Annotated in this window: 56 protein-coding genes, 1 tRNA gene and 3 pseudogenes; 16 read left to right on the forward strand and 44 right to left on the reverse strand. The window is 58.7% G+C overall.

What is annotated here, in order from left to right:
- Positions 1-168 precede the first annotated feature (168 nt).
- The 22 genes from nuoN to AC6CIA_RS24135 all read right to left on the reverse strand — a co-directional run bounded on the left by nuoN (position 169) and on the right by AC6CIA_RS24135 (position 26,354).
- Positions 169-1,632: an NADH-quinone oxidoreductase subunit NuoN gene (gene nuoN / locus AC6CIA_RS24030; protein ID WP_339528443.1), complete on the reverse strand. Its 1,464-nt coding sequence runs from the start codon at positions 1,630-1,632 to the stop codon at positions 169-171.
- Between the two features lie 7 nt (positions 1,633-1,639).
- Positions 1,640-3,172: an NADH-quinone oxidoreductase subunit M gene (nuoM, locus tag AC6CIA_RS24035; RefSeq protein WP_498315620.1), complete on the reverse strand. Its 1,533-nt coding sequence runs from the start codon at positions 3,170-3,172 to the stop codon at positions 1,640-1,642.
- Positions 3,173-3,221: 49 nt separating this feature from the next.
- Positions 3,222-5,075, reverse strand: coding sequence for an NADH-quinone oxidoreductase subunit L (nuoL, locus tag AC6CIA_RS24040; RefSeq protein WP_339528445.1), 1,854 nt, complete (start codon positions 5,073-5,075; stop codon positions 3,222-3,224).
- Positions 5,072-5,380, reverse strand: a complete 309-nt coding sequence (nuoK, locus tag AC6CIA_RS24045) for an NADH-quinone oxidoreductase subunit NuoK (RefSeq protein ID WP_003174727.1) — start codon at positions 5,378-5,380, stop codon at positions 5,072-5,074. The genes nuoL and nuoK overlap by 4 nt, the downstream gene beginning before the upstream one ends.
- A 2-nt stretch (positions 5,381-5,382) precedes the next feature.
- A complete protein-coding gene (gene nuoJ, locus AC6CIA_RS24050) occupies positions 5,383-5,886 on the reverse strand; it encodes an NADH-quinone oxidoreductase subunit J (protein ID WP_058415522.1) in 504 nt (167 codons plus the stop codon).
- Positions 5,887-5,895: 9 nt separating this feature from the next.
- The gene (gene nuoI / locus AC6CIA_RS24055; protein ID WP_003174725.1) at positions 5,896-6,444 is read right to left on the reverse strand and encodes an NADH-quinone oxidoreductase subunit NuoI; all 549 of its coding nucleotides are present in this window, start codon (positions 6,442-6,444) and stop codon (positions 5,896-5,898) included.
- 11 nt (positions 6,445-6,455) lie between these two features.
- Positions 6,456-7,463, reverse strand: a complete 1,008-nt coding sequence (nuoH, locus tag AC6CIA_RS24060) for an NADH-quinone oxidoreductase subunit NuoH (RefSeq protein ID WP_076016755.1) — start codon at positions 7,461-7,463, stop codon at positions 6,456-6,458.
- The gene (gene nuoG, locus AC6CIA_RS24065; protein WP_498315621.1) at positions 7,460-10,174 is read right to left on the reverse strand and encodes an NADH-quinone oxidoreductase subunit NuoG; all 2,715 of its coding nucleotides are present in this window, start codon (positions 10,172-10,174) and stop codon (positions 7,460-7,462) included. Before nuoG ends, nuoH begins: the two co-directional genes overlap by 4 nt.
- Before the next feature lie 136 nt (positions 10,175-10,310).
- A complete protein-coding gene (gene nuoF, locus AC6CIA_RS24070) occupies positions 10,311-11,669 on the reverse strand; it encodes an NADH-quinone oxidoreductase subunit NuoF (RefSeq protein WP_498315622.1) in 1,359 nt (452 codons plus the stop codon).
- Complete coding sequence (nuoE, locus tag AC6CIA_RS24075) at positions 11,666-12,163, reverse strand: NADH-quinone oxidoreductase subunit NuoE (RefSeq protein ID WP_084378057.1); 498 nt, start codon at positions 12,161-12,163, stop codon at positions 11,666-11,668. Before nuoE ends, nuoF begins: the two co-directional genes overlap by 4 nt.
- A 2-nt stretch (positions 12,164-12,165) precedes the next feature.
- Positions 12,166-13,950, reverse strand: coding sequence for an NADH-quinone oxidoreductase subunit C/D (gene nuoC, locus AC6CIA_RS24080; protein WP_498315623.1), 1,785 nt, complete (start codon positions 13,948-13,950; stop codon positions 12,166-12,168).
- A 71-nt stretch (positions 13,951-14,021) separates the two neighbouring features.
- Positions 14,022-14,696, reverse strand: a complete 675-nt coding sequence (locus AC6CIA_RS24085) for a NuoB/complex I 20 kDa subunit family protein (protein WP_339528450.1) — start codon at positions 14,694-14,696, stop codon at positions 14,022-14,024.
- A gap of 10 nt (positions 14,697-14,706) precedes the next feature.
- Positions 14,707-15,120 carry an NADH-quinone oxidoreductase subunit A gene (locus AC6CIA_RS24090; protein ID WP_339528451.1) on the reverse strand — a complete coding sequence of 138 codons (414 nt, stop codon included), beginning with the start codon at positions 15,118-15,120 and terminating at the stop codon, positions 14,707-14,709.
- A gap of 657 nt (positions 15,121-15,777) precedes the next feature.
- Positions 15,778-17,103: an isocitrate lyase gene (gene aceA / locus AC6CIA_RS24095; RefSeq protein WP_084378054.1), complete on the reverse strand. Its 1,326-nt coding sequence runs from the start codon at positions 17,101-17,103 to the stop codon at positions 15,778-15,780.
- 507 nt (positions 17,104-17,610) lie between these two features.
- Complete coding sequence (locus AC6CIA_RS24100) at positions 17,611-18,336, reverse strand: secretin N-terminal domain-containing protein (protein ID WP_498315624.1); 726 nt, start codon at positions 18,334-18,336, stop codon at positions 17,611-17,613.
- 230 nt (positions 18,337-18,566) lie between these two features.
- Positions 18,567-18,989, reverse strand: coding sequence for a GNAT family N-acetyltransferase (locus AC6CIA_RS24105; protein ID WP_498315625.1), 423 nt, complete (start codon positions 18,987-18,989; stop codon positions 18,567-18,569).
- Complete coding sequence (locus AC6CIA_RS24110; protein ID WP_498315626.1) at positions 18,982-20,148, reverse strand: ribosomal protein uL16 3-hydroxylase; 1,167 nt, start codon at positions 20,146-20,148, stop codon at positions 18,982-18,984. Before AC6CIA_RS24110 ends, AC6CIA_RS24105 begins: the two co-directional genes overlap by 8 nt.
- 84 nt (positions 20,149-20,232) lie before the next feature.
- Complete coding sequence (gene purB, locus AC6CIA_RS24115; protein ID WP_034098692.1) at positions 20,233-21,603, reverse strand: adenylosuccinate lyase; 1,371 nt, start codon at positions 21,601-21,603, stop codon at positions 20,233-20,235.
- A gap of 126 nt (positions 21,604-21,729) precedes the next feature.
- Complete coding sequence (gene hflD / locus AC6CIA_RS24120; RefSeq protein WP_084378049.1) at positions 21,730-22,353, reverse strand: high frequency lysogenization protein HflD; 624 nt, start codon at positions 22,351-22,353, stop codon at positions 21,730-21,732.
- Positions 22,350-23,474, reverse strand: coding sequence for a tRNA 2-thiouridine(34) synthase MnmA (gene mnmA / locus AC6CIA_RS24125; protein ID WP_498315627.1), 1,125 nt, complete (start codon positions 23,472-23,474; stop codon positions 22,350-22,352). The genes hflD and mnmA overlap by 4 nt, the downstream gene beginning before the upstream one ends.
- A 59-nt stretch (positions 23,475-23,533) precedes the next feature.
- Entirely contained in the window at positions 23,534-23,980 is a 447-nt protein-coding gene (locus AC6CIA_RS24130) for an NUDIX hydrolase (protein ID WP_498315628.1), read from the reverse strand.
- Positions 23,981-24,128: 148 nt separating this feature from the next.
- Positions 24,129-26,354, reverse strand: a complete 2,226-nt coding sequence (locus AC6CIA_RS24135; RefSeq protein WP_498315629.1) for an NADP-dependent isocitrate dehydrogenase — start codon at positions 26,352-26,354, stop codon at positions 24,129-24,131.
- Between the two features lie 494 nt (positions 26,355-26,848).
- Between AC6CIA_RS24135 and icd the strand changes: the two genes are divergently transcribed.
- The gene (gene icd, locus AC6CIA_RS24140; protein WP_498315630.1) at positions 26,849-28,105 is read left to right on the forward strand and encodes an NADP-dependent isocitrate dehydrogenase; all 1,257 of its coding nucleotides are present in this window, start codon (positions 26,849-26,851) and stop codon (positions 28,103-28,105) included.
- An 83-nt stretch (positions 28,106-28,188) separates the two neighbouring features.
- On the opposite strand, the gene cspD is transcribed toward icd, so the two are convergent.
- The gene (cspD, locus tag AC6CIA_RS24145; protein ID WP_084378044.1) at positions 28,189-28,455 is read right to left on the reverse strand and encodes a cold shock domain-containing protein CspD; all 267 of its coding nucleotides are present in this window, start codon (positions 28,453-28,455) and stop codon (positions 28,189-28,191) included.
- A gap of 218 nt (positions 28,456-28,673) precedes the next feature.
- On the opposite strand from cspD, the gene clpS reads away from it, so the two are divergent.
- Both clpS and clpA read left to right on the forward strand, forming a co-directional pair.
- A complete protein-coding gene (gene clpS, locus AC6CIA_RS24150) occupies positions 28,674-29,063 on the forward strand; it encodes an ATP-dependent Clp protease adapter ClpS (RefSeq protein WP_498315631.1) in 390 nt (129 codons plus the stop codon).
- A 29-nt stretch (positions 29,064-29,092) separates the two neighbouring features.
- Positions 29,093-31,363: an ATP-dependent Clp protease ATP-binding subunit ClpA gene (gene clpA, locus AC6CIA_RS24155; protein ID WP_498315632.1), complete on the forward strand. Its 2,271-nt coding sequence runs from the start codon at positions 29,093-29,095 to the stop codon at positions 31,361-31,363.
- Positions 31,364-31,545: 182 nt separating this feature from the next.
- On the opposite strand, the gene infA is transcribed toward clpA, so the two are convergent.
- From infA to aat, 3 genes are all read right to left on the reverse strand, one after another.
- On the reverse strand, positions 31,546-31,764 hold the full coding sequence (gene infA, locus AC6CIA_RS24160; RefSeq protein ID WP_002553999.1) for a translation initiation factor IF-1: 219 nt from the start codon (positions 31,762-31,764) through the stop codon (positions 31,546-31,548).
- Between the two features lie 100 nt (positions 31,765-31,864).
- Positions 31,865-32,572: an arginyltransferase gene (locus AC6CIA_RS24165; RefSeq protein WP_339528463.1), complete on the reverse strand. Its 708-nt coding sequence runs from the start codon at positions 32,570-32,572 to the stop codon at positions 31,865-31,867.
- A gap of 55 nt (positions 32,573-32,627) precedes the next feature.
- Positions 32,628-33,308 (reverse strand): leucyl/phenylalanyl-tRNA--protein transferase, encoded by a 681-nt coding sequence (gene aat, locus AC6CIA_RS24170; RefSeq protein ID WP_498315633.1) that lies wholly within the window; start codon positions 33,306-33,308, stop codon positions 32,628-32,630.
- A gap of 532 nt (positions 33,309-33,840) precedes the next feature.
- Between aat and AC6CIA_RS24175 the strand changes: the two genes are divergently transcribed.
- Genes AC6CIA_RS24175 through cysG form a run of 6 tightly spaced genes read left to right on the forward strand, consistent with a single transcriptional unit; the run spans position 33,841 to position 41,347 of the window.
- Complete coding sequence (locus tag AC6CIA_RS24175) at positions 33,841-36,249, forward strand: DNA translocase FtsK (protein WP_498315634.1); 2,409 nt, start codon at positions 33,841-33,843, stop codon at positions 36,247-36,249.
- Between the two features lie 59 nt (positions 36,250-36,308).
- On the forward strand, positions 36,309-36,932 hold the full coding sequence (gene lolA / locus AC6CIA_RS24180; protein WP_339528466.1) for an outer membrane lipoprotein periplasmic chaperone LolA: 624 nt from the start codon (positions 36,309-36,311) through the stop codon (positions 36,930-36,932).
- Positions 36,933-36,959: 27 nt separating this feature from the next.
- Positions 36,960-38,285 (forward strand): replication-associated recombination protein A, encoded by a 1,326-nt coding sequence (locus AC6CIA_RS24185; RefSeq protein ID WP_498315635.1) that lies wholly within the window; start codon positions 36,960-36,962, stop codon positions 38,283-38,285.
- On the forward strand, positions 38,282-38,656 hold the full coding sequence (gene crcB / locus AC6CIA_RS24190; protein WP_084378035.1) for a fluoride efflux transporter CrcB: 375 nt from the start codon (positions 38,282-38,284) through the stop codon (positions 38,654-38,656). The genes AC6CIA_RS24185 and crcB overlap by 4 nt, the downstream gene beginning before the upstream one ends.
- A 15-nt stretch (positions 38,657-38,671) precedes the next feature.
- Entirely contained in the window at positions 38,672-39,952 is a 1,281-nt protein-coding gene (gene serS, locus AC6CIA_RS24195) for a serine--tRNA ligase (protein WP_498315636.1), read from the forward strand.
- Entirely contained in the window at positions 39,953-41,347 is a 1,395-nt protein-coding gene (gene cysG / locus AC6CIA_RS24200) for a siroheme synthase CysG (RefSeq protein ID WP_498315637.1), read from the forward strand. It begins immediately after the preceding gene.
- Positions 41,348-41,464: 117 nt separating this feature from the next.
- Here the strand turns inward: cysG and AC6CIA_RS24205 are convergent, their stop codons facing one another.
- The 7 genes from AC6CIA_RS24205 to AC6CIA_RS24235 form a co-directional block, all read right to left on the reverse strand.
- On the reverse strand, positions 41,465-42,460 hold the full coding sequence (locus AC6CIA_RS24205) for a glutathione S-transferase family protein (RefSeq protein ID WP_498315638.1): 996 nt from the start codon (positions 42,458-42,460) through the stop codon (positions 41,465-41,467).
- 87 nt (positions 42,461-42,547) lie between these two features.
- Positions 42,548-43,549 carry a glycosyl transferase family protein gene (locus AC6CIA_RS24210; RefSeq protein WP_498315639.1) on the reverse strand — a complete coding sequence of 334 codons (1,002 nt, stop codon included), beginning with the start codon at positions 43,547-43,549 and terminating at the stop codon, positions 42,548-42,550.
- The gene (locus AC6CIA_RS24215; protein WP_498315640.1) at positions 43,546-43,881 is read right to left on the reverse strand and encodes a TusE/DsrC/DsvC family sulfur relay protein; all 336 of its coding nucleotides are present in this window, start codon (positions 43,879-43,881) and stop codon (positions 43,546-43,548) included. The genes AC6CIA_RS24210 and AC6CIA_RS24215 overlap by 4 nt, the downstream gene beginning before the upstream one ends.
- Complete coding sequence (tusB, locus tag AC6CIA_RS24220) at positions 43,878-44,171, reverse strand: sulfurtransferase complex subunit TusB (RefSeq protein ID WP_498315641.1); 294 nt, start codon at positions 44,169-44,171, stop codon at positions 43,878-43,880. The genes AC6CIA_RS24215 and tusB overlap by 4 nt, the downstream gene beginning before the upstream one ends.
- The gene (gene tusC / locus AC6CIA_RS24225; protein ID WP_498315642.1) at positions 44,171-44,521 is read right to left on the reverse strand and encodes a sulfurtransferase complex subunit TusC; all 351 of its coding nucleotides are present in this window, start codon (positions 44,519-44,521) and stop codon (positions 44,171-44,173) included. Before tusC ends, tusB begins: the two co-directional genes overlap by 1 nt.
- A gap of 1 nt (position 44,522) precedes the next feature.
- Positions 44,523-44,915 (reverse strand): sulfurtransferase complex subunit TusD, encoded by a 393-nt coding sequence (gene tusD, locus AC6CIA_RS24230; protein WP_498315643.1) that lies wholly within the window; start codon positions 44,913-44,915, stop codon positions 44,523-44,525.
- An 88-nt stretch (positions 44,916-45,003) separates the two neighbouring features.
- Positions 45,004-45,675 (reverse strand): Bax inhibitor-1/YccA family protein, encoded by a 672-nt coding sequence (locus AC6CIA_RS24235; protein WP_084378026.1) that lies wholly within the window; start codon positions 45,673-45,675, stop codon positions 45,004-45,006.
- A gap of 152 nt (positions 45,676-45,827) precedes the next feature.
- Here AC6CIA_RS24235 and AC6CIA_RS24240 point away from each other — a divergent pair.
- Positions 45,828-45,918, forward strand: a tRNA-Ser gene (locus AC6CIA_RS24240).
- Between the two features lie 94 nt (positions 45,919-46,012).
- Here AC6CIA_RS24240 and AC6CIA_RS24245 read toward each other — a convergent pair.
- From AC6CIA_RS24245 to AC6CIA_RS24255, 3 genes are all read right to left on the reverse strand, one after another.
- Positions 46,013-46,249, reverse strand: a complete 237-nt coding sequence (locus AC6CIA_RS24245; RefSeq protein WP_498315644.1) for a site-specific integrase — start codon at positions 46,247-46,249, stop codon at positions 46,013-46,015.
- A gap of 71 nt (positions 46,250-46,320) precedes the next feature.
- Positions 46,321-46,536, reverse strand: a complete 216-nt coding sequence (locus tag AC6CIA_RS24250) for a DUF4224 domain-containing protein (RefSeq protein WP_498315645.1) — start codon at positions 46,534-46,536, stop codon at positions 46,321-46,323.
- 2 nt (positions 46,537-46,538) lie between these two features.
- Positions 46,539-46,760, reverse strand: a complete 222-nt coding sequence (locus AC6CIA_RS24255) for a hypothetical protein (RefSeq protein ID WP_498315646.1) — start codon at positions 46,758-46,760, stop codon at positions 46,539-46,541.
- Positions 46,761-47,062: 302 nt separating this feature from the next.
- Between AC6CIA_RS24255 and AC6CIA_RS24260 the strand changes: the two genes are divergently transcribed.
- Both AC6CIA_RS24260 and AC6CIA_RS24265 read left to right on the forward strand, forming a co-directional pair.
- A complete protein-coding gene (locus tag AC6CIA_RS24260; RefSeq protein WP_498315647.1) occupies positions 47,063-47,203 on the forward strand; it encodes a hypothetical protein in 141 nt (46 codons plus the stop codon).
- A gap of 146 nt (positions 47,204-47,349) precedes the next feature.
- Positions 47,350-47,730 carry a hypothetical protein gene (locus AC6CIA_RS24265; RefSeq protein WP_498315648.1) on the forward strand — a complete coding sequence of 127 codons (381 nt, stop codon included), beginning with the start codon at positions 47,350-47,352 and terminating at the stop codon, positions 47,728-47,730.
- Positions 47,731-47,754: 24 nt separating this feature from the next.
- Here the strand turns inward: AC6CIA_RS24265 and AC6CIA_RS24270 are convergent, their stop codons facing one another.
- A complete protein-coding gene (locus AC6CIA_RS24270; RefSeq protein WP_498315649.1) occupies positions 47,755-48,069 on the reverse strand; it encodes a DUF4406 domain-containing protein in 315 nt (104 codons plus the stop codon).
- 2 nt (positions 48,070-48,071) lie between these two features.
- Positions 48,072-48,341 (reverse strand): hypothetical protein, encoded by a 270-nt coding sequence (locus tag AC6CIA_RS24275; protein WP_498315650.1) that lies wholly within the window; start codon positions 48,339-48,341, stop codon positions 48,072-48,074.
- 46 nt (positions 48,342-48,387) lie between these two features.
- Here AC6CIA_RS24275 and AC6CIA_RS24280 point away from each other — a divergent pair, with 46 nt between their 5' ends.
- Entirely contained in the window at positions 48,388-48,597 is a 210-nt protein-coding gene (locus AC6CIA_RS24280) for a hypothetical protein (protein ID WP_498315651.1), read from the forward strand.
- Here AC6CIA_RS24280 and AC6CIA_RS24285 read toward each other — a convergent pair.
- Positions 48,584-49,360: pseudogene (locus AC6CIA_RS24285) on the reverse strand (nucleoid-associated protein). The gene AC6CIA_RS24280 and the pseudogene AC6CIA_RS24285 sit on opposite strands and share 14 nt — an antisense overlap.
- A 12-nt stretch (positions 49,361-49,372) precedes the next feature.
- Complete coding sequence (locus tag AC6CIA_RS24290; protein ID WP_498315652.1) at positions 49,373-49,588, reverse strand: hypothetical protein; 216 nt, start codon at positions 49,586-49,588, stop codon at positions 49,373-49,375.
- Between the two features lie 97 nt (positions 49,589-49,685).
- Here AC6CIA_RS24290 and AC6CIA_RS24295 point away from each other — a divergent pair, with 97 nt between their 5' ends.
- Positions 49,686-50,057: a hypothetical protein gene (locus tag AC6CIA_RS24295; protein ID WP_498315653.1), complete on the forward strand. Its 372-nt coding sequence runs from the start codon at positions 49,686-49,688 to the stop codon at positions 50,055-50,057.
- 135 nt (positions 50,058-50,192) lie between these two features.
- Here the strand turns inward: AC6CIA_RS24295 and AC6CIA_RS24300 are convergent, their stop codons facing one another.
- Together AC6CIA_RS24300 and AC6CIA_RS24305 are read right to left on the reverse strand one after the other, a co-directional pair.
- On the reverse strand, positions 50,193-50,522 hold the full coding sequence (locus tag AC6CIA_RS24300; protein WP_498315654.1) for a hypothetical protein: 330 nt from the start codon (positions 50,520-50,522) through the stop codon (positions 50,193-50,195).
- Between the two features lie 895 nt (positions 50,523-51,417).
- Positions 51,418-51,654, reverse strand: a complete 237-nt coding sequence (locus AC6CIA_RS24305) for a hypothetical protein (RefSeq protein ID WP_498315655.1) — start codon at positions 51,652-51,654, stop codon at positions 51,418-51,420.
- Positions 51,655-52,051: 397 nt separating this feature from the next.
- Here AC6CIA_RS24305 and AC6CIA_RS24310 point away from each other — a divergent pair.
- Both AC6CIA_RS24310 and AC6CIA_RS24315 read left to right on the forward strand, forming a co-directional pair.
- Positions 52,052-52,819 (forward strand): annotated as a pseudogene (locus AC6CIA_RS24310) (PAS domain-containing protein); the annotation flags it as partial.
- Positions 52,820-52,930: 111 nt separating this feature from the next.
- Positions 52,931-53,407: pseudogene (locus AC6CIA_RS24315) on the forward strand (methyl-accepting chemotaxis protein); the annotation flags it as partial.
- A 328-nt stretch (positions 53,408-53,735) separates the two neighbouring features.
- Here the strand turns inward: AC6CIA_RS24315 and AC6CIA_RS24320 are convergent.
- Both AC6CIA_RS24320 and AC6CIA_RS24325 read right to left on the reverse strand, forming a co-directional pair.
- On the reverse strand, positions 53,736-53,996 hold the full coding sequence (locus AC6CIA_RS24320; protein WP_498315656.1) for a hypothetical protein: 261 nt from the start codon (positions 53,994-53,996) through the stop codon (positions 53,736-53,738).
- Between the two features lie 267 nt (positions 53,997-54,263).
- Complete coding sequence (locus AC6CIA_RS24325) at positions 54,264-54,647, reverse strand: aegerolysin family protein (RefSeq protein WP_498315657.1); 384 nt, start codon at positions 54,645-54,647, stop codon at positions 54,264-54,266.
- Positions 54,648-55,108 lie beyond the last annotated feature (461 nt).

The raw sequence follows: 55,108 nt of genomic DNA on the forward strand, positions 1-55,108 counted from the left end.
AGCCCGCTCCCACATTTGACTGAGTTCATCCTTTGGAATGCGATCCAATGTGGGAGCGGGCTTGCTCGCGATAGCAATAGACGCTGCGCCACGCCTCTTGGATCAACCTCTGAAAACGCAAAACGGCACCCGAAGGTGCCGTTCTGCTTACTGCTTGCCGCTAAGCGATCAACCCGCCATCACCGCATGCTGCACCAGGCTGAGCAAGGGTTGCGGGTAGACGCCCAGGAAGAACGCCAGCAGGGCGATTGCCAGCAGCATCACGCCGCCCGCTTTCTGTTCCCAGTGCAGTTCGGCATCCACACGGCGCAGGTTTGGCTCGATCAGGTACAGGGTGACCATTACGCGCAGGTAGTAGAACACGCCGATGGCGCTACCCAGTACCAGGGACGCGACCAACCACCATTCGTGCGCTTCGACACCGGTCGCGACGATGTAGAACTTGCCGATGAAGCCCGCGGTCAGCGGGATACCGGCCAGGGACAGCATCATCACGGTCAGCACGGCGGTCAGGTACGGGCGGCGCCAGAACAGGCCACGGTATTCGTACAGGGCGTCAGCGTCACGGCCTTTGTAAGGCGAGGACATCAGAGTGATCACACCGAAGGCGCCGAGGCTGGTGATCACGTAGGTGACCAGGTACACGCCGATGGCTTCCACCGCCAGGCCTTTGCTCGCGACCAGGGCGATCAGCAGGTAACCGAAGTGGGCGATGGACGAATAACCCAGCAGACGCTTGAGGTTGTTCTGGGTCAGGGCCAGCAGGTTACCGAACAGGATCGACGCGATGGCAATGATGGTCAGTACGTTGCTCAGCACCCCGGTGTTGGCCGCGGGGGAGATCTGGAACAGACGCACCATTACCGCAAACACCGCCACTTTCGAGGCCGTGGCCAGGAACGCAGCGACAGGCGCCGGGGCGCCTTCGTACACGTCCGGGGTCCACAAGTGGAACGGCACCAGCGACAGCTTGAACGCCAGGCCAATCAGCATCATCCCCAGGCCCAGCTGGGCGATTGGCGCAGGCATGCTGGTGGTCGCCAGGGCGTGACCGATACCGCTGAAGCTCAGGCTACCGGCCTCGGCATACAGCAGCGCCATGCCGAACAACAGAAACGCGGAACCGGCGGCCGACAGCACCATGTACTTGATACCGGCTTCCAGCGAGCGCTTGTTGAAGAACGCGTAGGCCACCAGGCCGTAGGTCGGGACCGACAGCAGTTCCAGACCGATGAACAAACCGGCCAGGTGCTGCGCGCTGACCAGCACGATACCGCCGGCCGCAGCCAGCAGAATCAGCAGGTACAGCTCTTCGCGGTTGCCCGGGTAACCGGTGCCGCCTTCACCCAGGTAGGCATGGGCGAGGGTGACGCAGGCGAGGGTGGCAACCAGGATCAACGCGATATACAGCAGCGCGAAGTCATCGACCATCATCAGCGGGGTGACCGCCAGGGGCGCGACCTTGAGTGCCGGGATGATCGACAGCAAGGCCAGGTTCAGGCCCGCAGTGGACAGCAGGAACGTCTGCGAGTGATTGCGGCGCCAGGCGATCGCCAGCATCACCACCACGATGGTGAGGCTGGTGATCAGCAGCGGCGCAAGCGCGATAAAGTGTTGGATCGTGAATTCCATAGCGCTCTTACCGGGCCGAAGCGAGTTGAGAGAAGGCGGTGCTGAACCACTGCTGCACGCCATGCATCGTCGCGGCAGAAGTGTCCAGGAACGGTTGCGGGTAGACGCCGATGTAGATCAGCAAGACCGCAAGACCGAGCACCATGATCAGTTCGCGAGCATCCATCCCTTGCAGGACGGTGTCGGACTTGGCCGGGCCGAAATAGGCCCGGTGGATCATGATCAGCGAGTAAACCGAACCAAACACCAGGCCGGAGGTGGCAATGGCGCTGATCCACGGTGTCTGCACGAACGCACCCATCAGGATCAGGAATTCACCGATGAAGTTACCGGTCCCCGGCAAGCCCAGGGACGCGGCGGCGAAGAACAGGCTGATCGCCGGCAGGTAAGCGATGCGCGACCAGACACCGCCCATTTCGCGCATGTCACGGGTATGCAGGCGCTCATACAACTGGCCGCTGAGGATAAACAGCGCGGCTGCCGAAACACCGTGGGCCAACATCTGGATCACCGCGCCTTGCAACGCCAGCTGGCTGCCGGAGTAGATGCCGATCAGTACGAAGCCCATGTGGGATACGGACGAGAAGGCAATCAGACGCTTGATGTCGGTTTGTGCGAACGCCAGGAATGCACCGTAGAAGATCCCGATCAGGCCCAGGGTCATGGCGATCGGCGCGAACTCGGCCGAGGCATTCGGGAACAGCGGCAAGGCGAAACGCAGCAGACCATAAGCAGCGGTCTTCAGCAGGATACCGGCCAGGTCCACGGAACCCGCGGTCGGCGCCTGGGCGTGAGCGTCAGGCAACCAGGAATGGAACGGCACCACCGGCAGCTTCACCGCGAACGCGATGAAGAAGCCCAGCATCAGGATGTACTCGGTGGTCAGCGACATCTGGGTTTTCAACAGGTCGGCGTAGTTGAAGGTAATCACGCCCGTGTTGTTGAAGTTGACCAGTACCAGACCGAGGATCGCCACCAGCATGATCAGGCCGGAAGCCTGGGTGAAGATGAAGAACTTGGTCGCCGCGTAGATCCGGGTTTTCTTGCCGTCCGAAGAACTGTGACCCCAGAGCGCGATGAGGAAGTACATCGGCACCAGCATCATTTCCCAGAAGAAGAAGAACATGAACAGGTCGAGGGCGAGGAATACGCCAACCACGCCGCCCAGGATCCACATCAGGTTCAGGTGGAAGAAGCCCACATGACGCTGAATCTCTTTCCAGGAACAGAGTACCGAGAGGATACCCAGCAAGCCGGTCAGCAGGATCATCAACAGCGACAGGCCGTCGAGGGCCAGGTGCACGTTGATGCCGAAGCGCTCGATCCAGACGTGCTTGAATTCAAGCGCGAAGGTTGGATCGACACCCGGTGCCGGAGCAAATGAATAGTCGCCATGGCCCCACAGCCAGAGGCCGAGTGCGAGTTCCAGGGACATGGTCAGCAACGCGATCCAGCGGGGCAGGGTTGCGCCGAAGCGCTCGCCCATCCAGCAGAGCAGGCCGCCGATAAAGGGAATCAGGATTAGCCAGGGCAGAATCATGACGGGCTCGTTTCCTTTCGCAAGTTCGCAAAGTGCGCAATGTACATAGTCAGACCGCAACCACGACGATGGCGCCGATCACCAGAACGGCACCGGCCGCCATGGAAGCTGCATACCAACGCAATTGGCCAGTCTCGCTGCGGCTCAGGGCGTTGTGTCCACCCTTGGCGGCGCGCGGGATCAAACCGATGGTCTGGTCGAGCGGGTCTTTGCGCAGTACGTGGCTGATCGCAAGGTAAGGCTTGACGAACAGTTTGTCGTAGATCCAGTCGAAGCCCCAGGCAGCGAACCACCAGGCCGATAGGAAACGGCCAATGCCGCTGTTGGCAACGGCGCTGGCGAAGCGACGCTTGCCAAGGAACAGCATGGCCGCCAGCAGGATACCCGCGATGGCGATGGCGCCCGAGGCGATTTCCAGGCTGTGCTTGGCGTCGCCGCCGGCATGGCCGACGCTTTGTGGCAGCACACCGGCCAGCGGCGGGGTGATCAGGGCGCCGACGAAGGTCGACAGCACGATCAGCACCGACAGTGGCAGCCAGTGGGAGATGCCGTGGCCTGCGTGCGCTTCGGTCTTGGCTTCACCGTGGAAGGTGATGAAGATCAGGCGGAAGGTGTACAGCGAGGTCATGAATGCACCTACCAGACCGGCGTACAGCAGACCCTGGTTACCGCTGGCAAAGGCTTCCCAGAGGATTTCGTCCTTCGAGTAGAAACCTGCGGTGACCAACGGCAACGCCGCCAGTGCCGCGCCGCCGACGATGAAGCTGGCGTAGGCCAGCGGCAGCTTCTTCCACAGACCGCCCATCTTGAAGATGTTCTGCTCGTGGTGGCAGGCAACGATCACCGCACCGGATGCAAGGAACAGCAGGGCCTTGAAGAAGGCGTGGGTCATCAGGTGGAAGATCGCGCCGTCCCAGGCGCCGACGCCCAGGGCCAGGAACATGTAGCCGATCTGGCTCATGGTCGAGTAGGCGAGGATACGTTTGATGTCGGTCTGTACCAGCGCGGCGAAACCGGCCAGTACCAGGGTCACGCCACCCACCAGGCCGACCAGATGCAGGATCTCCGGCGCCAGGGTGAACAGGCCATGGGTCCGGGCGATCAGGTAGACACCCGCGGTCACCATGGTTGCGGCGTGGATCAGCGCCGAAACCGGGGTAGGACCGGCCATCGCGTCCGCCAGCCAGGTTTGCAACGGCAACTGCGCGGATTTACCGACAGCGCCACCCAGCAGCATCAGGGTCGCCAGGGTGATCCAGAAGTCGCCGACCTGGAATTTCTGCGGCGCGAGCACCAACAGTTCCTGGATATTCAGCGTGCCCACCTGTTGGAACAGGATGAACAGGCCGATCGCCATGAACACGTCGCCGATCCGGGTCACGATAAACGCCTTGAGTGCCGCGTTCCCGTTGTTGCGGTTGCTGTAGTAGAAACCGATCAACAGGTACGAGCACAGGCCCACGCCTTCCCAGCCGAAGTACAGGAACAACAGGTTATCGCCCAGCACCAGGAACAGCATGCTGGCGATAAACAGGTTGGTGTACGAGAAGAAGCGCGAGTAACCCGCTTCACCGCGCATGTACCAGGACGCGAACAAGTGGATCAGGAAACCCACGCCGACCACCACGCCGAGCATGGTGATCGACAGGCCGTCGACGTAGAGGGCGAAGTTGGGCTTGAAGCCTTCCACCGACATCCATTGCCACAGCACCAGGGTGTAGTGACCGCCTTCCGGAGGCGCGACGTTGAATTGCCAGATGACATAGGCGGTGACAAGCGCCGACAAGCCAATGGAACCCACGCCGATCAGCGCCGAGAAGTTTTCCGACCAGCGTCCACGGGAGAACGACAGCAGCAGGAAACCGATCAGGGGAAATACGAAAGTCAGAAAGATCATGTTCATCCGCGCATCTCACTGGCAGCGTCGATATCAAGCGTGTGGAAGCGACGATACAGTTGCAGCAGGATCGCCAAGCCAATACTGGCTTCGGCGGCTGCCAGGCTGATCACCAGGATGAACATGACTTGTCCATCCGGCTGGCCCCAGCGTGCGCCGGCCACGATGAATGCCAATGCGGCGGCGTTCATCATGATTTCCAGGCTCATCAACACGAACAGAATGTTACGGCGAACCATCAGGCCGACCAGGCCAAGGCAGAACAGGATGCCGGCGACCGCCAGACCATGCTCCAAAGGGATAGCAGGCATCGTCATTGCTCCTTGGCTTCGTTGCGGCCCAGGTGGAAGGCGGTGATGACTGCGGCGAGCAGCAGCATCGAAGCCAGTTCGACCACCAGCAGGTACGGGCCGAACAGGCTGATGCCCACGGCCTTGGCGTCTACGGTGGTGTGGCCGATGGCCTGGCCGCTCTGGTGAGCGAACAGCACATACAGCAGTTCAGCCAGCAGCAGGGCGGCCAGAATCACCGGGCCGAGCCAGATGCCGGGTTTGAGCCAGACGCGCTCCTGGGCGACCGAAGCCGGCCCGAGGTTGAGCATCATCACCACAAACACGAACAGCACCATGATGGCGCCGGCGTAGGCGATCACTTCCAGGACACCGGCGAACGGTGCGCCGAGGCTGAAGAACGTCATGGCCACGGCGATCAGCGAAATGATCAGGTAGAGCAGGGCGTGCACGGGATTGGTGTTAGTGATCACGCGAAGCGTGGACACCACTGCAATACCCGATGCGAAATAGAAAGCGAATTCCATCTTTCTTCCTTAAGGCAGCAAGCTCTTCACGTTGATCGGCTCGGCTTCGTTCTGTGCGGCGCCTTTCGGCTTACCGGCAACGGCCATACCTGCAACACGATAGAAGTTGTAATCAGGGTTTTTACCGGGACCGGAAATCAACAGGTCTTCTTTTTCATACACCAGGTCCTGACGTTTGAACTCGGCCATTTCGAAATCCGGTGTCAACTGGATTGCGGTGGTCGGGCAAGCTTCCTCGCAGAGGCCGCAGAAAATGCAGCGCGAGAAGTTGATGCGGAAGAAGTCCGGGTACCAGCGACCGTCTTCGGTTTCAGCTTTCTGCAGCGAAATGCAGCCCACCGGGCACGCCACGGCGCACAGGTTGCAGGCTACGCAGCGCTCTTCGCCATCGGGGTCGCGGGTCAGCACGATACGGCCGCGATAGCGCGGCGGCAGGTAGACCGCTTCTTCCGGGTATTGCAGGGTGTCGCGTTTGCGAAAGCCGTGACCGAATACCATCACCAGGCTTCGCAACTGGGTACCGGTACCCTTAACGATGTCGCCAATATATTTGAACATGGGTCAAATCCTCACTGAACCGCGCCCGCTGGCGTGTTCAACAACACAACGGCAGCAGTCACCAGCAAATTGATCAGGGTCAGCGGCAGGCAGAAGCGCCAGCTGAAATCCATCACCTGGTCATAGCGTGGGCGCGGAATGGAAGCGCGCAGCAGGATGAACAGCATGATGAAGAACGCGGTCTTCAGGAAGAACCAGAAGAATGCCAGTTGCGGCAGGATGCCGAACGGTCCGTGCCAGCCGCCGAAGAACAGCGTGACCAGCAGGGCCGAGATCAAGATGATGCCGATGTACTCACCGACGAAGAACATGCCCCATTTCATGCCGGCGTATTCAATGTGGTAACCGTCGGCCAGTTCCTGTTCCGCTTCCGGCTGGTCGAACGGGTGACGGTGAGTCACCGCGACGCCAGCGATGAAGAAGGTACAGAAGCCGAAGAACTGCGGAATGATGAACCACAGGTTCTGCGCCTGGTACTCGACGATGTCGCGCATGTTGAACGAGCCCACCTGCACCACGATGCCCATCAGCGCCAGGCCCATGAACACTTCGTAGGACACGGTCTGGGCCGAGGCCCGCAAGCTGCCGAGCAGGGCGAACTTGTTGTTACTGGCCCAACCGGCGAACAGCACCGCGTAGACCGACAGGCCGGCCATGGCGAAGAAGAACAGCAAGCCGATGTTCAGGTCCGCCACGCCCCAGGTCGGGGTGATTGGGATGATCGCGAAGGCAATCAGCAAGGCGCTCATGGCCACCACCGGTGCCAGGGTGAAGATCACCTTGTCGGCAAACGGCGGCGTCCAGTCTTCCTTGAAGAACATTTTCAGCATGTCGGCGGCGATCTGGAACATGCCGAACGGGCCAACGCGGTTCGGACCGTAGCGGTCCTGCCACCAGCCCAGCAGGCGACGTTCGACGAAGCTGAGCAGGGCGCCCGCGACGACCACGGCCAACAGGATCACGATGGCCTTGACCACCGCGATGATCACGTCGATCACTTCAGGGGTGAACCAGGTCATTGCGCTGCCTCCTGCAGACCGTCAACGGTTTGGCCAAAGATTGCCGGAGGAATGCCGGCCAGGCCTTTTGGCAGTGCAACCAGGCCGGCACCCAACGCTTCGTTGATGCGCAGAGGCAGACGCAGGGTCTGGCCGGCCACGTTCAAGCTGAGCAGGGCACCGTCGTTGACGCCCAGGCGGTCGGCTTCGGACTTGGCCAATGACACATAGGCGGCGGGAATGCGCGCTTGCACCGGCGCGGCTTTGGAAGAGTTCTCTTCGCTGCCGAACAGGTGGAAGAACGGCACGACCTGCCAGGTGCCCGGGGCCGGATTGAACGGGCGCGGTACCGCGGCGAACCAGTTCAGCGCGTCACCCTGGCTTTCGATCAGGCGGGTGCCCGGGTCGCCAGCGCGGATGTGACCACCGACTTCGTCCTGGAACTTGTTCCAGGCTTGCGGCGAGTTCCAGCCTGGAGACCAGGCGAAAGGCACTTGCTGACGCGGTTCGGCCGAACCCGAATAACCTTCCATGGAGAAGGCGAACGCGGTGTCGTTATCTTGCGGAGTGCGTGGCTCGTGCACGCTGATGTCGGCGCGCATGGCGGTACGACCGGAGTAGCGCAGCGGTTCACGGGCCAGTTTCAGGCCCTTGATGCGGAATGCGGCGGACGGTGCGGCGTCGACGATACGCGCCAGTTGCGGCGTGCTGGCAGCACAGGCAGCGGTCACGTGGTCGAGCTGGGTCCAGTCGATCGGCTGGTTGAGCAAGGTCGCGCGCAAGGCATGCAGCCAGCGCCAGCCTTCGTGAACCAGGATGCTGGCGTCCATGTACTTCGGATCGAACACCTGGAAGAAGCGCTGGGCGCGGCCTTCCTGGCTGACCAGGGTACCGTCGCCTTCAGCGAAGGTGGCGGCTGGCAGTACCAGGTCGGCGCGGTCGCTGGTGGCGGTCTTCTGGTGATCAGCAACGATCAGCACTTTGGCGGCGTCCAGCGCGGCGTCGACCTTGGCCGAATCCGTGCGGGTGTACAGGTCGTTTTCCAGCACCACGAGGGCGTCGGCGTTGCCGTCGATCACGCTTTGCAGGGCGGCGTCCACCGATTCGCCACCGAGCATGGCCAGGCCGAGGCTGTTGGCTTCCGGCACGATCAGGCTGATGGAACCGTTCTTCTCGCGCAGCTTGAGGGCCTTGGCGATGTTGGCGGCGGCTTCGATCAGCGCCTTGGAACCCAGGGAGGTACCGGCAATGATCAATGGGCGTTTGGCCGCGAGCAGGGCCTCAGCGATGCGCTTGGCCAGTTCCAGGGCTTCGCTGTCGAGACCTTCGACAGCCGGCGCGCTGGCATCCAGGGCGTGGGCCACGGCGAAACCGATGCGCGCCAGGTCGTCAGGCGCCGCATGCACACACTCTTCGGCGATATCGTCGAGCTTGGTTTCAGCGATGCTTGCAATAAACAGCGGGTTCAACGCGTGCTGGCCGATGTTTTTCACCGCCGCATCGAGCCAAGGCTGGACGCGCATGGCGTCGGCCATGTCCTCGGCCTTGCCTTTTACCGACTGGCGCAGGGACAAGGCCACGCGAGCAGCGGTCTGGGTCAGGTCTTCACCGAGTACGAAGATTGCGTCGTGGTCTTCGATATCGCGCATGTTCGGCACGGGCAGCGGGCTGTCGTTCAGCACCTGGAGGACCAGGCGGATGCGTTCCAGCTCACCGGCTTCGATACCCGAGTAGAAGTGCTCGGCACCGACCAGTTCGCGCAACGCATAGTTGCTTTCGAGGCTGGCACGTGGCGAACCGATACCGACGATGTTGCGTCCGCGCAGCAGATCGGCGGCCTTGTCCAGCGCCGCGTCCAGGCTCAGCTTGGCGCCATCGGCCAGCAGCGGTTGGCGTGGGCGGTCTTCGCGGTTGACGTAGCCATAGCCGAAACGACCACGGTCGCACAGGAAGTACTGGTTGACCGAGCCGTTGAAGCGGTTTTCGATACGCCGCAGTTCGCCGTAACGCTCGCCCGGGGAGATGTTGCAACCGCTGGAGCAGCCATGACAGATGCTCGGCGCGAATTGCATGTCCCACTTGCGGTTGTAGCGCTCGGAGTGGGTCTTGTCGGTAAACACACCGGTCGGGCAGACCTCGGTGAGGTTGCCGGAGAACTCGCTTTCGAGTACGCCGTCTTCAACGCGACCGAAGTACACGTTGTCGTGGGCGCCGAATACGCCGAGGTCGGTGCCGCCGGCGTAGTCCTTATAGAAACGCACGCAGCGGTAGCAGGCGATGCAGCGGTTCATTTCGTGGGAAATGAACGGGCCGAGGTCCTGGTTCTGGTGAGTGCGTTTGGTGAAGCGATAACGGCGCTCGTTGTGGCCGGTCATCACCGTCATGTCCTGCAAGTGGCAGTGACCGCCTTCCTCGCACACCGGACAGTCGTGCGGGTGGTTGGTCATCAGCCATTCAACGACACTGGCGCGGAACGCCTTGGACTCTTCATCGTCGATGGAGATCCAGGTGTTGTCGGTGGCCGGGGTCATGCAGGACATGACGATACGACCACGTGTGTCGTTTTCGTCGGTGTACTGCTTGACCGCGCACTGGCGACAGGCACCGACGCTACCTAAAGCGGGGTGCCAGCAGAAATAAGGGATGTCGAGACCCAGTGACAGACATGCCTGTAACAGGTTGTCTGCCCCATCGACTTCGAGCGCTTTGCCGTCTACGTGGATAGTGGCCATGGTTCAAAGATCTTCGTTGGCCCGGTGTCAGCGGGCGTGGCTAATGGAATCTTGTTATTCATGTGAATCAACACAGCCGTTCAAGGCGTCATCACATGACAAAGCGAAGGGCACGGACCCTTCGCTTCTTTAAGCGTTACGCGCCGACCATGGTCGGCGATACCACCTGATTGAGATCGCCCGCGCGGGTTGGCGCGATACCGGCCTCGAATTCAGAGCGGAAATATTTGATCGCGCTGCCCAATGGCTCCACGGCGCCCGGTGCGTGAGCACAGAAGGTCTTGCCTGGGCCGAGGAAGCCGACCAGACCCAGCAGGGTCTCGATATCACCCTCGCGGCCTTCGCCTTTCTCGAGGGACATCAGCAGCTTGACGCTCCATGGCAAACCATCGCGGCACGGGGTGCAGAAACCGCAGGATTCACGGGCAAAGAACTGCTCCATGTTGCGCAGCAGCGAGACCATGTTGACGGTGTTGTCCACCGCCATGGCCAGGCCGGTGCCCATCCGGGTGCCGACTTTGCCGATGCCGCCTGCGTACATCTGGGCATCCAGGTGCTCGGGCAGCAGGAAGCCGGTGCCCGCGCCGCCTGGCTGCCAGGCCTTGAGGGTGTAGCCGTCGCGCATGCCACCGGCGTAGTCCTCGAACAGCTCGCGCGCGGTGACGCCGAAGGGCAGTTCCCACAAACCGGGGTTCTTGACCTTGCCGGAGAAGCCCATGAGCTTGGTGCCCATGTCTTCGCTGCCTTCGCGAGCCAACGATTTGTACCAGTCGACGCCGTCGGCGATGATCGCCGGCACGTTGCACAAGGTCTCGACGTTGTTCACGCAGGTCGGCTTGCCCCACACGCCGACGGCGGCAGGGAAGGGCGGCTTGGAGCGTGGGTTGGCGCGGCGGCCTTCGAGGGAGTTGATCAGTGCGGTTTCTTCACCGCAGATGTAACGCCCGGCGCCGGTGTGCACAAAGAGTTCGAAGTCAAAACCCGAACCGAGGATGTTCTTGCCCAGCAGGCCGGCCGCCTTGGCTTCTTCCACGGCACGGTTGAGGTGCTTGGCGGCGGTGGTGTATTCGCCACGCAGGAAGATATAGCCACGGTAGGTCTTCAGCGCACGGGCACTGATCAGCATGCCTTCGATCAGCAGATGGGGCAGTTGCTCCATCAGCATGCGGTCTTTCCAGGTGTTCGGCTCCATTTCATCCGCGTTGCACAGCAGGTAGCGGATGTTGATGGATTCGTCTTTGGGCATCAGGCCCCACTTCACGCCGGTGGGGAAGCCAGCGCCGCCGCGACCTTTCAGGCCTGCATCCTTCACGGTCTGGACGATGTCGTCCTGGGCCATGTCGGCAAAGGCTTTGCGGGCGGCAGCGTAGCCGTTCTTGGCCTGGTACTCGTCGAGCCATACCGGCTCGCCGTCGTCACGCAGGCGCCAGGTCAGCGGGTGAGTCTCGGCCGAACGCTGGATGCGGTTGGCCGGGCCGAAGGAAGTCAGGGTCATGGGTAGCCCTCGAGCAATTGGCTGACGCCGGCAGGCTGCACGTCGCCGAATGTGTCGTCGTCGATCATCAACGCCGGTGCCTTGTCGCAGTTGCCCAGGCAGCACACCGGCAACAGCGTGAAACGGCCGTCGGCGGTGGTCTGGCCGAGGCCGATGCCCAGCTTGTCCTGGATCTCGCTGACCACCGACTCGTGGCCACCGATGTAGCAGACCATGCTGTCGCACACGCGAATGATGTGGCGGCCGACGGGTTGGCGGAAGATCTGGCTGTAGAACGTCGCCACGCCTTCAACGTCGCTGGCGGGGATGCCGAGCATTTCGCCGATGGCGTAGAGGGCGCCGTCCGGCACCCAGCCACGTTCCTTCTGGACGATCTTCAAGGCTTCGATCGACGCCGCGCGCGGGTCTTCGTAGTGATGCAACTCGTGCTCGATGGCCGAGCGCTCGGTTTCACTCAAGGTGAAACGGTCTGTCTGGATGAGCGTGCTGTTCATGCTTAACGGTCCACGTCGGCCATAACGAAATCGATACTACCCAGGTACGCAATCAAGTCCGCGACCATCTCGCCTTTGATCACCGAAGGGATCTGCTGCAGGTGCGGGAAGCTTGGCGTACGAATCCGGGTGCGGTAGCTCATGGTGCCGCCGTCGCTCGTCAGGTAATAACTGTTGATACCCTTGGTCGCTTCGATCATCTGGAAGGATTCGTTGGCCGGCATCACCGGGCCCCACGAAACCTGCAGGAAGTGCGTGATCAGGGTTTCGATGTGCTGCAGCGTGCGCTCTTTGGGCGGCGGCGTGGTCAGCGGGTGATCCGCCTTGTACGGGCCTTCCGGCATGTTGCGCATGCACTGGTCGATGATCTTGATGCTCTGGCGCATCTCTTCGACGCGAACCATGCAGCGGTCGTAGGCGTCGCCATTGGCGGCCAGCGGGACCTCGAATTCGAAGTTCTCGTAGCCGGAGTAAGGACGCGCCTTACGCAGGTCGAAATCGCAACCGGTGGAGCGCAGGCCTGCACCGGTGACGCCCCATTCCAGGGCCTCTTTGGTGTTGTAGGCAGCGACGCCGATGGTCCGGCCTTTGAGGATGCTGTTGTCCAGGGCGGCCTTGGTGTATTCATCGAGGCGTTTTGGCAGCCAGTCGACGAATTCCTTGACCAGCTTTTCCCAGCCGCGCGGCAAGTCGTGGGCGACCCCGCCAATGCGGTACCATGCCGGGTGCAGGCGGAAACCGGTGATGGCTTCGATGACCTTGTAGGCGCGTTGACGGTCGGTGAAGGTGAAGAACACCGGCGTCATGGCCCCGACGTCCTGGATATAGGTACCCAGGAACAGCAGGTGGCTGGTGATGCGGAAGAACTCGGCCATCATGATGCGGATGGTGTCGACCTTCTGCGGCACCTGGATGCCGGCCAGCTTCTCGACCGAGAGCACGTACGGCAGGTTGTTCATCACGCCGCCGAGGTAATCGATCCGGTCGGTGTAAGGAATATAGCTGTGCCAGGACTGGCGTTCGCCCATCTTCTCGGCACCACGGTGGTGGTAGCCGATGTCCGGCACGCAGTCGACGATTTCTTCGCCGTCCAGTTGCAGGATGATCCGGAAGGCACCGTGGGCCGAAGGGTGGTTCGGGCCCAGGTTGAGGAACATGTAGTCCTCGTTGGTGCCGGAACGCTTCATGCCCCAGTCTTCCGGACGGAAGCGCGCGGCTTCTTCTTCCAACTGCTGTTTGGCGAGGCTCAGGCTGAACGGATCGAACTCGGTGGCGCGGGCCGGGAAGTCCTTGCGCAACGGGTGACCTTCCCAGGTCGGCGGCATCATGATGCGCGACAGGTGCGGGTGGCCGGGGAAATCGATACCGAACATGTCCCAGACTTCACGCTCGTACCAGTTGGCGTTGGGCCAGATACTGGTCACGGTCGGTACGCTCAGGTCGCTCTCGGACAGCGCGACCTTGATCATCACGTCGCTGTTACGCTCGATCGACAGCAAGTGATAGAACACGGTGAAGTCGACGCCGCTCGGCAGGCCCTGGCGCTTGGTGCGCAAACGCTCGTCCACGCCATGCAGGTCATAGAGCATGACATACGGCTTGGGCAGGTTGCGCAGGAAGGTCAGGACTTCGACGAGCCGGGCGCGCGCGACCCACAGCACCGGCATACCGGTGCGTGTGGCCTGCGCAGTGAAGGCGTCAGGGCCAAAACGGTTATTGAGTTCGACGACCACATCCTGGTCGTCTGCCTTATAAGGCGGGATGTACAGAGCACTGCCTGTAGTCATGGTTTTTTATCGCTTTCGGTCAACGTAAAGAATGAAGCCAGGTTTTCGTTCTATGGAAGAAGCGGTCTGGATCAGACTTCGTCGGGGCTGCGCAGGTTGGTTACCTGAATACGCTGTTCGCGGCGCGTTTCCTTTTGTGACGGCATCTCGGCGCGGTATACGCCTTGATCTCCGACAACCCAGGAAAGTGGGCGACGCTCCTTGCCAATCGACTCTTGCAAGAGCATCAAGCCTTGCAGGAATGCTTCAGGGCGGGGCGGGCAGCCAGGCACGTAGACGTCCACGGGCAGAAACTTGTCCACTCCCTGAACCACGGAGTAGATGTCGTACATGCCACCGGAGTTGGCGCACGAACCCATGGAGATAACCCACTTCGGTTCGAGCATTTGCTCGTAGAGGCGCTGAATGATCGGCGCCATCTTGATAAAGCAGGTACCGGCGATAACCATGAAATCCGCTTGGCGCGGTGATGCCCGGATTACTTCGGCGCCAAAGCGCGCGATGTCGTGGGGCGCCGTGAAGGCGGTGGTCATTTCCACGTAGCAGCAGGACAGACCGAAGTTGTACGGCCACAGGGAGTTTTTACGCCCCCAGTTGACCGCACCGCTCAGTACGTCTTCCAGCTTGCCCATGTAGATGTTTTTGTGGACTTGGTCTTCTAACGGGTCGGAAACGGTTTCCCGTTCGCCGATGGGGTACTGCTCGTTAGGAGCATCCGGGTCGATCCTGGTGAGATTGTATTGCATCGCCAAAGCCTCATTGTTTCAGCTTCGCTTGCCGCTTGCGACGAGCTTCCGGAGCCCAGTCAAGGGCGCCCACTCGAAATAGGTAGACAAGGCCTGCCAACAGAATTGCTATGAAAATGAGAGCTTCGACGAATCCGGTCCAGCCGCTTTCGCGGACGGACACAGACCAGGCAAAGAGAAAGAGGGCTTCGATATCGAAGATCACGAAAAGCATCGCGACCAGATAGAATTTGGCTGAGAGCCGCAAGCGGGCGCCACCTGTAGGTAGCATGCCGGACTCGAACGGTTCGTTTTTGCTGCGACCCCAGGCTTTTGACCCCAGGAGGCTGGATACACCGAGCATGAAGGCGCACAGGCCGACGACGCCTAGAAGGAAAATGGCAAAGCCCCAGTTGTGGGCCATGAGTCCTGTCGCTTCGGGCATGCTGGTAATCCTTAACAGAGAGCAAAGGTCTCTGAGCGTGATAAAGAAATAAAACAGTGACGATATGTCGCAGCGCAATCAATCGCGGTGATTTTATGGCTAAACACCGAGCAAGTAAAATTTGCAGAGCGAAAATATTCGATGGAATAAGGACATAGTGCACCTTTGTGGGGCTATAGCCCAGTCACTACGGGCATTAGCTTGATTTTCATCAATGATGTTTTGTTTAGGGTGTAACGAAGTTTTGTTTCTCTAAATGATAATGAATATTGTTTGCGTGGGTTTTAAGCGGGTGCCGGGTGCTTGGCGGGGAAAGTTGTTGTTACTTGCCCGTATGGCGCAAGTTGATGACGCGGATCTTTTAACCGATTTGTCCGAAGCAAATACCGCCCTGGATCAATGTTTTGCTCAAAACCTTCAGGCTACGCACATTTCCCAAGGTGGGAGGGGCTTGCTCCCGATGGCGGTGATTCAATCAACAGATGTATCAGCTGGCACACCCTCATCGGGAGCAAGCGCCTCCCACATTTTGATGTTCAGGGTAGGGAGGATTTTTGCGCAGGCAAAAAAAACGCCCCGAACCAGTCGGGGCGTCAGATCGTACGGCATTGCGGTTAGCTCTTTAACGGATCCGCAATGGCCGTGTACTCAGGTCACTCAGTGGAACTGTTCTTCTTCGGTCGAACCGGTCAGCGCGGTCACGGACGAGGTGCCACCCTGGATCACGGTGGTCATGTCGTCGAAGTAGCCGGTGCCCACTTCCTGCTGGTGGGCCACGAAGGTGTAGCCTTTGGCGGCGTCAGCAAATTCCTGTTCCTGCAGCTTCACGTAGGCGGTCATGTCGTTGCGGGCGTAGTCGTGCGCCAGGTTGAACATGCTGTGCCACATGTTGTGAATGCCGGCCAGGGTGATGAACTGATGCTTGTAGCCCATGGCGGACAGCTCGCGCTGGAACTTGGCGATGGTCGCGTCGTCCAGGTTCTTCTTCCAGTTGAAAGAAGGCGAGCAGTTGTAGGACAGCAGTTGGTCCGGGTATTCCTTCTTGATCGCTTCAGCGAAACGACGCGCTTCTTCCAGGTCTGGCTTGGCGGTTTCGCACCAGATCAGGTCAGCATACGGCGCATACGCCAGGCCGCGGGCGATAGCCTGGTCGAGGCCGGCGCGTACCTTGTAGAAGCCTTCCTGGGTGCGCTCGCCGGTCACGAACGGCTGGTCGTACGGGTCGCAGTCCGACGTCAGCAGGTCCGCCGCGTTGGCGTCGGTACGGGCGAGGATGATGGTCGGTGTACCGGCAACGTCGGCCGCCAGGCGAGCAGCGGTCAGTTTTTGCACGGCTTCCTGGGTCGGAACCAGCACCTTGCCGCCCATGTGGCCGCATTTCTTCACTGACGCAAGCTGGTCTTCGAAGTGAACGCCGGCGGCGCCTGCCTCGATCATGCTCTTCATCAGTTCGTAGGCGTTCAGTACGCCGCCGAAACCGGCTTCGGCATCCGCCACGATCGGGGCGAAATAGTCGATGTAGCCTTCGTCGCCTGGGCCTTTACCGGCTTTCCACTGGATCTGGTCGGCGCGGCGGAACGAGTTGTTGATGCGCTTGACCACGGTCGGTACGGAGTCCACCGGGTACAGCGACTGGTCAGGGTACATGGACTCGGCGGAGTTGTTGTCCGCGGCCACTTGCCAGCCGGACAGGTAGATCGCCTGGATGCCGGCCTTGACTTGCTGCACAGCCTGGCCGCCGGTCAAGGCGCCCATGCAGTTGACGAAATCTTTTTCGGGACGGAAGGACGGTTTGGCGCCCTGGGTAACCAGGTTCCACAGCTTCTCTGCGCCCAGTTTTGCAAAGGTGTGCTCAGGTTGAACCGAGCCACGCAGGCGGACGACGTCAGCAGCGGAGTAAGCGCGTGTCACGCCTTTCCAGCGTGGGTTTTCAGCCCAGTCTTTTTCAAGGGCTGCAATTTGCTGTTCGCGTGTCAGTGCCATGGGGAAAAACCTCGTCGCGTCTTTTGTGGAAAAACTACTGGGTTGAAAATTCCGTTTGCCAGCCACGTATTCAGAGCGTGGATATGGCTGCTCGCTGACCAGAAGCTTAGGCGCTCAAGTCAGGTCTGGCGGGGAAGGCGACGGATGAACGATGGGCTCAAGGGGGAAGTGAGCAGGTAGAGGCGAACCGAGAACAGTCTTCAGGCGTCGTGGGCCTTCATACGATCCAACAGTGTATTGCCAGGTTACCTAGTTACGCTTCCGTCCCTCGGGACAACTTCGTTCCAGTCGCAACCTCGTCAAACACACCTTGTGGGCGGTACAGACACGAATCGGCTCAGGGGGGTAACTTAGAGCGACGATCCGAAGGCCCTTGCCAGGGCCCCTGATCAGCGGGAGCGAGGCCATCATGCCCATGCTTTTTTGGATCGTCAAATGTTTTGTAGTGCTTTTTTTAAAGCACTACATCTTTGGTCTAATACGACTCATCAGTCAGTTTTTGGTGCTTCAGTTCAGGCTTTCGACTTTGACCCGCAGGGTCAGGTCATCGCGCCCTTGAGTCGAGTACGTGCGGGTTGCGCCTTGTTTGTCGGCCTGGGTCTGACGATTGATGCCGGCGAGGGTGATCCACTCGCCCAGGCGTCCGCTGACGGTTGTGTCGGTACTCTGCACATTCACTACATCGGGACGTTCCTGACTCATGCGGTCACGATTGGTACTGATGCTCAAGTGGACGGTCTCGCCGGTGACGCTGGCGGTGACGTAGAAACCCTGGGTGACGTTGCGGTATTGGGTCTGGTTTTGCAGGCGGCCATAGGTGTCCGGCTGGGTGGTGGTCAGCGGCACGCTCTGGCCTACCTGGATCAATGCCGGTACGCCTTCGCTGGCCTGGATCTGCTGGATGCCACCATCACGGCTAGCGGTGCTGTAAGTGATGATGTGGGTATTGCTTTGTTGATTGTTTTCATTGGTGTCGACGGTGATCAGCAGGCGCTTCGCCGGCGTGTCGAGCTGCGCCAGGAAGGTACGCAGTGCCTGGATCTTGTCTGGCTCGGCATTCACGATGAGTTGATTGCCGTAGGCGCTGACGCTGCCGTCCTTGCCAATGAAATGCTGTGCCACTGGCAGCAGGTCTGCGCTGGTGCGGTTGCTCAGGGGGACGATCTCGGTGGCTGCTGTCACAGGAAGACTGGTGCTCAGGAGCAGGGCGATGAGCAGGGTGCGTAGGGACATGTCCGTTATCTCTGCGAGTCATTTAGGCTTGATAGTGCCAGTTTGTCGGCCTGGCGGGTCACAAGTTGAATCGTAGACGGCAAAATGCCCTGGCATGGCAGGGCATTTGTGGTGCTGCTTAAATAGCTTTCGCGAGCAAGCCCGCTCCCACACTTGACCGGGTATATCCTGTGGAATGCGGTCAAATGTGGGAGCGGGCTTGCTCGCGAAGGGGGCAACGCGGTCCCGAATCAGTCCCCGCGCACCATATCAACATGAGGGATCCCCACTTCGAGGAACTCATCGCTGACAATCTTGAAGCCCAGGCGCTCGTAAAAGGGCGCGGCATAGACCTGTGCGCTGAGAAACTGCCTGGTCTGCCCGCGCCTTTCGGTTTCGGCGATCACCGCTTCCATCAAGGCGTCACCGACTTTCAGGCCGCGCCAGTCCTTGAGGACCGATACGCGGCCAATCTCGCCGCTGGGCAGCAGGCGAGCGGTGCCAATCGGAAAGTCGCCTTCGAAGGCGAGGAAATGCACCGCGCCATCGTCATCGGAATCCCACTCCAGCTCAGGTGGAACCGATTGCTCGGCGATAAACACGGCTTCACGAATGCGCCGGATCTCGGCGTTGTCCTTTAGCCAGTCTGCGACACGTACGCGAATTTTATTCATCGGCAAACCCCAGGCTTCCTTGCTTGACCAGTTCACACAGCAGGTCGCGGCCGTCTTCATCCGCCAGCCATGGGCCGAGGTTGTCGATGTGCAAGGCGTCGGCGGCACAAATCATCTTCAGCAGCTCGCGCAGTTTGCCTGGCAGGTAACGGCTCTGGCCGCTGGCGAACAGCAGCAGGTCGTCATCGACTTCGGACCACGCCAGGCGTGCGCTTGGGTTGCGGATCAGTACCGCGCCCTGTTCCAGGCTGCCGAGGAAGTCGTCTTCTTCCAGTTCAGGACCCACGACCAGCTCCGGATAGCGCGGCTCGGTCATGAACTGGCCGAACCAGGTCAGCAGCATGCGCTCGTCGCTCATGTGCTCGGCCAACAGGCCCTTGAGGCGGTCGAGGGCGTCGTGCTGGATCTGGTGCGGATCGCTGACAGGTTGGGCGTCGGCGTCGGTGTAGCGCTCTTCGTCAGTCAAGTATTGGCTGAGGAAATCGGTGAAGTGCGTCAGCACCTCGGCAGCGCTTGGCGCGCGGAAGCCGACTGAGTAGGTCATGCAGTCATCGATGGCAACGCCACAATGCGCGAGGCGCGGGGGCAGGTAGAGCATGTCGCCGGGTTCCAGTACCCACTCGGCGGTCTCTTCGAAATCCGAGAGAATGCGCAAGTCGGCATGTTGCAGCAGCGAGCTTTCGGAATCGCACATCTGGCCGATTTTCCAGCTGCGCTTGCCGGCACCTTGCAGCAGGAACACGTCGTAATTGTCGAAGTGCGGGCCGACGCTACCGCCAGGTGCGGCAAAGCTGATCATCACATCGTCAATCCGCCAGCTCGGCAGGAAGCGGAAGTTTTCCAGCAGTTCGGCGACTTCCGGCACGAACTGATCGACGGCCTGTACCAGCAAGGTCCAGTCGCGTTCGGGCAAGTTGCTGAAGGCATCTTCGGCAAACGGGCCGCGACGCAGTTCCCAGGGGCGCTCGCCGTGCTCGATCACCAGGCGCGACTCGACTTCTTCTTCCAGAGCCAGTCCGGCCAGTTCGTCGGCGTCGATCGGGCTTTCGAAGTCAGGGATGGCCTGGCGGATCAGCAGCGGTTTTTTCTGCCAGTAGTCGCGCAGGAACTCCCGTGCCGTGATGCCGCCTAGAAGTTGCAGAGGAATATCAGGATTCATGTGTAACCTATTGAAAAAAAGCACTTTTCATACGGGAATAAAAACGCCCGGCGCTGCCGGGCGTCTCAAGGGCTCAGGCCGCGATCAGATGCGTTTGGCTTGCGCTACAGCGTTGCCGATGTAGTTGGCCGGAGTGAGCAGTTTCAGCTCGGCCTTGGCGGCTGCCGGCATGTCCAGGCCATCGATGAACGTTTGCAGCGCTTCAGGGCTGATGCCCTTGCCACGTGTCAGCTCTTTCAGTTTCTCGTACGGATTTTCGATGTTGTAGCGGCGCATCACGGTCTGGATCGGTTCGGCCAGCACTTCCCAGCAAGCATCCAGGTCTGCGGCAATCTTCTGCTCGTTGAGTTCCAGTTTGCTGATGCCTTTGAGGCTGGCTTCGTACGCGATCACGCTATGGGCAAAGCCCACGCCGAGGTTGCGCAGTACGGTGGAGTCGGTCAGGTCGCGCTGCCAGCGGGAGATTGGCAGTTTGCTGGCCAGGTGTTGGAACAGCGCGTTGGCGATGCCGAGGTTGCCTTCGGAGTTTTCGAAGTCGATCGGGTTGACCTTGTGCGGCATGGTCGACGAGCCGATTTCACCGGCAATCGTGCGCTGCTTGAAGTAACCCAGGGAGATGTAGCCCCAGATATCGCGGTCGAAGTCGATCAGAATGGTGTTGAAGCGCGCGATCGCGTCGAACAGCTCGGCGATGTAGTCGTGAGGTTCGATCTGCGTAGTGTACGGGTTGAAACCCAGGCCCAGCTCGTCTTCGATAAAGGCGCGAGCGTTGGCTTCCCAATCGATTTCCGGGTACGCCGACAGGTGGGCGTTGTAGTTGCCCACGGCGCCGTTGATTTTGCCCAGCAGCGGCACGGCGGCGACTTGGGCGATCTGGCGCTCCAGGCGATAGACCACGTTGGCCAGCTCTTTGCCCAGGGTCGTCGGCGAAGCCGGTTGGCCGTGGGTGCGCGACAGCATTGGCACGTCGGCAAAGCGGATCGCCAGTTCGCGGATGGCGTTGGCGGTCTGGCGCATCAGCGGCAGCATCACGTCATCACGGCCTTCGCGCAGCATCAGGGCGTGGGACAGGTTGTTGATGTCCTCGCTGGTGCAGGCAAAGTGGATGAATTCGCTGACCTGGGCCAGTTCCGGCAGCTTGGCCGCTTGCTCTTTGAGCAGGTATTCGATGGCTTTTACGTCGTGGTTGGTGGTGCGCTCGATCTCCTTGACGCGCTCGGCGTGTTCCAGGGAGAAGTTTTCCGCCAGGGTGTTCAGTACAGCGTTGGCTTCGGCGGAAAACGCCGGCACTTCGCTGATGGCGGGGTGGGCGGCCAGGCGCTGGAGCCAGCGCACTTCAACCAGGACACGAGCACGGATCAGGCCGTATTCGCTGAAAATCGGGCGCAGGGCCTGGGTTTTGCCGGCGTAGCGGCCGTCTACAGGGGAAACCGCAGTGAGCGAAGAAAGCTGCATGGGGTGCTCTCGGACAGTCGGGCAACGAAATGGGGCGCGTATCATACATGAAAAAATCCGCCGGTCCGTTGCCAACTGACCGGCGTATTACGCGTGACGCTCTGAAAAAAGGCCTGTTGCTGCGACTTATTCGTTGCGCATCAACGGGTAAAGCTCTTTAAGCAATTTGCGACGACTGATGACCAGTTGCCAACGATGGCCGCCCAATTGCCGCCATAGCCGCGCCGAACGAATGCCGGCCAGCAGCAGGGCACGGATTTTCGAGGCGTTATTCGGTTGTTGCAGGTTGCGCATGTCTCCGTGGACCTGGATTCGTTGGCGCAGCGTGCTGAGGGTGTCCTGGTACAGCGCGCCACAGGCAGCGACCACGTTTTCGTGGGCCGGGCCGAAATGCTCGACCTGGGACTGGATTTGCGGCAGGCGCTTGCCGATGGTTTCCAGCAGGTCGTCGCGCTTGGCCAGTTGTCGCTCAAGGCCGAGCATCGACAGCGCATAGCGCAGCGGCTCGCGCTGCAGGGTGCTGGGGTCACGTTCCAGGGCGCCGATCAGCGCACGATAACCTTCGCGCAGGGCCAGGTCGTCGCCGCCGTAGACTTCCAGGGTGTCCTTGGGGTCGCGGATCAACAGACTGCCGAGCATGCAGGTCAGGCCCGACTCGGTGACCTGTCCGGTCTTGGCGATCTTGTCCACCAGCACCGCGGCGAGAAATACCCCGCCCAATGCCGTTAATTGCTCTTGGGTCGGGCTCATGCCTGGCTGCTCCAGGGTTCGGCGACTTCAATCACGCCGCCTCCCAGGCAAATTTCGCCGTCATAGAACACCACCGACTGGCCGGGCGTAACAGCGCGCTGTGGATCATCGAAGGTGGCGCGATAACCGCTGGCGGTTTTTTCCAGGGTGCAGGACTGGTCGCTCTGGCGATAGCGCACCTTGGCCGTCAGTTGGCGCGGAGTGCTCAGGTCGATCGGGTTGACCCAATAGATGTCCGAAGCGAGCAGGGCGCCGGAGAACAGCCATGGGTGATCGTTGCCCTGGCCAACGATCAACTCGTTGTGCTCCAGGTCCTTGACCAGCACGTACCACGGCTCTTCGCTCGCATCTTTCAAACCCCCGATGCCCAGGCCCTGGCGCTGACCGATGGTGTGGTACATCAGGCCGTGGTGGCGGCCGATGACTTCCCCTTCAGTGGTTTTGATCTCACCTGGCTGCGCGGGTAGGTATTGCTTGAGGAAGTCGCTGAAGCGGCGCTCGCCGATAAAGCAGATGCCGGTGGAATCCTTCTTCTTGGCGGTGGCCAGGCCGTGTTTTTCGGCAATCCTGCGCACCTCGGGCTTTTCCAGTTCGCCCACCGGGAACAGCGTTTTGGCGATCTGCTCGCCGCCGACGGCGTGCAGGAAGTAGCTCTGGTCCTTGTTCGGGTCCAGGCCCTTGAGCAGTTCGGTGCGCCCGTCGATGTCACGGCGACGTACGTAGTGGCCGGTAGCAATCAGCTCGGCGCCCAACATCATGGCGTAGTCGAGGAACGCCTTGAACTTGATTTCGCGGTTGCACAGGATGTCCGGGTTCGGCGTACGACCAGCCTTGTATTCGGCCAGGAAATGCTCGAACACGTTATCCCAGTACTCGGCGGCGAAGTTGGCGGTGTGCAGCTTGATGCCAATCTTGTCGCAAACCGCCTGGGCGTCCGCCAGATCGTCCATGGCGGTGCAGTATTCCGTTCCATCGTCTTCTTCCCAGTTCTTCATGAACAGGCCTTCCACCTGATAACCCTGCTCCATGAGCAGGACGGCGGAAACGGAAGAATCCACGCCGCCGGACATACCGACGATGACGCGCTTCTTTTGGGTGTCAGAAGGGGCTGGATCACGCATAGGATTTCAACGGGTGTCTTTAAAAAGGACGCGATTCTAGCAGGCTGGAGCGCGCAAGGCTAAAGAGAAGGGCGGATCAATTCGAGACTGTGGCGAAAGCCTGCCAGATAATCATCAATGCAGCGGATGATCAGCTCGCTGCGCCAGTCCTCGCGCAAGGCTATCAATTCGTCGCGAGTCAGCCAGCGGGCGCGAACAATGCCTTCATCCAGTTGATAGTCGGGGTGGTGTTTCAAGGCTTTGGCGACAAAGCACACCCGCTGGTACGTCACGCCGTTGCTGGGGGCGGTGTACAGGTAAATCCCGACGATGCCGGTGGCTTCGACATCCCAGCCGGTTTCTTCGAGGGTTTCGCGCACGGCGGCCTCGGTCAGGGTTTCGTTCGGGTCCAGGTGGCCGGCCGGCTGATTGAGCACGGCGCGGCCGCCCTTGAGTTCCTCGACCATCAGGAAGCGGCCGTTGTCTTCGACGATGGTGGCGACGGTGATGTGGGGTTGCCAGGTCATTAAAAACCTCGATTCAGAGTGTGACGCGGTCGGTGTGGGAGCGAGCAAGCCCGTTCCCACATTTGGATCCGGTTTCTTCGGCAAAATCGCAGTCTCCGGAAACAGAAACCCCGGCACAAGGCCGGGGCTTCTGTGCATCCTTACAACCTTACTTCAGCTTGGCAATCGCCGCGTTGAAGGTGTCGCTCGGGCGCATGGCCTTGCTGGTCAGTTCGGGGTTCGGTGCGTAGTAGCCGCCGATGTCCGCTGGCTTGCCCTGGACGGCGTTGAGTTCGGCAACGATGGTTGCTTCGTTCGCGGTCAGGGTCTTGGCCAGTTCGCCAAACTGCGCTTGCAGTGCAGTGTCTTCGGTCTGTGCGGCCAGGGCCTGAGCCCAGTACAGCGCCAGGTAGAAGTGACTGCCGCGGTTGTCGATGTTGCCGACTTTGCGCGATGGCGACTTGTTGTTGTCGAGGAACTGGCCGGTGGCCTGGTCCAGGGTCTTGGACAGTACCAGGGCTTTCGGGTTGTTGTAGTTCACACCCAAATGCTCAAGGGACGCAGCCAGGGCCAGGAACTCGCCCAGGGAATCCCAGCGCAGGAAGTTCTCTTCCACCAGTTGCTGCACGTGCTTCGGAGCCGAACCGCCGGCGCCGGTTTCGAACAGGCCGCCACCGTTCATCAGCGGCACGATCGACAGCATCTTGGCGCTGGTGCCCAGTTCCATGATCGGGAACAGGTCGGTCAGGTAGTCGCGCAGTACGTTGCCAGTGACGGAGATGGTGTCCAGGCCCTTGCGGGTACGTTCCAGAGTGAACTTCATCGCGTCGACCGGCGACATGATGCGGATGTCCAGGCCTTCGGTGTTGTGGTCCTTCAGGTAGGCCTGGACTTTCTCGACCACGACGCCGTCGTGAGCGCGCAGCGGGTCCAGCCAGAAAACGGCTGGCGTGTTGCTGGCGCGAGCACGGTTGACGGCCAGTTTGACCCAGTCCTGGATCGGTGCGTCTTTGGTCTGGCACATGCGGAAGATGTCGCCGGCTTCGACAGCCTGTTCCATCAGCAGGTTGCCCTGGCTGTCGGTGACGCGGACGACGCCGTCAGCCTTGATCTGGAAGGTCTTGTCGTGGGAGCCGTACTCTTCGGCTTTTTTCGCCATCAGGCCAACGTTTGGCACGCTGCCCATGGTGGTCGGGTCGAAGGCGCCGTTGGCCTTGCAGTCTTCGATCACCGCCTGGTAGATGGTGGCGTAGCAACGGTCCGGGATCACGGCCTTGGTGTCGTGCAACTGGCCGTCGGTGCCCCACATCTTGCCGGAGTCACGGATCATGGCCGGCATCGAGGCGTCGACGATCACGTCGCTCGGCACGTGCAGGTTGGTGATGCCTTTGTCCGAGTTGACCATCGCCAGCGATGGGCGCGCGGCGTAGACCGCCTGGATGTCGGCTTCGATCTGTGCTTGCTGCTCGGCCGGCAGGGCCTTGATGCGAGCGTACAGGTCGCCAATACCGTTGTTCAGGTTAAAGCCGATCTGTGCCAGCACGTCAGCGTGCTTGGCGAGGGCGTCTTTGTAGAACTCGGCGACGATCTGGCCAAACATGATCGGGTCGGAGACCTTCATCATGGTCGCCTTCAAGTGAACCGAGAGCAGCACGCCTTGTTTCTTGGCGTCTTCGATTTCGCCGGCAATGAACGCGCGCAGGGCGTTTTTGCTCATCACCGAGCAGTCGAGAATCTCGCCGGCCTGTGCGCTGGTTTTCTCTTTCAGGACGGTGGCGGTGCCGTCTTTGGCGATCAGCTCGATTTTGACAGCATCGGCGGCTTCGATCTGTACGGCTTTTTCACTGCCGTAGAAGTCACCCGTGCTCATGTGAGCGACGTGGGACTTGGAGTCTTTAGCCCAGGCGCCCATTTTGTGCGGGTGCTTGCGCGCGTAATTCTTGACCGACAGCGGTGCGCGGCGATCGGAGTTGCCTTCGCGCAGGACCGGGTTCACGGCGCTGCCCTTGACCTTGTCGTAACGTGCGCGGGTTTCTTTTTCCGCGTCGGTGGTTACGGTTTCCGGGTAGTCCGGCAGGGCGTAGCCCTGGGCTTGCAGCTCTTTGATCGCGGCTTGCAGCTGCGGCGTCGAAGCGCTGATGTTGGGCAGCTTGATGATGTTGGCTTCAGGGGTGACGGCCAGGGCGCCCAGTTCGGCGAGGTGGTCGGCTACGGCCTTGGTGCCCAGTTGCTCGGGGAAGCTTGCGAGGATGCGCCCTGCGAGGGAGATGTCGCGGGTTTCAACGGCAATATCAGCAGAAGCGGTGAAGGCTTCCACGATAGGCAACAGTGAATAGGTGGCGAGGGCTGGAGCTTCGTCGGTGAAGGTATAGATGATCTTCGAGCGGGTGGGCATATTCGGATTAACTCTCTTCTTTGCTAAAAGCGTGCGCAGAAACTCGAGATGCGCCGGGTAAAGCGCGTTCGTTCAAAGTCATCCATGAGCGAAATGTCGATGTTTCTTCGCGGTGATGTTGGGTTGCATCAGTCGAGCGTCAAGCGGGTGGGCTACTGTAGTAGTCCGGCTTTTCTGGCGGAGGGGCTCAGTTTAGAGCTGTCGGCCGTCGTGACTCTTTGGTCAGCGGCGGCATTATACATAGGTCGCTATGCTTACGCCGAGCCTTCATACAAAAGGTGTGTCGTCCATTGGTCTAAAGGTCGCAGGGGCGGAGGTGCGCCTAAAGTCGCACGAAGTGCTCAGGTTTGGCACTTTTCCCTTGTGTTTCAAGCTTGTAGGCGACTGATTCGGCTTTTTTCGTGGCAAATTTGCCGGGCGTGAGGTTTCGGTCCACATTTAACTGGAGTAGGCTCGGACGCAGCCAGATGTTTAATCCACAAACGGAGTTCAGCATGGGATACAAGAAGATTCAGGTTCCGGCAGTCGGCGACAAAATCACCGTCAATGCAGACCATTCTCTCAATGTTCCTGACAACCCGATCATCCCCTTCATCGAAGGTGACGGTATTGGCGTCGACATCAGCCCTGTGATGATCAAGGTTGTCGATGCAGCTGTTGACAAGGCTTACGGCGGCAAGCGCAAGATCTCCTGGATGGAGGTGTATGCCGGCGAGAAAGCCACTCAGGTTTACGATCAGGACACTTGGCTGCCTCAGGAAACCCTGGATGCGGTCAAGGACTACGTGGTTTCCATCAAGGGCCCGCTGACCACGCCGGTCGGTGGTGGTATCCGTTCGCTGAACGTCGCCCTGCGCCAGCAGCTTGACCTGTATGTATGCCTGCGCCCGGTGCGCTGGTTCGAAGGCGTGCCGAGCCCGGTCAAGAAGCCCGGTGATGTGGACATGACCATCTTCCGGGAGAACTCCGAGGACATTTACGCCGGGATCGAGTGGAAAGCCGGTTCCCCGGAGGCGATCAAGGTCATCAAGTTCTTGAAGGAAGAAATGGGGGTCACCAAGATCCGTTTCGACCAGGATTGCGGCATCGGCGTCAAGCCGGTCTCCAAGGAAGGCACCAAGCGCCTGGCGCGCAAGGCCCTGCAATATGTAGTCGATAACGACCGCGACTCGCTGACCATCGTGCACAAAGGCAACATCATGAAGTTCACCGAAGGTGCCTTCAAGGAATGGGCCTACGAAGTGGCGGCTGAAGAGTTCGGCGCGACCCTGCTTGATGGCGGTCCGTGGATGCAGTTCAAGAACCCGCGCACCGGCAAACATGTCGTGGTCAAGGACGCCATCGCCGACGCCATGCTCCAGCAGATCCTGCTACGCCCGGCCGAATACGATGTGATCGCTACCCTGAACCTCAACGGTGATTATCTCTCCGACGCCCTGGCGGCGGAAGTGGGCGGGATCGGCATTGCGCCGGGCGCCAACCTGTCCGATACCGTGGCCATGTTCGAGGCTACCCACGGTACCGCGCCGAAATACGCCGGCAAGGATCAGGTCAACCCGGGTTCGTTGATTCTCTCGGCGGAAATGATGCTGCGGCACATGGGATGGACCGAGGCCGCCGACTTGATCATCAAGGGCACCAACGGTGCGATTTCGGCCAAGACCGTTACCTATGACTTCGAGCGCCTGATGGACGGTGCCAAGCTGGTGTCGTCGTCGGGGTTCGGGGATGCGTTGATTTCCCACATGTAATGCCGCGGTTGTAAAAAAAACCGGCCTTCCTGATTACTCTGGGTGGCCGGTTTTTTATTGCCTGGCGCTTGCTCGGTGGCTTGTCAGGCCAGTTGCTCTTTTGATTCTTGAGCAAGGCCTTCCTGGGCTTTGCCAGCGATTACCGGAGCACTGATATTTACTGCATGCCTGCCTTTGGGTGCTTCAATGATCTCAAAGGACACTTCCTGGCCCGCTTTCAGCGTCTTATAACCCTCCATGACGATGGCGGAGTAGTGCGCAAAAAGGTCTTCATCCTTGCCTTCTTCATTTATGAAGCCATAGCCCTTGGCGTTGTTGAACCACTTGACCTTACCGCTTGCCATGCTCATATCCCTCTGCACCAGACTCCATCACTGGAGTATCATCCAGTTCATCCGTCCTAACCCGAATAAATAAGGTTGACTGCGCGGACCTTTTTTACCCACTGTGGGTTCTATTGGTTGTAACACTGATTTTCCGATAGTCAAGGTGGCCAGTCGGTTGGAGTTGAATTTCTGACAGGTCGCCCCCACCACTGTATTTGCACAACTGACGAACCTTTCTTTCCATGCATGCAATCAGCCAGATTCGACTAACATTCAATCAGGACCGCCCGACTTTCCACCAGGATGACCAGGAAGGTCACGAACATGACGACGGTTCTGCAGGCATTGCTGTTCAGGAAGCAAAGCCGGCTTTACAGGCACCGCCGATGTACAAGGTGGTTTTGTTCAATGATGACTACACGCCGATGGATTTCGTCGTAGAAGTACTCGAGGTGTTTTTTAACCTGAACCGCGAGTTGGCGACCAAGGTAATGCTGGCCGTTCATACAGAAGGACGGGCAGTATGTGGAGTGTTTACCCGCGACATCGCCGAGACCAAGGCCATGCAGGTCAACCAGTACGCCAGGGAAAGCCAGCATCCGCTACTCTGTGAAATCGAGAAGGACGGTTAACTCCGACCACTTGGGTATGAGGTGAAGCTATGTTAAACCGCGAGCTCGAAGTCACCCTCAATCTTGCCTTCAAGGAGGCTCGCTCGAAACGTCATGAATTCATGACCGTCGAGCACCTGCTGCTGGCACTTTTGGATAACGAAGCTGCTGCCACCGTTTTGCGGGCGTGCGGCGCCAACCTCGACAAGCTCAAGCATGATCTGCAGGAGTTTATCGACTCCACGACGCCACTGATCCCGGTTCATGACGAGGACCGTGAAACCCAGCCGACGCTGGGCTTTCAGCGGGTATTGCAGCGTGCTGTCTTTCACGTACAGAGCTCCGGCAAGCGCGAAGTCACGGGCGCCAATGTATTGGTTGCCATCTTCAGTGAGCAGGAAAGCCAGGCCGTGTTCCTGCTCAAGCAGCAGAGCGTTGCCCGTATCGATGTCGTCAACTACATCGCCCACGGTATCTCGAAAGTGCCAGGGCACGGCGATCCTTCCGAAGGCGAGCAGGATATGCAGGACGAAGAAGGCGGTGAGCCGTCGTCTTCGGGCAACCCGCTGGATGCGTATGCCAGCAATCTCAATGAACTGGCGCGCCAGGGGCGGATTGACCCACTGGTAGGGCGTGAGCTTGAAGTGGAGCGCGTAGCGCAGATCCTCGCGCGTCGGCGCAAAAACAATCCGCTGCTGGTAGGCGAGGCGGGCGTGGGCAAGACCGCGATTGCCGAAGGCCTGGCCAAGCGTATCGTGGATAACCAGGTACCTGACTTGCTGGCCAACAGCGTTGTCTATTCCCTGGATCTCGGCGCGTTGCTCGCCGGGACCAAGTACCGTGGCGACTTCGAGAAGCGCTTCAAGGCGTTGCTTGGCGAACTGAAAAAACGCCCCCAGGCGATTCTCTTCATTGATGAAATCCACACCATCATTGGCGCTGGAGCGGCTTCCGGCGGAGTGATGGACGCTTCCAACCTGCTCAAGCCGTTGTTGTCGTCGGGTGATATCCGCTGCATCGGTTCGACCACGTTCCAGGAATTCCGTGGGATCTTCGAAAAAGACCGCGCGTTGGCGCGGCGTTTCCAGAAGGTCGACGTGTCCGAGCCTTCGGTCGAAGACACCATCGGTATCCTGCGCGGTCTCAAGGGGCGGTTTGAAGCGCACCATGGCATCGAGTATACCGACGAAGCCTTGCGTTCCGCCGCCGAGCTGGCGTCGCGCTATATCAATGACCGGCACATGCCGGACAAGGCGATCGATGTGATCGACGAGGCGGGGGCTTATCAGCGCCTGCAGCCGGTCGAGAAGCGCGTGAAGCGTATCGATGTGCCCCAGGTCGAGGATATCGTGGCGAAAATCGCGCGAATTCCGCCGAAACACGTCACCAGTTCCGACAAGGAGCTGCTGCGTAACCTGGAGCGCGACCTCAAGCTGACGGTGTTTGGCCAGGATGCTGCGATCGATTCGCTGTCGACGGCGATCAAGTTGTCCCGTGCGGGCCTCAAGTCGCCGGATAAACCGGTCGGTTCGTTCCTGTTTGCCGGGCCTACCGGCGTCGGCAAGACCGAAGCGGCGCGGCAGTTGGCCAAGGCTATGGGGATCGAACTGGTGCGGTTCGACATGTCCGAGTACATGGAGCGTCACACTGTGTCGCGCCTGATCGGTGCGCCTCCGGGTTATGTCGGTTTCGACCAGGGCGGTCTGTTGACCGAGGCGATCACCAAGCAGCCGCATTGCGTATTGCTGCTGGATGAGATCGAAAAGGCTCACCCGGAAGTCTTCAATCTGCTGTTGCAGGTCATGGACCACGGGACCCTGACCGATAACAACGGACGCAAGGCGGACTTCCGCAACGTGATCGTGATCATGACCACCAACGCCGGTGCCGAAACGGCCGCGCGGGCTTCGATCGGCTTTACTCATCAGGATCACTCTTCCGATGCCATGGAAGTGATCAAGAAGAGCTTCACGCCGGAATTCCGTAACCGCCTGGACACCATCATCCAGTTTGGTCGCCTCAGTCATGAGGTGATCAAGAGTGTGGTGGACAAGTTCCTTACCGAGCTTCAGGCGCAGTTGGAAGACAAGCGCGTGCAACTGGAGGTCACGGAGGCGGCACGCAGCTGGATCGCCGAAGGCGGCTACGACGCGGCAATGGGGGCTCGCCCAATGGCGCGCCTGATCCAGGACAAGATCAAGCGTCCGCTGGCCGAGGAGATTCTGTTTGGCGAATTGTCCGACCATGGTGGCGTGGTGCATATCGATCTGAAGGATGGCGAGCTGACCTTCGAGTTCGAAACCACGGCTGAAATGGCCTGATAGCGGTGCTCATGCAGGAGCGAGCTTGCTCGCGAAGAACGTCAACGATAACGCATGCTTTCCGGTTCAATGCGTTGTCCTGGGTTTTTCGCGAGCAAGCTCGCTCCTACGGATAATGCACCACCATAAATCCTGCGCACACAAAAACGCCCGGCATAACCGGGCGTTTTGTATTGACTTGCTTAACGAGCGCGGTAAGTGATGCGCCCTTTGCTCAAGTCATAGGGCGTCAGTTCGACGCGCACTTTGTCACCGGTAAGAATACGAATGTAGTTCTTGCGCATCTTGCCGGAGATATGCGCGGTTACGACGTGCCCATTTTCCAACTCCACACGAAACATGGTGTTGGGCAGGGTGTCGACGACAGTGCCTTCCATTTCGAAGCTGTCTTCTTTCGACATGCAGTAAAGCCCTCGGTATCCAGTGAATGGCCCGGTGCAACTGCGCCAGGCAAAAGCGGCGTGCATTGTGCCCGAAAAAGGGTGTTTAAGCCAAGGGGTTCTAGTTAAGCGTGACCCATCTTTGATTAATCAGCAGCTCAATGGGCCGATATTGGGTCTTGTAGTTCATCTTTTTGCAGTTCTTGATCCAATATCCAAGGTAGACCGCCTCCAGTTTCAGCCGGCGTGCTTCGCTGATTTGCCAGAGAATGGCAAAACGCCCCAGGCTGCGGCGATCTTCGTCGGGTTCGTAGAAGGTGTAGACCGCCGACAGGCCATTGGGTAGCAGGTCAGTGACGGCAACCGCCAGCAGTCGGCCTTCAAGGCGAAACTCGTAGAAGCGCGAAAACGGCAGTTCACGCACCAGAAAGGTGGAAAACTGATCGCGACTGGGGGGGAACATGTCGCCATCGGCGTGGCGTTGTTCGATATAGCGTTGGTAAAGGTCAAAATATTCTTCGCTGAACCCTGGCTTGGCGGGTGTCACAGTCAGGTCGGCGTTGCGCTTGAGAATGCGTTTCTGGTTTCGATCCGCCAGGAACTGATCCACGGGAATGCGCGCCGGAACGCAGGCGTTACAGTGTTGGCAGTGTGGCCGGTAAAGATGATCGCCACTGCGCCGAAACCCCATCTCTGACAAGTCGGCGTAGACATGCACGTCCATTGGCTGGCTGGGATCGAGGAACAGCGTGGTGGCCTGCTCATCGGGCAGATAGCTGCAAACGTGAGGTTGAGTGGCATAAAACTTCAAGCGCGCCAGCTCGGTCATGATCAGCCCTCGGATAAGCTTTGAAACAAGTGTAAGCCACGCGTGAGCAAGTCGCCTAAGAAACCCATGCTGCGCCGCTGGCCTGGTCCAGGTGGTCGCGCAAAAAGCCGGCAAACACGCTGCGGGGTATGGCGCGGGCACCCAGGCTATGCAGGTGGTCGGTGGGCATCTGGCAATCGATCAATACGAAGCCCCAGGCCTGTAATTGCCTGACCAGCGTTACGAAGCCGACTTTCGACGCGTTGTCGGCGCGGCTGAACATGGATTCACCAAAAAACAATTGGCCCATGGCCAGGCCGTACAAGCCGCCGACCAGTTCGTCCTGGTCCCAGACTTCAACAGAATGGGCGTAGCCGCGTTGATGCAGTTGCAGGTAGGCATTCTGCATCGCTTCGGTGATCCAGGTGCCGTCCGCGTAGCTGCGGGGCGCGGCGCAGGCCTGGATCACGGCGGCGAAGTCCTGGTCGAATGTCACCTTGTAGCGCTGCTGGCGCAGTAACTTGCCCAGGCTGCGGGAGACATGCAGTTCGTCGGGGAGCAATACCGTGCGCGGGTCGGGCGACCACCAGAGTATTGGCTGACCCTCCGAAAACCAGGGAAAGCAACCATGACGGTAGGCCTGGATCAGTCGGTCAGCAGACAAGTCCCCGCCGGCCGCGAGCAGGCCGTTGGGTTCACGCATGGCTTTTTCCAGCGGTGGAAACGTCAGGGTATTGCGTTGTAACCAGGTGAGCATGGTATTCAGGCTTACGGAAGGGGAGGGCGGTGACAGGCCTGGGCCCATCGCGATATGCAGTGATTATTGTCGACCAGGCGCGGCGCGGCCAGCTTCATCGCACAATCAGCGCGCCGATGCGTGAGCGGGTGTTTCTGCAACTCTGTGGCGGGGGCGTGGTCGTAATCGCGTCATATCATGGTCCATTGGGCGGATGACGAGAGGTGATCCTCGGCAAAGCTTGTCCAGTCTGATAAAAACAGGGCATAAGCCTTTGTCAGCAAAGACAATGCATGCTCAAATTGAAATGCCTGAAAAATGCGCTTGGCTATCTTGTGCAGAGCAAGGCCGCGGCGTGGCAACGGGTACACAAACCCGTACAATGGCCGCGCTGGATCCTTGTAGGCAGGCGTTACCGCCATTCATGATTCAGTTACAGAGTGTTAAAAGGAGTGTTGATGACGCTCGTTCATTTTTCAGCTGTCCGGATTGGGCAGTATTTTCGCAGTCATTCAACAGTTGGACGCGCTAAAGGCGCAGGAAAAGACCAGTTTTGAAGAAATCCGCCGCAGCACCTAAAACAGCAGTAGTTCCGGCCTGGCGCCAGCATCTGCACTATCGGCTCAAGGAAGGCGCGCTGATTGCCATCGGTGCGTTATGCCTGTTCCTGATGATGGCCTTGCTCACCTATGGCAAGGATGATCCGGGCTGGAGCCATAACAGCAAGATCGATGATGTGCAGAACTTCGGCGGGCCCGTGGGCTCCTACAGCGCCGATATCCTGTTCATGATCCTCGGCTATTTCGCCTATATCTTTCCGCTGTTGCTGGCTATCAAGACCTGGCAGATCTTCCGTCAGCGGCATGAACCGTGGCAGTGGAGCGGCTGGCTGTTCTCCTGGCGCTTGATCGGCCTGGTTTTCCTGATCCTGTCTGGCGCCGCGTTGGCGCATATCCATTTTCATGCGCCCACCGGATTGCCGGCGGGTGCGGGCGGGGCCCTGGGTGAAAGCCTGGGCGATCTGGCCCGCAGGGCAATGAACATTCAGGGCAGCACCTTGATGTTCATCGCGTTGTTCCTGTTTGGCTTGACGGTCTTTACGGATTTGTCCTGGTTCAAGGTCATGGACGTGACCGGCAAGATCACCCTCGACCTGTTCGAGCTGTTCCAGACCGCCGCCAACCGCTGGTGGTCGGCGCGGGTGGAGCGCAAGCGCATGGTTGCGCAGTTGCGTGAAGTCGATAGCCGTGTGAACGAAGTCGTGGCGCCGAGTACGCCGGATCGTCGCGAACAGGCCAAGGTCAAGGAGCGGCTGATCGAGCGTGAGCAGGCCCTGACCAAGCACATGACGGATCGCGAGAAACAAGTGCCACCGGTGATCGCTCCGGCACCGGCCAAGGCACCCGAACCAAGCCATCGTGTGCAGAAGGAAAAGCAGGCGCCGTTGTTCATCGATAGCGCGGTTGAAGGCACCTTGCCACCGATTTCGATCCTCGACCCTGCGGAGAAGAAACAGCTCAACTATTCTCCGGAATCGTTGGCTGCGGTTGGCCACCTGCTGGAAATCAAGCTCAAGGAATTTGGCGTCGAAGTCGCGGTGGACTCGATTCACCCCGGTCCGGTGATTACCCGTTACGAAATCCAGCCGGCCGCCGGCGTCAAGGTCAGTCGCATCGCCAACCTGGCCAAGGACCTGGCGCGGTCGCTGGCCGTGACCAGCGTGCGCGTGGTGGAAGTGATCCCCGGCAAGACCACGGTCGGCATCGAGATTCCGAATGAAGATCGACAGATCGTGCGCTTCTCCGAAGTGCTTTCGACGCCTGAGTACGACAACTTCAAGTCTCCGGTCACCTTGGCATTGGGCCATGACATCGGCGGCAAGCCCGTCATCACCGACCTGGCGAAAATGCCGCACTTGCTGGTGGCCGGTACGACCGGTTCCGGTAAGTCGGTGGGGGTGAACGCGATGATCCTGTCGATCCTGTTCAAGTCTGGCCCGGAAGACGCCAAGCTGATCATGATTGACCCGAAAATGCTCGAACTGTCCATCTATGAAGGCATTCCGCACCTGCTGTGCCCGGTGGTGACGGACATGAAGGACGCCGCCAACGCCCTGCGCTGGAGCGTCGCCGAGATGGAGCGCCGCTACAAGCTGATGGCGAAGATGGGGGTGCGCAACCTGTCCGGCTTCAACGCCAAGGTCAAGGAAGCCCAGGACGCCGGCACACCGCTGACCGACCCGCTGTACAAGCGCGAAAACATTCACGATGAAGCGCCGCTGCTGAGCAAGCTGCCGACCATCGTCGTGGTGGTCGATGAATTTGCCGACATGATGATGATCGTCGGCAAGAAGGTCGAGGAACTGATCGCGCGGATCGCGCAAAAAGCCCGTGCGGCCGGTATTCACTTGATTCTGGCGACCCAGCGGCCGTCGGTGGATGTGATCACCGGTCTGATCAAGGCCAACATTCCGACCCGCATGGCGTTCCAGGTGTCGAGCAAGATCGACTCACGGACCATCATCGACCAAGGCGGGGCCGAGCAACTGCTGGGCCACGGCGACATGTTGTACATGCCTCCGGGTACCAGCCTGCCGATTCGTGTTCACGGTGCCTTTGTGTCCGACGATGAAGTGCATCGGGTGGTGGAAGCCTGGAAAATGCGCGGCGCTCCGGAGTACAACGACGATATTCTCAACGGCGTCGAAGAAGCCGGCAGCGGCTTTGAAGGCGGCAGTGGCGGTGGCGACGACGATGCTGAAACCGACGCGCTGTACGACGAGGCAGTGGCGTTCGTGCTGGAGAGTCGCCGTGCCTCGATTTCCGCGGTGCAGCGTAAACTGAAAATCGGCTACAACCGCGCCGCCCGCATGATCGAAGCCATGGAAATGGCCGGCGTCGTGACCGCTATGAACACCAACGGTTCGCGCGAAGTCATCGCTCCAGGGCAGATGCGCGACTGACTCACGTGTCGCGTGACAACACGCGGCACGCCCTTCACACGAATTCTATGAGGACTCTCATGCGCCTTATCCGCATGCTGTTGTTGCCAGCACTGGCCCTGACCACGTTTACGGCGCACGCCGATCCGGCGTCCGTCGCGAGCCTGACCAATCTGCTGGACAAATCCAAGACGCTGACGGCGCGCTTTTCCCAGATGACCCTGGACGGCAGCGGCACCCAATTGCAGGAAACCGCTGGCGAAATGGCGGTACAGCGTCCGGGTCTTTTCTTCTGGAAAACCGACGCACCGAATGAGCAGACCATCGTCTCTGACGGCAAGAAAGTCACGTTGTGGGACCCGGACCTGGAACAAGCGACCATCAAGACCCTTGACCCGCGCCTGAGCCAGACGCCGGCATTGCTGCTGTCGGGTGATGTGTCGCAGATCAGCGAAAGTTTCGACATCACGTCCAAACAACAAAGCGGTGTGATCGACTTCACCCTCAAGCCCAAGTCCAAGGACACCCTGTTCGACACCCTGCGTCTGTCATTCCGTAACGGCGTGATCAACGACATGCAACTGATCGACAGCGTCGGCCAGCGCACCAATATCCTGTTCACCGGCGTCAAGGCCAACCAGCCGGTCGCCGCTTCCACGTTCAAGTTCGACGTGCCCAAGGGTGCCGACGTGATCCAGGAATAAACTGCCTAGAGGTTTCAAACGCTGCCCATGGACCTGTTTCGAAGTGACCCGATTGCCCAGCCTTTGGCAGCGCGCCTGCGCTCGACGAATCTGGACGAATATGTCGGGCAAGAGCACTTGCTCGCTCGCGGTAAGCCCCTGCGCGAAGCCCTGGAGCAGGGTGCGCTGCATTCGATGATTTTCTGGGGGCCGCCAGGCGTGGGCAAGACCACCCTGGCCCGGCTGCTGGCGAAAGTCTCTGACGCACACTTTGAAACGGTCTCGGCGGTGTTGGCTGGCGTGAAGGAGATCCGCCAGGCGGTGGAAGTTGCCAAGCAGCAGGCGGGTCAGTACGGCAAGCGCACGATTCTGTTCGTCGACGAGGTGCACCGCTTCAACAAGTCGCAGCAGGATGCATTCCTGCCTTATGTGGAAGACGGCACGCTGATATTTATTGGCGCGACCACCGAAAACCCGTCCTTTGAGTTGAACAACGCCTTGCTGTCCCGAGCGCGAGTCTATGTGCTCAAGAGCCTTGACGAAGCGGCGATGCAAAAGTTGCTGCAGCGCGCGCTTACCGAAGACAAGGGCTTGGGCAAGCGCCAGTTGAGCCTGAGCGAGGAAGGTTTCAAGATTTTGCTCAGCGCCGCTGATGGCGATGGTCGGCGTTTTCTCAATCTGCTGGAGAATGCCTCCGACCTGGCGGAGGATGGCGGGGAAATCGGCGTCGACCTGCTGCAAAGCCTGCTGGGCGATACCCGTCGGCGTTTCGATAAAGGCGGTGAAGCGTTCTACGATCAGATCTCCGCGTTGCACAAGTCAGTGCGCGGTTCCAACCCGGACGGCGCGTTGTACTGGTTTGCCCGCATGATCGACGGTGGCTGCGATCCGTTGTACCTGGCGCGACGCGTGGTGCGCATGGCCAGCGAAGATATCGGCAACGCCGATCCCCGAGCCTTGAGCCTGTGCCTGGCGGCCTGGGAGGTGCAGGAACGACTGGGCAGTCCGGAAGGCGAGTTGGCGGTGGCCCAGGCCATCACGTATCTGGCCTGCGCGCCGAAAAGCAACGCGGTGTACATGGGCTTCAAGTCGGCATTGCGTGCCGCCGCCGAGCACGGTTCGCTGGAAGTGCCGCTGCATCTGCGCAATGCGCCGACCAAGCTGATGAAACAGTTGGGTTATGGTGATGAATACCGTTATGCCCATGACGAGCCGGATGCCTATGCCGCCGGTGAAGACTATTTTCCAGAGGCGCTCGAGCCTCAGCCGTTCTACCAGCCGGTGCCGCGCGGCCTGGAGTTGAAGATCGGTGAAAAGCTCAATCATTTGGCCGCACTCGATCGTTTGAGTCCGCGGCAGCGGAGAAAATCATGATTCCCTTGGTCGTTGCTGTCTCGGTGGGCGGGGTTGCGGGTACGCTATTGCGTTTTGCGACGGGCAATTGGGTTAACGCCAATTGGCCGAAACACTTCTATACCGCGACGCTGGCCGTTAATATCGTGGGCTGCCTGCTGATCGGCATGTTATACGGCCTGTTTTTGTTACGCCCGGAGGTGCCTGTTGAGGTGCGTGCCGGGTTGTTGGTGGGCTTCCTTGGCGGCTTGACCACTTTTTCATCCTTTTCACTGGATACCGTGCGCCTGCTGGAAAGCGGGCAAGTGCCGCTGGCTATAGGCTACGCGGCCATCAGTGTATTCGGCGGGCTGCTCGCCACCTGGGCCGGCCTGTCCCTGACCAAACTTTGATAACGAGAGACCGACATGCTCGATTCCAAACTGTTACGTAGCAACCTTCAGGACGTAGCGGACCGCCTCGCATCCCGTGGCTTTGCCTTGGATGTTGCGCGCATCGAAGCGCTGGAAGAACAGCGCAAGACCGTCCAGACCCGCACCGAAGCACTGCAGGCTGAGCGGAATGCGCGCTCCAAATCCATCGGCCAGGCCAAGCAGCGCGGCGAAGACATCGCGCCGTTGATGGCGGACGTCGAGCGCATGGCGGGCGAGCTGGCCTCAGGCAAAGTCGAGCTGGACGCGATCCAGAGCGAACTGGATTCGATCCTGCTGGGTATTCCCAACCTGCCCCATGAATCCGTGCCGGTGGGCGCAGATGAAGACGGTAACGTGGAAGTGCGCCGTTGGGGCACGCCGAAGGCTTTTGATTTCGAGATCAAGGACCATGTCGCCTTGGGCGAACTGAGTGGTGGCCTGGATTTCGAGACCGCGGCCAAGCTGTCTGGCGCTCGTTTTGCCTTGTTGCGTGGTCCGATTGCTCGTCTGCACCGCGCCCTGGCGCAGTTCATGATCAACCTGCACACCGGTGAACACGGCTACGAAGAAGCCTGGACCCCATACCTGGTGCAGGCCCCGGCGCTGATGGGCACCAGCCAGTTGCCGAAGTTCGAAGAGGACTTGTTCAAGATCAGCCGCGATGGCGAAGCCGATCTGTACCTGATCCCGACGGCTGAAGTGTCGCTGACCAATATCGTTGCCGGTGAAATTCTCGACGCCAAGCAATTGCCGTTGAAGTTCGTCGCGCACACGCCGTGCTTCCGCAGTGAAGCCGGTGCTTCCGGCCGGGATACTCGCGGGATGATCCGTCAGCACCAGTTCGACAAGGTCGAGATGGTGCAGGTGGTCGAACCTTCGACCTCGATGGAAGCGCTGGAAGGCCTGACGGCCAACGCCGAGCGGGTCCTGCAATTGCTGGAGCTGCCATACCGCGTACTGGCACTTTGCACCGGAGACATGGGTTTCAGCGCGGTGAAGACCTACGATCTGGAAGTGTGGGTGCCGAGCCAGGACAAATACCGCGAGATTTCGTCGTGCTCCAACTGCGGAGACTTCCAGGCTCGCCGTATGCAGGCGCGTTTCCGTAACCCGGAAACGGGCAAGCCGGAACTGGTCCACACCCTCAACGGCTCCGGTCTGGCCGTAGGCCGTACCTTGGTGGCGGTGCTGGAAAACTATCAGCAGGCCGACGGTTCGATCCGCGTTCCTGAAGTGCTCAAGCCTTACATGGCTGGCGTCGAGGTCATCGGCTAAATGGAATTTCTGCCGCTGTTTCATAACCTGCGCGGCAGCCGTGTATTAGTCGTCGGTGGCGGGGAAATTGCGTTGCGCAAATCCCGGCTACTGGCCGATGCCGGCGCGTTGTTGCGGGTGGTTGCTCCGCATATCGAAGATCAGTTGCGTGAACGGGTAGAGAACAGTGGCGGCGAGCTGATTGTCCGCGGCTATCAGGCGTCAGACCTGGACGGCTGCGTGCTGATTATTGCCGCAACCGACGATGAACCGCTGAACGCTCAGGTGTCCAGCGATGCCCGGCATCGTTGCGTGCCGGTCAACGTGGTGGATGCGCCCGCGCTGTGCAGCGTGATCTTTCCGGCGATTGTCGACCGTTCTCCGTTGGTGATTGCGGTTTCCAGTGGTGGCGACGCGCCGGTGCTGGCGCGGTTGATACGCGCCAAGCTGGAAACCTGGATTCCGTCGACGTACGGCCAGTTGGCTGGATTGGCGGCGCGCTTTCGTCACCAGGTCAAAGGCCTGTTTCCGGACGTACAGCAACGTCGGGCGTTCTGGGAAGAGGTTTTCCAGGGCCCGATTGCCGATCGGCAACTGGCCGGGCAGGGCGATGAAGCCGAGCGTTTGCTGGTGGAAAAGATCAATGGCGCGCCACCCCATGCGCCGGGCGAGGTGTATCTGGTCGGTGCAGGCCCCGGTGATCCGGACTTGCTGACCTTTCGTGCCCTGCGCTTGATGCAGCAGGCCGATGTGGTGCTGTACGACCGTCTGGTGGCGCCCGCGATTCTTGAGCTGTGCCGCCGTGATGCCGAGCGCGTGTACGTCGGCAAGCGTCGGGCCGAGCATGCGGTACCGCAGGATCAGATCAACCAGCAACTGGTGGATTTGGCCAAGCAGGGCAAACGTGTGTTGCGTCTCAAAGGCGGCGATCCGTTCATTTTCGGACGTGGTGGCGAAGAAATCGAAGAGCTGGCGGCCCATGGCATTCCGTTCCAGGTGGTGCCGGGCATTACCGCGGCCAGTGGCTGTGCGGCCTATGCCGGTATTCCCCTGACTCACCGCGACCATGCGCAATCGGTGCGTTTCATCACCGGGCACTTGAAGAACGGTACCTCGGATTTACCCTGGAGTGATCTGGTCGCGCCGTCACAAACCCTGGTGTTCTACATGGGACTGATTGGTCTGCCGATCATCTGCGAGCAACTGATCAAGCATGGTCGTTCCGCGGATACTCCGGCCGCACTGATCCAGCAAGGCACCACGTCCAACCAGCGGGTGTTTACCGGCACCCTGGCTGACCTGCCGCGATTGGTGGCGGAGCACGAGGTTCATGCGCCGACATTGGTCATCGTGGGAGAAGTGGTGCAACTGCGTGAGCAACTGAAGTGGTTTGAAGGGGCTCAATCCCAGGTCTGATCCGTAGGAGCGAGCTTGCTCGCGAAAAACCTCAACGATAATGCCGCGGTCTGGTGTTTAACGCGGCGTTCTCAGGTTTCTCGCAAACAAGCTGCTCCACCGGGATCAGGGGCCCGTTCAGTTCCATACACCTTCGCTGACGAGCTTCTGCCGATCATGCGGGGTATCAAAATCTGGCAGCGGCCCTTTCGGCACGATCCCTGTCGGATTGATTGTCTGGTGGCTGGCGTAGTAATGCCCTTTGATGTGAGCAAAATCCACTGTCTCGGCCACGCCAGGCCATTGATACAGTTCGCGCAACCAGTTGGATAAGTTCGGATAGTCCGCAATCCGCCGCAAATTGCATTTGAAGTGACTGTAGTACACCGCGTCAGAGCGAATCAGCGTAGTGAACAGGCGTACATCGGCCTCGGTCAGGTACGCGCCGGCCAGGTAGCGATGATCACTCAAGTGCTGTTCCAGCCAGTCCAGTTCGGCAAATACCTCATCGAACGCCGTTTCGTAAGCCTGTTGCGAAGTGGCGAAGCCTGCACGGTAGACGCCATTGTTTACCGCCGGGTAAATCCGCTGGTTCAACGCATCGATCGTGGCGCGTAGCGTCTCAGGATAGAAGTCGAGGGCATTGCCCGTCAGCCCGTTAAACGCGCTGTTGAACATCCGGATAATCTCCGCCGATTCATTGCTGACAATTCGCTTCAACTGTTTGTCCCACAGCACGGGAACGGTGACCCGACCGGTGTAATCAGCAGTGTCTGCGGTGTAGCGCTGGTGCATGTAGGTGAAGTCGTCGAGCGCATCACCACTGGAACCGTGAGCCTTGTCGAACGTCCAGCCGTTTTCCCGCATCAGCCAACTGACCACCGACACGTCGATCAGACCTTCCAGGCCTTTGAGTTTGCGCAGTATCAGTGTGCGATGGGCCCAGGGACAGGCGAGGGAAACGTAGAGGTGATAGCGTCCGGCTTCGGCAGCGAAACCGCCATCGCCGGTTGGGCCAGGTCGACCATCGACAGTGACCCAGTTACGGCGTTGCGCCTGCTCCCGCTGGAAGGCGCCATCTGCGCTATTTTCGTACCACTGGTCATGCCAGCGTCCTTCGATCAGCAAACCCATGACTGACTCCTTGGCCTATAAGCGTTGGAGTCAGTCTAATCATCTGAGTTCGAAGAAATAGCGCAAAGGCTGGGGGTGAATTATCGATTAAATCGATGTGTTCCGCGCATCCCAGTACTGTCGGGCCCGTTCGAAGGCCTGTTCTCTTGGATGACCAAGACCGCGCAGCGCCAAGGCCATGGTGGCAATCAACGCCAATTGCGGATAGCTGTCCTGCACTTCGCCGCGCCAAACGGCCTTCAAGTGCTCAGGGTCGAGTACTGCCGGCTTGACGTGGCGCTGGGTGGAGAGGGCAGGCCACTCTTCGTCCCAACTGGCGCCGTCGCGAGTGCCGTACAAGTGGCTGATGGTGTCGGGATTGATCTCGATCTCGCCGCCGTCGCCCTTGATCACGATGGCATTGTCACCGAGCAGGCCGCTGGCATCGCGGTGTACACCCTGATAGCCGGGGTGAAAGATACTTTGCAGGCCGCAACGCGCGTTCAGCGGGTTGAGAATGCGTGCCAGGGAATGGATCGGCGAGCGCAGGCCCAAGGTGTTACGCAGATCAATCATGCGCTGCAGTTGCGGGGCCCAGTCACCCAGTGGCATGAACGCAAGGTTACCTTGTTCAAGCGCCGTCTCGGCATGCTGCCAGTTCCGGCACAACGGAATCTGTAGCCCTTCCAGCAACTGCTCGGTGTAGAGTCGGCCAGCGGTATGCGCGCCGCCGCCGTGCATGAAAATGCGCACGCCATTCTGTGCCAGGCACTTGGCTGCCAGCAGGTACCACGGCAGGTGGCGTTTCTTGCCGGCGTAGGTAGGCCAATCCAGATCAATGTTCAGCGCGGGCGCATTTAGGCGCGCACGCACGGCCTCGGTGAAACCGGCGAGCTCTTCCGGGCTTTCCTCCTTGTGGCGCAGCAGCATCAGGAACGCGCCGAGTTGGGTGTCTTCGACCTGTTCATCGAGCAGCATGCCCATGGCCTCCCGCGCTTCTTCGCGGGTCAGGCTGCGGGCGCCGCGCTTGCCTTTACCGAGAATGCGCACGAACGGTGCGAACGGGTGTTCGGAAGGTGTTTCGGTCATCAACGGGGCAAAGTCGGTCATAAGCAATTCGTCGGCCTGGGCAGGCCCGCCAGCTTGGCGGCGAGTTTGGCGGGAGTGCCATTGAACAGTCGGTTGAGGTGCAGGCTGTTGCCCTTTTCCGGGCCCAGCTTCAAGGCGGTGTACTTGATCAGCGGGCGGGTGGCGGGCGACAACTGGAATTCCTGATAGAAGCCCCGGAGCAGCTCGAGGATTTCCCAGTGCTCGGGCGTCAGTTCCAGGGCTTCAACTGCAGCCAGGGCACGCGCCACCTCCGTCGACCACTGATCCAGGTCAACCAGATAGCCGTCCTTGTCCAGCGCCAGGGTTCGCTCGCCTACGGTCAAGGTGTTCATAGCCAGGTGTTGACCTTGTCATGCTCGATCGACAACTGGACAAAGGCCGGATAGTCGACAGCGCATGCCCAATCGGGCACCTGCAGACCACGAGCCTGGCTGTCTTCGGTGAGTACAAAGACGTTCAGGGGCTTGGCTTGCAAGGCCCTGGACGCTGGGCAGCCGGCTTGCAGGGCGTATGTCGCGTCGCCGCACAGCAGGACCGCGTCTTGCGCGCCACACAAGTGCAAGCAGCTGTCCAGCCGGCTGTCGGTAAAAGGAGAATGGGATAATACGTGCAAGGTCGACATCAGAAGGTCATCACCTGGTCGTAACGCTCAAACATTTGGGAAATCTGTTCACTGCTCAGCGGCTGCACGCTGCCAGGCGAAGCCAGCCCGCGCTCGGCAAGGCTCCGGCTGCAAGCGAAGACCTCATCAATACCAAACAGAGACAGCGCTTGAAGATTGGCGCTCAGGTCTTTCTGCTGGATGGCTTTGGCGTCCTGGCCCGTGGCCAGTTGAAACACCCCGTCATCCAGAAACAACAGGCCAATCGGCAAATCAAATGCGCCGCCGGCCAGGACCACATCCAGCGCTTCGCGCGCGCTCGGTCCGGACCACGGAGCCTGGCGGCTGATTATCAGCAGGGATTTGGACATGTCAGGGCCCTCCAAAGCAGATCAGGCGGTCGGCGTCCTGGATTGCATCGTGCAATTGTCCAAGCCCTGACAACGCCCAGGGGGCATCCAGATTGACCGCGCTGCGCTGATAGCGCGCAGCCTCTTCGTTGTCCAGCACGCCACGGCGCAATGCGGCAGCGATGCACACCACGCCGTCCAGTTGATGCGCGCTGACAAAGGCGCGCCATTGGTGAGCGATATCCTGCTCATCCTGTGGCGTCACCACCGAGTTGGAGGCGCTGTAGACGCCATCCTGATAGAAAAACAACCGCACGATCTCATGCCCACCGGCCAGCGCTGCCTGGGCGAAGAGCAGGGCGCGGCGCGAGGAGGGCGCATGGGCGGCGGAAAAAAGCGCAATCGCGAACTTCATGGAACACTCTTTGGACAGATCTGGACCAATGATAAAGCCGCAGACAACAAAAAGCCCGCCGAAGCGGGCTTTTTGCATGAGGTTGCGATCAGTCGTCGCGGCTCATGATGCCGAAGATCTGCAACAAGCTGATAAACAGGTTGTAGATCGATACATACAGGCTGATGGTAGCCATGATGTAGTTACGCTCGCCGCCATGAATGATGGCGCTGGTCTGGAACAGAATGCAGGCCGAGGAGAACAGCACAAAACCCGCGCTGATCGCCAGTTGCAGGCCGCTGATCTGGAAGAACAGGCTTGCCAGCACGGCCGCCAGCAACACGAAGAAGCCAGCAGTGATGAAGCCGCCGAGGAAGCTCATGTCCTTACGGCTGATCAGCACATAGGCCGACAGACCACCAAACACCAGCGCAGTCATGGCAAATGCCGAGCTGACCACTTCCGCGCCGCCCTGCATGCCCAGGTACCGGTTAAGGATAGGACCCAGCAAGAACCCCATGAAACCCGTCAGGGCAAACGCCGACACCAGGCCCCAGGCCGAATCGCGCAGCTTGTTGGTAAGGAAAAACAGACCGTAGAAACCGATCAGCACCACGAAGATATTCGGGTAGCCGACGCGCAGCTGTTGCGCGACATACGCCATCACGCCGCTAAACGCGAGGGTGAGAGCGAGCAAGCCGTATGTATTGCGCAGGACGCGGCTAACCTCTAGCTGCTCAGCCTGCACGTTGCTATTAACTGCGTAATCCTGTTCGCGCATGGCGACACTCCTCCAGTTTTGAAACGTTCAGTCGCAAAGATCATAACAGACGCTCTGTAACAAGCCATGCACAGAGTTTGACAGTGTGTTTCATTCGGGTATTATGGCGCCCGCTGAGACAGGATGGACTACTATAATCCTGTGTTGCACAAGGGAAATTGGCAGAGTGGTTGAATGCACCGGTCTTGAAAACCGGCGAACGTTAATAGCGTTCCCAGGGTTCGAATCCCTGGTTTCCCGCCAAGATTCATACAAAAGCCCCGCGATTGCGGGGCTTTTGTGTTTCTGGGATTTGGGTAGGAAAAGGCGGTTTTTGGCTGGCGTTCCGAAACTTTGCCTATTTGGAGGGCTTAGCGGTCGCACCGATCCTCCGGTAGCCCCGTTTGGTGATCTCCTGTTTGCTGTGCCCCAGCAACAGGCTTGCATCTCCGATATCGACGATTTCCGAGGCCGCCTTAGGCCGGACGTCACGGAATTGAAACCCTCCTATCTTGGCTGCCAGTACCGGGTCGCCCTGATCGATTGCCTTCTGTTGGGCCTTCTCCCGCACCTTGTCCCAGCGCAAGCGCAACATCCCTTTTGTCATCCTCTTCCCGTGTTTGTTTATCAGCAGGTATTTGGAAGGGTGGCAGGCATTCCTCTCGGTCAAGCCGGTCGCGCCGGCGGTGGGTTTGGAGCTGTGATGGTGGCGTTGACCATTCCTAACTTCATACGAGCGAACATCCGGCCCACCAAGGGCCGGCCGCCACGGCTCTCGATGAATACCCAGTTGCGGTCCTTCAGCCACTTGCGCTGGTGGGCGCGGTGCTTGTAACCGGCCAGGTCGGCGAGCTCGTCGTCCGACAGGATCTCTGCCTGCATAACTACCTCCCGCCGCCTGCTGTAGGCCGCGCTGTCTTGATGATGTGAGTGGCCAGGCCGAAGCTGACCAGCGTCCAGGCGCAGGTACCGGCGAAGGCCTTGAGCAGATCGGTACTGCCGCCGTCCATGAGAAGCTCTGGAACGATCCAGAAGAACCAGCAGAGGCTGCCAAACGCGTACAGCACGGCCCCCAGCATCAGCAGGGTGAGTTTTATTGCGAGCATGGTTTGTCCTTGCCGTGCAGTCTGGAATCCCGTCGTGAAACCAGGTTGCTTGCCGCTCTTCAGGGGCGTCGTATTCGAAGTTGGTTTCGCGAACCTCTAGACCCTGGTTGGTGAACCATGAGCATGGGATCAGCTCGTCATCAGTGGATGGCCATTTAGGGTGGGTCCAAAGGCCCATGTCATGGCGCTCAACCGGTAATGGCTGGATCAAAACAGTTTCTTCAGGCATGACTTCGTCCTTGCCGCTATAGCGGCTGACTCTGTGGTTAAATAGGAAAAATTCCTAAAGGAGGGTTTGAGTTATGGAAAACACAATCAAACGACCGATGTTCATTTTGGGTGCGTCTTTTCTAGCCGTGGGCCTGGCTGCCTCAATTCCCGGAATCTGGATTCCCGGCATCGTCTTCATGGTCATTGGGATTTCCCAAAAACCGAAGAACTGATTCCCGGATGGACCTTGCCGCTGCAGCGGCTGACTTTGAAGGGGGGGCAATTAGTTTTTGCCTTAGAATCGGCTCGCCCCACAACGATGTTTGGCAAGCGAGGCGATGGGGACAGCTACATCAATCGGTAGAGGGGACAGTGCCTTATGGAAAGTAACGTCTTGGAATTCTTGAGGCGCTATCGGTACTTGTTACTGTCGTTGATGGTGGCTGCTTCGCTCGTAAACGCTTTTGTGCGTTTTTCTGGGGATTGGCGCAATTTCTTTGGGGCGTTATTCGTGCATGGATGGTTTATCCAGGCGGTCTTTGCTTACTTTCGAGGAGGCTGGGTCGGCATTGGGCCGAGCGGATTACCCAAAGATGCGAACCCCATGGGCAGGGCAGCGTTAGCCGCAACGGCGTTCGCGTTTTACCTTTTGATGTTCACCTACGGTGGATACGGTCGCGATGAGTCGGTCCATGAAAGAAGAGCTTCTGACTGGACGATGCCTACTCGAGAAGAGTTCAGGCGAGCGCCAGAGCAATAGCCAACTCGTGTGAGCAAAGGTTACTCACCTTGAAGTTTCCCTCGTTAGCAGATCATGGGCATTCACAACCGTCATGCCGAGGCGTTCGGCGATCAGGACTTCCAGGCGGGCGCTCTTTGAATGCTCCCATCCGGGCAGGGTTGCCACGGTGTCGCAGCCCATCAGGGCGGCAATGTCGCGGCGCATGCAGTCGTTCCAGGTGCCGCCGTCGGGGTTGTTCTCGGCGGGGTTTGTGACGGTGTGGCCGCTGGCGCGCAGGTTGGTGGTCATGGCGTGGAAGGCGGCGAAGTTAAGGCCGGGCAGGCCGGTCATGGGGCCGCTGAGGTATATGTGCTTCATGCTTACTCTTTGTCATGACCTGGGCAGCCACCGCCAGCGAAATCGAAGCCTTCACCCGGTGGCCCGAATGGAAGCACCTCTTTGCCCAGGGCCAGCGCTTCGAGCAGATGATTCTTCGCCTCGTCGGCGGTGCATTCATGTCCGTCAACGCGGAACATACCTTTGAGTTGGCGCTTGCTGAAATCGCGAATTGCCCCGCGCACGCTCAGATGAATGTGAAAGGTGCGGCGGTTCGGGCCGAAGGGATCAGCCGGTTGGTTTTTTGTAGGCATGATGGGGCCTCGCCAGTAATAATGCGGCTTTGTTCAAGGAGGGGTTATGAGGAAAACCAAATCGTTCGGCGCGGTCAGTGTGACGGTTGCCAATATGTCCGGTCGTGATGTGCAAGGTGGCTGGGTCATTGAAGAAATATCAATCAACGACCAACCTGTTGAGTACAAATCGCAGTCTTTTCAGTCGGAAGATGAAGCCTTCATTGTCGCACGGGGCTTCGGCAACACCGAGGCCGATAAGCTCACGCAGCGATAGATTTTTCAGCAGTTAAACGCCAAGGATCGTTGGCCGATGCCAGCGCAGCCATCGGCGGTGGGCTGACGCTGTTGCCACACATGTGCACCTGCTGGGTTTTAGTGGACGGCTTGTCGTCGGCGCCGTGGCTGATGATGTAGTCGGCCGGGAAGCCCTGGGCCTTTTACAGCTCGGACGGCTTCAGTATCCGCAGGCAGATGTCGACAACCACATAGGGCACATAGGGCGTGCCCTTAACCATGACGGTGACCATGGCCAGCCTGTCCTTGGTGGTGATTGTCGGCGCAGGGGAATCGCAAGCACTGATGTTTTCGGTTCCGTAGTAGCTGATCAGGAAGGCGGCAACGCGCAGGGCACCGGCTTCGTGCTCCGGTGACAGGGTGAGCGACACCAAAGAACTCTTTCCGCCGCCACCGGCGGTGATGGTAGGCGCCGGCCCTTCCAGGCCCTGGCCAACACTGCCGCCGAATGCCCGCTCCATGAACGCACTGACCAATCCGTGATGCTGGCCGCCGGCGCTGACGGTGTCCAGGCGGATGTGGTCCAGGTCCAGGCGCTTCAAGGTCATCAGATGCAGCGCTTCGGTCATGGTCACCGCTTCGGTTTCCTGCACCAGGGCAATGACCAGGTATTCGGTCAAGCCTTGCTGGTAGTGGCAGAAGAGGGCGTGGCCGCCGGTGATTAGGTTCGACTCCTCCATTAGCTTGGCCAGGTGCTCGACAGCGATGGTGCTGAACTTGAGGAAGTCACTGACTCCTGCCAGGTACTTACCGAGCTATCCGCTGAGCGGATGTGCGCCAGACTCAAAGTGAAAGAAGCCCCAACCTTTGCCGGTGGTTGCGTTGTAGCTTTCGTTGAACTGCTGCATCAGGTCGTCACGGGCCTGGCTTTCGACTTGCTCTGCGCCGCCGAGGAACAGAACTGCCGGGGTGCCGTCTGGCTTCTTGTCGATCTTGTCGATCTTGTGGATTGCGCTGTGAAGTACGGGCATTGCGTTTACCTCAGGTAGGCGCCGCCCTCCGCGACTGGTGGTGGCAATTTGGCATGAGCTGGGGTATTAATGCCGAAATTTTTGAAGGAACAAAACTATGCGTATTTGGATTGGTTCACTGATGCTGCTCACCTCTGCTGTAGCGCTCGGTGATGAGGCACAGCTGAAGCAGTGGGAAAAGATGGATCGCTGCTCCAATGCAGCTTTTATCGTGGTAAAAATCTTGGAGGAAAGTGCAGACACCTCCAAGCAGGCGCTAGCTCTACATGGAGCGGTAGAAGGACTCAAAACCAACACAAAATTGAAAGAAATGACGCCGACTGGAAACGAAGTCATTGGCGCCTATAACTTTGCGCTTCGGATCTCTTATGAGATGCCTCGCCCCTTCGCAAAGCGTGAGCATGATTGGCTCATTGCGCAGGCCGCGACTGCATGCACTTTATGGGTTCCAAGTGTTAGCGCCCAGTAATCAAAGCTAGTGGATGGCCGGCGTTCATTTATCGATCGAGCCACTGACCAACTCGGATCATGTCGCCACTTCACATTTACGGTCCCTCTAGTCCCGGCGGCGCCCTCCGTTACCGGATGCAGCGAGTAGGGTGGGTTATGCGGGCTCGATGATCTCGTCGCCCGGGTCTTTCTGGATAGCCAGCATGCTTTTATTGCGGAATTCCCGCGCCATGTTTTGCGATATCTCGATTTCGTGGCGCGGCGGATTCAGCAGCGGCCGGCACTTCGTCGAACCCATCGCATGCAGGTGATGAATCATCAGTGTCAGCGCCTCGCCCTGCTCAGTAATGCCTGACCACTCTATCAGGTCGGCCAGGGCTTGGCGTGTGCCTGGTCGAACCCTGAGCCTCAATTCCTCTTCGGCAAGTGCCACTCGCTTCCTGGCAGACTTGGCCGAGCGTTCTTTCTGCGGTACTGCTGCCATGACTGACCTCTTGGAGGTTGCGCGCCTGTAGTTTTAATGCGCAGATATTTATCTATAATGCTGAGTGTTCGTAACTTACAAGGAATGAAAACAAGATCTTCTAGTGCGTGTATTTTGGCTGCTAGGCGTAAAATTCAAAAATAGCCCAAAGAGATACCGGCTTTAGTATCTCCTTGGGTTCTATCGGTTAGTCTTTGATGTTTAGCAAATGCCAAACAGATTCGCCGTAAAAAGAACAGTTCCGTTCAAGTAGACAGTGGCCTTAAGACCTGTGGGTATAAAAGATCCACATGTCTCAGCACAAACTTTTAGCTGTCCACTGACTGGGATTGTAATTGGCGATGTTAAACAGTAATCGCCATATACGGGAATGGTAAAGCAGATTTGATTGGTGGCCTGATTATAGCTGGCCCCAACACACACGGACATCCTAAGGGCTAGCACACCATCTAGTTTTGGACTTGAGGCGGCTTTTGTGCCGAACCCGACTGTTGAATAATCGGGTACGTGTTCGTGAGAGTCTGAGTTTTTATGTTCTTTGCAAGTACAGTCGCTCATTGCAGTATCCTCATCCTGAGTTTTTGTTGGCGATTGCCAACAGAACTTAACTTAGCTCTAAGATTTAGAGTTCACAAGTTTTTGTGATGTCAAATTGATATCAAATTGAGATTATAATTTTAGTTGTTCAGATATTCGGCTATAAGGGTTTCTTATAGCGAATGTTTCTTGGGTTTTTTTCGAAATTAGTTTGCTTTCTATCAGTTTCGAGGCAAATGAAAACTTTGACTTGAACGCTCAGCTTTGTCCCAAGGGGCAATTGCGGTTTCAACAGACGGTTTCTATTCCGCTGGCCGGCAGTGCGAGCCAGGTTGGTCGGCGTCTCGCGCTGACCTGTTTATTGATTCGCTTCACGCAGCGACCTTCTGTTGATTCCAGGCACCGGCGGCTTCGAATAGGCCGTGACGCCTTGTTGGGAGTGCATGTGGCACTTGAATACCACGCTGCCACCTCTGGCCAGCTCTTCGGCTGCGTTGTACAGCCACTCACTTCGAGCCACCTCCTGAGATATCTCGCTCACCGGAGGCGGCAGTCGTTCGTCGTGCTCAAACTGAGCCTTGCGTAGTGCTGACATGGTCGCCTCCAAAGTGGCGAGTTGTTCACCTGTATTCGTCAACACTCATGCCTCCCGCTGGTTGCCGATGGGCGCGGGGGGAGTGCTGACGGGTAGAGGCGGGGAAGGTTGGGAGCCGCTTACGGCGGCGAGTCGTTGATACCGGCGGGTGCGGCTTAGAAATCGGTCGTGACGTTGATGCTTGCCAGCTTTTGTCCTTCGCCAGCAGCGGTGATTTCCAACCGGGCTTTGTGATTCGAGTCTCGACTCATTCGCTGGTGCCGCAGGTTATGAATTGATTGATAAGGCGGTTTCTTGACGTCAAATCATAATTGACTGTGATGCTATTCAGTTGCTGGATTGTGCGCCGATATCGGCTAGAGAGGTGTTCGACGAAGATAACAACGAGGGTCCATCCATGTTCAATAAAGCGCTCAAACGTGAACTGGCGGCTAGGACGGCTGAGACGGCGGAATACAGGGGATTGATTGAAGCATTAAGCCGCTCTATGGCGGTGGTCGAATTCGACTTGGATGGCAGGGTCCTGCGAGCGAATGAAAATTTTCTCGTCACGATGGGGTATCGCGCTGAGCAATTGCTCGGCAAAGTTCATCGTGACTTCTGCTCAGCGGCCATAACTAGCAGCTCCGACTACAGCCAGTTCTGGTCGCAATTACGAGCAGGAAAATTCGTATCGGGGACGTTTCAGCGAATCAACGCGCTTGGGCAGAGTGTTTGGCTTGAAGCGAGTTACAACCCGGTGCTCGACGAGCGCGGCCAGGTGCTGAGGATCGTCAAGTATGCGTTGGACGTAACTGAAAAAGTGACTCTGGAAGCGTTGACGCGGGCCAAGATGGACGCCATTGATCGGGCCATGGGGGTGGTCGAGTTTGATCTTGAGGGCAACCTTCTCTTCGCCAACGAGAATTTCATGCGCACAATGGGATACGGACTTAACGAGCTTAAGGGGAAGCACCATCGGTTTTTTTGCGAGCCAAGTTTAGTCAGCAGCAGCGAATATAGTGAGTTTTGGCGTCGATTGAATGCCGGCGAGTTTTTCAGTGACCAGTTCAAGCGGATCGGCAAGGACGGGCGAGTAGTCTGGCTGGAAGCGACCTATAACCCGGTTTATAACGCTGATGGGAAATTGTCGAAGGTCATAAAGTTCTCCAGTGATATCACTGAGCGTGTCGAGCGCTTTGAGGAGGACGCTCGCGGCGCTTCACGGGCTTATCACATTTCCGCCGAAACCGAAAAAGTTGCCGAGCAGGGCGCGCGCGTCATTCAGGAAACCGCCAAAGAGATGCGCCAGATAGCTGACAACATTGGCTCCTCGGCGCGGCTGGTCGGTCAGTTGGGAGATCGCTCTGAACAGATCACCGCCATCGTCAATACTATCCGCGGTATCGCTGATCAGACCAATTTGCTGGCCCTTAACGCCGCCATTGAAGCCGCGAGGGCGGGTGATCAGGGCCGGGGCTTTGCGGTAGTGGCGGACGAAGTCCGGCAATTAGCAGGGCGCACCAGTCGTTCAACGGCTGAAATCGCCGACATGATTGGTAAAATCCTTTCTGAAACGCGCGATGCGGTTGCCAGCATGAACTCCACGCAGGAGGGCGCGCAACGTGGTGTTAGTTTGGCCGATCAGGCCGGTTTAGTGATCTTGCAGATTCGCAGTGGTACCAGCGATGCACTGGAGGCGGTGAGCATGTTCGCTTCCAAACTGGACGAGTCAGATGTGATTCCCAAAACTGCCGTCGGTTGGGTCGGGTAGAGCTTAGATTCACATATATTCTTTCAGCCGTTTCATCATTACCGCTCTAAACGCGGCAGTGACTTCAGGTTGATGTGCTGCTGATAAAGACGTTCTTGGATCAGAAACAAGAAGCCCGCTCGTGTGGGCTGTCGAGTATCGAAAGGAGCGAAAGCTCGACCGAGGACGTGTAGACGAGGGATACGTCGGCGCTACGAGTGAATTTCAGGCAAAGAAAAGCCCGCGATGGGGAGGGCGGGCTGAAAATGGTTCACAAGGAGCTGGGTAACCATAAACGCCCGAATGTGAAGACGGTGTGAAATATTCCGATCGCACGCTCAGAGGTTCATTACGCCCGACTAGAACCAGTGTTACGAGACGCCTGCCTGGAAATGACCATTTCCTCAAGAATTTCCCGGACGAGTTTGTTGATGCCTGCCGCCCCGTGATACTGAGTTCGGTCGATGTTCACAATCGTGAATTGCGCAGAGTCTGGCCCGATGACGTCTACAGATAGCGTGCTATCCACTTTTAAAGTGCAGTTGATTGAACAATTCGGTAAGCGCTTAGAAAGAATCGCCTCGATCTGTGCTCTGTTAAGCGTATCCATTCGAGTTTCCAGTCGGGGCAGATGAGGCCTAAAGACTAGCTGCTGCGAGGAATCTGTAAATGCTGTCAGAGTGATTGCATTGCTGGCGGATGCAAGAAGCCCGGCGTACGTGCAGGAGGTGGTGGCTCCTGGTCCATGACTAACAGCGAGCATTATCAAGAGTTTGAGACTGTATTCTACTGCTCAAACTGTCTAAACGTTAGTTTTGAAATAGCCGCTCGAAATTTTCTCGGCGGCTATCTGATCCACTAGGCCAGCTCCGTTAGATTATTTTTTTTCTGCCCTGAAGGTCACAGTAGCGTTATCGCCTTCCCCGCCACTATATGAAACTTTAACGTTATCGCTATCAGTCGTGATGTCATACGAGTTAGATCCCACGTATGGGTCGTCCCAGTGAATATTTATATTGCAAATTTCATCAGCGGCAGCATCATAAAAGGCGTAGGAGCAAAGTGCCTCCGTGCCCGTCGCGAAGCCGTCCGACTCTGTTTTCCAATAGCCTTTGCCGGGAACATTATCGTTCATCTTCAATATTTTCTGCGGAGGATAGGTGTCCCATTCCCCATGATCTAACTTCAGAGAATTCTGAGTCAAGCTCAAGTTGGAATCGAGGAAATTCTCAAAATAAACATCAACGCTTCTTTTAGCCATCGGAATAATTCCCTTTATTGAGTTAGCAATGCGTTTGCAGGATTTCGTTTAAGTCTAGCTCCAGTAATTTTTATGTCTATTTATAGGCGGTTGCTCCTTTTGGGTGGGTTTTATTGTTGCCTGTGATAGATTGCCACGGAGGGACTTGGTGTCCAGTTTCGCGTTGAAGTGCTTGTTCTACAGTCAGATGGTACTGATTAAAAATGTATGTGTGCATGATCAATTGAACACGCGCACTTAGAAATTCACCGTGTGTTTTCGATGAATATACTGTTAGATTTTTGGCGTGGCTGGGCAATTTGATGGGCTCCTTATTCCATTAGGAGTGACAAATGAATCCAATCCTTTGAAGCTGAATTAACCATTTGCTATGGTTTTATTTAGCCTTAACAGAGGCTAGGACGGCGACCTTTAAAAGTCAAGCAACGTGCACCCTGTTTGGTGCAAACATCCAACCATGG

This window comes from Pseudomonas sp. GQ91 (assembly GCF_059758795.1).

Bases quoted from the DNA above. Each gene is read 5' to 3' on its own strand.
- nuoN (WP_339528443.1), bottom strand. From the start codon at position 1,632: ATGGAATTCACGATCCAACACTTTATCGCGCTTGCGCCGCTGCTGATC.
- nuoM (WP_498315620.1), bottom strand. From the start codon at position 3,172: ATGATTCTGCCCTGGCTAATCCTGATTCCCTTTATCGGCGGCCTGCTC.
- nuoL (WP_339528445.1), bottom strand. From the start codon at position 5,075: ATGAACATGATCTTTCTGACTTTCGTATTTCCCCTGATCGGTTTCCTG.
- nuoK (WP_003174727.1), bottom strand. From the start codon at position 5,380: ATGCCTGCTATCCCTTTGGAGCATGGTCTGGCGGTCGCCGGCATCCTG.
- nuoJ (WP_058415522.1), bottom strand. From the start codon at position 5,886: ATGGAATTCGCTTTCTATTTCGCATCGGGTATTGCAGTGGTGTCCACG.
- nuoI (WP_003174725.1), bottom strand. From the start codon at position 6,444: ATGTTCAAATATATTGGCGACATCGTTAAGGGTACCGGTACCCAGTTG.
- nuoH (WP_076016755.1), bottom strand. From the start codon at position 7,463: ATGACCTGGTTCACCCCTGAAGTGATCGACGTGATCATCGCGGTGGTC.
- nuoG (WP_498315621.1), bottom strand. From the start codon at position 10,174: ATGGCCACTATCCACGTAGACGGCAAAGCGCTCGAAGTCGATGGGGCA.
- nuoF (WP_498315622.1), bottom strand. From the start codon at position 11,669: ATGACCCTGACTTCCTTCGGCCCGGCCAACCGCATCCAGCGTTCGGCC.
- nuoE (WP_084378057.1), bottom strand. From the start codon at position 12,163: ATGAACAGCACGCTCATCCAGACAGACCGTTTCACCTTGAGTGAAACC.
- nuoC (WP_498315623.1), bottom strand. From the start codon at position 13,950: ATGACTACAGGCAGTGCTCTGTACATCCCGCCTTATAAGGCAGACGAC.
- AC6CIA_RS24085 (WP_339528450.1), bottom strand. From the start codon at position 14,696: ATGCAATACAATCTCACCAGGATCGACCCGGATGCTCCTAACGAGCAG.
- AC6CIA_RS24090 (WP_339528451.1), bottom strand. From the start codon at position 15,120: ATGCCCGAAGCGACAGGACTCATGGCCCACAACTGGGGCTTTGCCATT.
- aceA (WP_084378054.1), bottom strand. From the start codon at position 17,103: ATGGCACTGACACGCGAACAGCAAATTGCAGCCCTTGAAAAAGACTGG.
- AC6CIA_RS24100 (WP_498315624.1), bottom strand. From the start codon at position 18,336: ATGTCCCTACGCACCCTGCTCATCGCCCTGCTCCTGAGCACCAGTCTT.
- AC6CIA_RS24105 (WP_498315625.1), bottom strand. From the start codon at position 18,989: ATGAATAAAATTCGCGTACGTGTCGCAGACTGGCTAAAGGACAACGCC.
- AC6CIA_RS24110 (WP_498315626.1), bottom strand. From the start codon at position 20,148: ATGAATCCTGATATTCCTCTGCAACTTCTAGGCGGCATCACGGCACGG.
- purB (WP_034098692.1), bottom strand. From the start codon at position 21,603: ATGCAGCTTTCTTCGCTCACTGCGGTTTCCCCTGTAGACGGCCGCTAC.
- hflD (WP_084378049.1), bottom strand. From the start codon at position 22,353: ATGAGCCCGACCCAAGAGCAATTAACGGCATTGGGCGGGGTATTTCTC.
- mnmA (WP_498315627.1), bottom strand. From the start codon at position 23,474: ATGCGTGATCCAGCCCCTTCTGACACCCAAAAGAAGCGCGTCATCGTC.
- AC6CIA_RS24130 (WP_498315628.1), bottom strand. From the start codon at position 23,980: ATGACCTGGCAACCCCACATCACCGTCGCCACCATCGTCGAAGACAAC.
- AC6CIA_RS24135 (WP_498315629.1), bottom strand. From the start codon at position 26,354: ATGCCCACCCGCTCGAAGATCATCTATACCTTCACCGACGAAGCTCCA.
- icd (WP_498315630.1), top strand. From the start codon at position 26,849: ATGGGATACAAGAAGATTCAGGTTCCGGCAGTCGGCGACAAAATCACC.
- cspD (WP_084378044.1), bottom strand. From the start codon at position 28,455: ATGAGCATGGCAAGCGGTAAGGTCAAGTGGTTCAACAACGCCAAGGGC.
- clpS (WP_498315631.1), top strand. From the start codon at position 28,674: ATGCATGCAATCAGCCAGATTCGACTAACATTCAATCAGGACCGCCCG.
- clpA (WP_498315632.1), top strand. From the start codon at position 29,093: ATGTTAAACCGCGAGCTCGAAGTCACCCTCAATCTTGCCTTCAAGGAG.
- infA (WP_002553999.1), bottom strand. From the start codon at position 31,764: ATGTCGAAAGAAGACAGCTTCGAAATGGAAGGCACTGTCGTCGACACC.
- AC6CIA_RS24165 (WP_339528463.1), bottom strand. From the start codon at position 32,572: ATGACCGAGCTGGCGCGCTTGAAGTTTTATGCCACTCAACCTCACGTT.
- aat (WP_498315633.1), bottom strand. From the start codon at position 33,308: ATGCTCACCTGGTTACAACGCAATACCCTGACGTTTCCACCGCTGGAA.
- lolA (WP_339528466.1), top strand. From the start codon at position 36,309: ATGCGCCTTATCCGCATGCTGTTGTTGCCAGCACTGGCCCTGACCACG.
- AC6CIA_RS24185 (WP_498315635.1), top strand. From the start codon at position 36,960: ATGGACCTGTTTCGAAGTGACCCGATTGCCCAGCCTTTGGCAGCGCGC.
- crcB (WP_084378035.1), top strand. From the start codon at position 38,282: ATGATTCCCTTGGTCGTTGCTGTCTCGGTGGGCGGGGTTGCGGGTACG.
- serS (WP_498315636.1), top strand. From the start codon at position 38,672: ATGCTCGATTCCAAACTGTTACGTAGCAACCTTCAGGACGTAGCGGAC.
- cysG (WP_498315637.1), top strand. From the start codon at position 39,953: ATGGAATTTCTGCCGCTGTTTCATAACCTGCGCGGCAGCCGTGTATTA.
- AC6CIA_RS24205 (WP_498315638.1), bottom strand. From the start codon at position 42,460: ATGGGTTTGCTGATCGAAGGACGCTGGCATGACCAGTGGTACGAAAAT.
- AC6CIA_RS24210 (WP_498315639.1), bottom strand. From the start codon at position 43,549: ATGACCGACTTTGCCCCGTTGATGACCGAAACACCTTCCGAACACCCG.
- AC6CIA_RS24215 (WP_498315640.1), bottom strand. From the start codon at position 43,881: ATGAACACCTTGACCGTAGGCGAGCGAACCCTGGCGCTGGACAAGGAC.
- tusB (WP_498315641.1), bottom strand. From the start codon at position 44,171: ATGTCGACCTTGCACGTATTATCCCATTCTCCTTTTACCGACAGCCGG.
- tusC (WP_498315642.1), bottom strand. From the start codon at position 44,521: ATGTCCAAATCCCTGCTGATAATCAGCCGCCAGGCTCCGTGGTCCGGA.
- tusD (WP_498315643.1), bottom strand. From the start codon at position 44,915: ATGAAGTTCGCGATTGCGCTTTTTTCCGCCGCCCATGCGCCCTCCTCG.
- AC6CIA_RS24235 (WP_084378026.1), bottom strand. From the start codon at position 45,675: ATGCGCGAACAGGATTACGCAGTTAATAGCAACGTGCAGGCTGAGCAG.
- AC6CIA_RS24245 (WP_498315644.1), bottom strand. From the start codon at position 46,249: ATGTTGCGCTTGCGCTGGGACAAGGTGCGGGAGAAGGCCCAACAGAAG.
- AC6CIA_RS24250 (WP_498315645.1), bottom strand. From the start codon at position 46,536: ATGCAGGCAGAGATCCTGTCGGACGACGAGCTCGCCGACCTGGCCGGT.
- AC6CIA_RS24255 (WP_498315646.1), bottom strand. From the start codon at position 46,760: ATGCTCGCAATAAAACTCACCCTGCTGATGCTGGGGGCCGTGCTGTAC.
- AC6CIA_RS24260 (WP_498315647.1), top strand. From the start codon at position 47,063: ATGGAAAACACAATCAAACGACCGATGTTCATTTTGGGTGCGTCTTTT.
- AC6CIA_RS24265 (WP_498315648.1), top strand. From the start codon at position 47,350: ATGGAAAGTAACGTCTTGGAATTCTTGAGGCGCTATCGGTACTTGTTA.
- AC6CIA_RS24270 (WP_498315649.1), bottom strand. From the start codon at position 48,069: ATGAAGCACATATACCTCAGCGGCCCCATGACCGGCCTGCCCGGCCTT.
- AC6CIA_RS24275 (WP_498315650.1), bottom strand. From the start codon at position 48,341: ATGCCTACAAAAAACCAACCGGCTGATCCCTTCGGCCCGAACCGCCGC.
- AC6CIA_RS24280 (WP_498315651.1), top strand. From the start codon at position 48,388: ATGAGGAAAACCAAATCGTTCGGCGCGGTCAGTGTGACGGTTGCCAAT.
- AC6CIA_RS24290 (WP_498315652.1), bottom strand. From the start codon at position 49,588: ATGCCCGTACTTCACAGCGCAATCCACAAGATCGACAAGATCGACAAG.
- AC6CIA_RS24295 (WP_498315653.1), top strand. From the start codon at position 49,686: ATGCGTATTTGGATTGGTTCACTGATGCTGCTCACCTCTGCTGTAGCG.
- AC6CIA_RS24300 (WP_498315654.1), bottom strand. From the start codon at position 50,522: ATGGCAGCAGTACCGCAGAAAGAACGCTCGGCCAAGTCTGCCAGGAAG.
- AC6CIA_RS24305 (WP_498315655.1), bottom strand. From the start codon at position 51,654: ATGTCAGCACTACGCAAGGCTCAGTTTGAGCACGACGAACGACTGCCG.
- AC6CIA_RS24320 (WP_498315656.1), bottom strand. From the start codon at position 53,996: ATGGATACGCTTAACAGAGCACAGATCGAGGCGATTCTTTCTAAGCGC.
- AC6CIA_RS24325 (WP_498315657.1), bottom strand. From the start codon at position 54,647: ATGGCTAAAAGAAGCGTTGATGTTTATTTTGAGAATTTCCTCGATTCC.